This window comes from Acetobacter fallax, assembly GCF_011516735.1.
Lineage (GTDB): Bacteria > Pseudomonadota > Alphaproteobacteria > Acetobacterales > Acetobacteraceae > Acetobacter > Acetobacter fallax.
The window spans coordinates 1-56,922 of record NZ_WOSX01000015.1 but is presented as its reverse complement, the minus strand read 5'-3'; the positions used below and the strand labels follow the sequence as shown (position 1 = coordinate 56,922).

Genomic DNA, 56,922 nt, shown 5'->3' with positions numbered 1-56,922 from the left:
CATCATGAGGCGCGCATCGTTCAGGCTGGAAAGATCCTTAGCGACAGGCTCGACCTGCTGTTAGATAAAAATCCGGTTGTCGAACAGCTCCGAAGCCGGCCGTGGTTAAATCCCTGTGGTTTTACGATGGTTTTTCAGGCTTCCCTGAAAAAATATGAGTCCTTCTGGCAGAGCAGTATCGATCTTTATCATCTCAATGAAAAAGATACCCATGACGGGTGGTATTTTTTCCTTGCCACATCTCTCGGGCGCACTGCTTTCATAGAACAGTCCCTGGCCGATTACCGTCAGCACGGCAGCAATGCTTATGGGTGGAACAACAGACGGGCGCGCACCATGAGCGAACGTCTTACCTGTCTGATCTCAAATCGCAGTGAGAGGCTGCGTGCGCCCGCCATTACCGCGCGTTGCCGACGTGATATTTTCCGGCGGGCGCTCTCGGAGCCCGGACAATCCGGGCCGGATACCATCGCGCTGCAACGCGCCGAACGCTGCTGGAGTCAGCTCGAAAAATTTTGTAGCCTGCGTCTTCGCGTTTACGAAAATCAGACTATTCTCTTACGCCTTGAAGCCTGTCTGAAGCTCCTGCGTCTCGGTGCCTACAGCGCCACGGCATCCTGGGATTACGGAAAAAAAGCCGGACTTCGTGACCTCGCTCTGGGCGTGGTCCTGTCTTCCTTTACGCGCCGATATGGAACGCGTCTTTCCGGTGTGGACCAGGAGGGTAATTCCGGCACAGGTGCAATCCCTGCCTGAACCGCGCGTTTGCAGGTTTCTCTGTGCATCGGCGCGGGGAGGCTGTGAACGGCCGTGTTTTCTAAACGCTGTTCACAAACTGTGTAGTAATCGCCAGAAATTCACGTGGCTTCTGAGCATGGAGCCAGTGCCCGGCTCCTTCGATCACCTCCAGCCGGTAATGCGGAAAAAGCCTTCGCATCTCGGGATAGTTCTTTGGCTGGATATACTTCGAGTCTCCGCCGGCCACGAACAGTGTCGGTCCGTCATATTCCGTGCCTGCCGGCATCACGGGCCAGCCGACAATCGCATCCAGCGCGTCCCGAATCTCATTCAGGCCGATCCGCCAGCGCGGATGATCGCCAAGTTGCAGGTTCTGAATCATCAGATCGCGCACGCTCCGGTCTCTGATCACGGGTTCCAGCCAGGTGTTTGCTCCCGACAGATCAAGCGTCGCGGGCATCGCCAGTTTCACCAGGCCCCCGGTAAGATCCTGGGTGTGGGCGAGTCCGCCTTCGCCCGGCGCAATATCGGCGACCATGAGGGCGTGAACATCGGCTGGCGCAGTCAGTGCCAGCATCATCGCTGTCTTTCCGCCCATTGAATGGCCGATGATGATCGCAGGCAGTGCATTGTGCGCCGCCAGGGTCTCTCTGACATCTGCGGCCAGTGTCGGATAATCCATCGGACCGTGAGGACTGTCGCCATGATTGCGCAGGTCCAGTGCCAGCGTCCGACGTGTCTCTGAGAGACTGCGCTGGAAAAACCCGAAATTTCGCCCTCGTCCGAAAAGTCCGTGAAGAAAGACAACAGGTGGACGGCCATCGGCAGGCCCTTCAGGCCCGCGTTCAATCACATTCAGCAGCACAGCGTTTCGTAACCCTTCATCAGCCTGGAGTCATTCTTCATTGATAGTGTCAGGCACCTGATCTGACCGCATCATAAAGCCGGGAGCCGCTTCCGGCCTCATATCGGCGGTTGTAAAGACCGAGCCGCAGATGAGGGCATCCGGGCTCAGCCCGGACCTGGCAGGGACTGCGCCCTGAATGGTTTCCAAAGGCTCTGTTGTCATTAAGTGTTGGTAACTTCTCAGGGCTTTGCCCTGAAACCCACCAAAGGTCGCAGACCTTTGGAAACCGGTTTGTTGATCAACGGATTGGGGTGAAGGGGTCCGCGACCCCTTCCGGGCGCGGGCTGAGCCCGGTCTTTTTCTGACCCTTTGAAAAATCACAGATCAACTCGTAACGACAACAGAGCCTTTGCCAGGCTCCAGGGCAAAGCCCTGGCAGCGTTACTGAGGCCACAGGGTCAGACTCCCTGATAATCAGTCATCAGTCTGAGATTGCTCCGCCGTCCGGACAGCCAGGAGCGCAGTCAGCCAGTCCGAAAAAACCTGGAGGCGCGAGGGAAGATGCCGGCGGTCCGGGTATAAAAGCGTCATCGGGACTGCCTCGGCGCGGTAAGCGGGGAGCACGTCGATCAGGCTCCCATCGTCAAGATGATGTCTGACATCGTAAGCCGGAATCTGCATCAGGCCGAGTCCCGCGAGCGAGCAGGCAATCAGAGCCTCGGCACTGTTCACTGTCACGCGGCTGTGCATGGCGAGTGTCCGTAACTGCCCGCCCTCGACCCACTCCCAGTCTTCGGTCCGTCCTGTCGAAGGCGAGGCATATTGCACGGCGAGATGATGTTTCAGATCGTCCGGCGTTTCGGGAGTGCCATACCTGGCGAGATAGGCCGGACTTGCGACGTTGATCAGGTCCAGAATGCCGATCTTTCGTGCGATCAGGCTGGAATCCTGGAGCGGTCCGACGCGGATCACACAGTCCACTCCGTCTTCGATCATGTTCACAGCGCGGTCCGTGACTCCCATGATGATGTCGATATCAGGATAGCGTTCCAGAAACTCCGGCAGCGCCGGGGCTACGATCAGTCTGCCGATCCGGCCCGGCATGTCCACCCGCAGGGTTCCGCGTGGTGAGGCCTTGTCGCGACGAAACAGATTTTCCGCGTCTTCGACATCCGCGATCAGCCGGATCGCATGATCGTAAAATGCCCGTCCGTCCGGCGTTGGTGCCACTGACCGGGTCGTGCGGGCCAGAAGCCTGGTGCCGAGCCGGGCTTCGAGCTCCTGGACAGCGGTTGAAACGCTTGAGCGCGGCATGTTGAGCAATGCGGCAGCCCGTGAAAAACTCGCCGTTTCGACAACGCGGACAAAGATCCGGAACAGATCAATGCGATCCAATGACGAGATCCTCCATGGGGAATTGTTCGGAAAAGCTGACAGGTGTTGTTCGGTAATAACGGATTTTTCGGGAAACCACGAACGATAATGTGTCGTTTACAAAGTGCGGCCGATCAGGTCGCCTGGTTTTCGGAAGGAAGCGACATGACCGATCACAGCATCACGGGAAAGACTGTTCTTATCACTGGCGGGGCGAAGAATCTTGGTGCCCTTATTGCCCGTGATCTCGCCGCGCATGGTGCAGGAGCCATTGCGATCCATCATCATGGCGATGCCTCGAAGACCGATGCCGATAAGCTTGTGGCCGAGCTTTCCGGCAACGGTATTACCGCTGTTGCTTTGCCGGGGGATCTGACATCCGCCGGAGCCAGTGCGCAACTTTTCGCGGACACGGTCGCGGCCATAGGTAAACCTGATATTGCGATTAACACTGTTGGCAAAGTGTTGAAAAAACCGATCCTCGACACGACTGAGGAAGAGTTTGACAGCATGTTCGCCGTTAACACGAAAGCGGCTTATTTCTTTATCAAAGAAGCCGGTAAGAATCTGAACGATAATGGTAAAATTCTGAGTGTCGTCACCTCTCTGCTTGGGGCCTATACGCCGTTCTATTCCACTTATGCCGGCTCCAAATCTGCCGTTGAACATTTTACCCGCGCGGCGTCAAAGGAGTTTGGCGAACGCGGCATTTCTGTGAATGCGATCGGACCTGGCCCGATGGACACGCCGTTTTTCTATGGTCAGGAAGGAGCGGATGCTGTCGCCTATCACAAATCGGCGGCTGCCCTGTCCGCGTTCAGCAGGACGGGTCTCACCGATATTGAAGATATCGCACCCTATATCCGGTTCATGGTCTCGGAAGGCTGGTGGATGACGGGTCAGACAATCCTGGTGAATGGTGGCTATACGACGAAGTAGTCGTGGAGATTAGGGAAAGACTTTTTTCCCCGGAAGCATTCCCCGCCCTGGGTCAAAGACCATTACTTTTTGCTATAAGCGTGGAAGCCGGACCGTGATCGCCATGGGCCGGCTTTTTGCCGGAGTATTCATGAGCCGAGACAAAGCCGGGTTTCATCCTCTGTTGCGCCAGCGTGACGGTCAGCATGCGCGTGTCACCAACGAAGAACTGTTCTTTGATCTGGTCTATGTGTTTGCGATCACGCAGATCAGTCACGGATTGCTGCATCACCTGACGCCGCTCGGCGCTCTGCAAACTGCCGTGCTCTGGTTCGCTGCCTGGCTTGGCTGGCAATATGCGGCCTGGGTGACCAACTGGTTCGATCCCCGCACGCCCGCCATCCGTGGTCTCATCTTTGCGACAATGGCGCTTGCCCTCCTCGTTGGCGCGTCGGCCCCGGAGGCGTGGGGTGAGCGTGGCCTTGCTTTCGCACTATGTTATGCGGGCATGCAGACTGGTCGCTCAGCCTTTATCGTCATCCGGCTGCCCGCATCGCATCCGCTGGCTCCGAATTATCACCGTATCCTGGGCTGGGTCAGCATTGCTGGCTGCTTCTGGGTGGCGGGCGGTCTTTCTGACCCGGCCTGGCGCCTGCCGCTCTGGGTTGTTGCTGTTCTTTGCGAATATGTCTCTCCGATGTTTGGCTTCCCGCTGCCGGGTCTGGGCCGGTCCCGGACCCGGGAGTGGACGATTGACGGAGCCCATCTCGTCGAACGCTGCCAGCTGTTCACCATTGTCGCGCTTGGCGAAACCATCATGGCATCCGGGCTGTCCATGGCAGAGGCGAAAATATGGTCGCTCCCGATCCTTGGCGCATTTGTCGTCAGTTTTCTCTGCACGATCGCCATGTGGTGGCTCTATTTCGGGACATCCGCCGAGGATGCGGAGCATGTCATCACCCGTTCGGACGATCCCGGTCGCATCGGGGCGTATTTCCACTACATCCACGCTGTTCTGATCAGCGGTATCATCGTCACTGCCGTCGGCACGGATCTCCTGCTCGAAAATCCGATGGAACATGCGGAAGGGGCTCCTGCCATCGTTATGATCGCCGGGCCGGTCATCTATCTGCTGGCCAGCGCTGTTTATAAGCGCGTGGCCTGTCAGGGCTTTCCCCGCTCCCATCTGCTCGGAGCCGCTGCTCTGGCCATTGTGGGGATGGCAGGCGGCTACCTTCCGATGCTGGCTCTCGCGGGGCTGGCGACGCTTGTTCTTCTGGCTGTCGGCATGACGGAAAAAACGGAGCGGGAGAGCGGCCTGCTTTGAGTGGCGCGGGTGATCGGGATGTCAGAAAATAAGCCCTGGTTCAGCCGGTATTGCAGGCAGAGTGAAGCTGACGGACGTGGTATGGTGAGCGTCATTTACGAAGACTATGCGGTCGCCTTCATGACGATGAAGGGGCAGACCGGTAGTGATCAGACTGGTTGTCCATCGCGGCACGTTCTTCTGAAATGTTACTTACCCCATCGACCAGGACCAGCGAATCACCTTCCGCACTTCGTTCAACTCTGGCGCGAATTCCGAATGCCCTCGCCAGGATCGTCGGTGTCACCACATTCTCGACCGCGCCCGCCCCGATTACCCGTCCTTCCGCCAGCATCACGGCTGAATCTGTCCGCCGCAACGCCATTCCGAGATCATGCATGACCATGACGGTTACCATGCCGCGTGCTTCTGTCTCGCGTCGCAGGACCGCCATCACTTCAAACTGATGCCGGAGATCCAGTGCGCTCAGCGGTTCATCAAGCAAAAGCAGGGCCGGGGACCGGGCCAGGACCTGCGCCAGTCCGACAAGCTGGCGCTGTCCGCCGGATAATTCATCCAGAAACCGCAGGGACAGGTCGGCGATCCCCAGCCGCTCAAGCGTGTCGATGGCGGTGTCGAATGCCTGCTCGTCGGGGTGGGCTCCGCTGGCCCGCATTGAAACCAGAATTGTCTCAAGTGCCTGCATATGGATCGGCGGCGGCAGGGTCTGCGGCATATAGGCGCAGTAATTCGCCCGTTCCGGCGCCCGCATTCCGCCAAGGTCGTGCGGCCCGAGCCACATCGGCCCCTGGACGGGGAAAAGTCCCGCCAGAGCCCGCAATAACGTCGTTTTTCCACTTCCGTTCGGACCCAGCAGGGATGTGATCGTGCCTCCCTCCAGAGGGCCGATTTCGATGCTGTCCAGAACGATCCGCCTGCCGCGTCGACCGGTCAGCGGTCCGGCCTGCAACGCCATCATGATATCCTCCGGTGTCGGAGCACAGTCACCAGAAAAAACGGGATGCCAACAAGCGCTGTCACAATCCCCACAGGCAGAACCTCACCCGGCACCAGGTTTTTTGCCGTGATCGAGGCTGCGGACATGATCAGGCCGCCCACCAGCGCGCTTCCCGGCAGGTAGGCCCGATGATCCTCTCCCAGCAGCCGTCGTGCAATATGGGGCGCGACCAGCCCGACGAACGCGATTGTCCCCGAGAATGCCACGGCCAGCGCTGCCAGAATACTGACCCGCAACAAGGCAGTCAGCCTGACACGCGGCACATCCACGCCCAGGCTGGCTGCCCGGTCTTCTCCCATGCGCAGGGCGGTCAGTGCCCAGGCCGAGCGCAGCGACCAGGGCAGCACCACCGCGCAGGCGACGCCCAGCACCGTGATCTTAGGCCAGGTTGCCCGCGTGACGCTCCCCATTGTCCAGAACACGAGTTCCTGCAACGCGTCCTCTGTCGCCAGGAACTGGAGCAGTGCCACCAGCGCCTGAAACGTGAAAACCAGCGCGATCCCGAACAGGATCACGGTGCCTGTCGCGGCTCCGCGCCAACGTGCTACCAGGTCCAGCAGCAGGGCTGCGCCGATGGCGAACACGAACGCATTCACCGCCACGATCCATTCGCCACCGAGCCATGGTATCGGCACCGGCACGTGCCATCCAAGCACGATCGCCAGTGATGCTCCGAACGCCGACGCGGCCGACAACCCAAGCGTGAACGGGCTGGCCAGCGGGTTATCGAGGATTGTCTGCATCTCCGCACCGGCCTGGCCAAGCGCCATCCCGGTCAGAATTGCCATGACCGCGAATGGCAGTCGGAGCTTCCAGACAACAACGGAGGCCGGGCCGCCGTGATCATTGCCGAGAAGCACCCGCACGATCTCAGAAAACGAAAGATGTGCTGGCCCCAGCGACAGATCGACGAGAAAACATGCGATCAGAACAGCAACAAGACCGATAATAATCCGGATGCGCCGCCGGTTCAGTGCCGCATAAGTTCGGCGAGCTTCAGACCCGTCAGGCCCGCTCACCCTGATCACGAATGTCGTTCCGCTGGTTGCTTCGTCACCGTCTTACGCCAGTTCGCCGCCGCAACAGCACCCGGACGGCGCCCTGATTGGCGCCATGCGAATGTGTCACTGCCAGAACCAGTCGCCGCAAATCATCCCGTCCAAGCCAGAACGGCAGTTCGCGGCGCAGGATTCCGCCTTCGGGTCCGGAGCCAAGGCCGGTCACGACCTCAACACACCGCACACCCTCGCGATGCGACATGACCAGAAACTCACGCAACCGCATAAAAGCGGCCTGTGCCGTCATTCCATGCAGATCCAGACGTCGTTCCGCTGCCGTCTGTCCACGGGCCAGCCGCTTCCAGCTTCCGGTGTCCAGGCCCGTCTGTCGTGTGCCGATCAGGATGGCATCTGCCTGAGGGGGTCGGCCTTTTCGTTTTATGACCCGATTTCGAAGATGGGCTGCGATCGCCATTTCACCGACGGTCAGAAAAGACATGGCTTCGGACGAGAGCGGAGGGACCGGCTCGTGGACTGTTTTGCTTTTCGCCGGCTTTCGTCCGGTCTTTCGGGGAGGCTTTGGCTCGGGGCGGGCCAGTTCTGTCACACGCTCCGCATCGGAGCGGGCTGCTTCCTGCTGCGGCGTAGTCACATTTTTTCTGGCCGGAATCTTTGGTGTGCCGGCAGGCGCAAGCGGCGTCACGCTCCGGGCGAAGTTCGCCCAGAGTTCCCGCTCTTCCTCGCGCACGATCCTGCGCCGCACAGCCTTTTCCCCCACAGTTCCGGTCAGTCTGCTGTCATTGCGTCGCCGGTATCACCGTATGATGCGTCTGTCTCCCCTGTGATCGCAAGACCGGTGCTGTCGTGCGTAGGCTTTCCGGTCGCACTGGTTCAGAGGGGGCATTTTGTTCTTCTGGTTTTGACGGTTTTGTCTGATCTGAATCGTTGGTTTCGTGTGGCCGATGAGGCTGTGCCCTGTCTGGGGAGGTCGGCATGCTCTGGTGGTGGCCGGTGCGGGGCAGTCAGCAATATTGTCTTGTCCGGACCTCTTGTTTTGGGAAGCTGGTATCTGCTTCGTTTTGTATCAGGATGCCGGGGCAGTTTGTCTTTCCTGCCGCCGGTTATTTTCGGGCTGCCTGATTTTATGCCGAAACATATGGAGAGCTATACAGCGCTGCTGACTATTGAAAATGACAGACGGCAGACGTGGGAGTCCGGCCTGTTGCACAGGGAAGAGCGACCTTGCACCTGCAAGGTGGCTGTCCCGCTGATTGTCTTGTGCCGGATGGCGTCGTTTCCGGGTATTACATGCTGAGATAAGGCACTTCGTGGCAGTATGTCGGGATCATGACCCTGTTCGGCAAGCTTCAGCTCACCTTCGACAGGACACCCTGTGGCGTGATGTGATCTCGTCTCGCGGGTTGCTGCGGAGAGCCTTCAGAAATCGAGATTTCCGTAATAGCTCGGCGGGGTGATGCCCGGCACCCGGTCATTCAGCAACGGCCGGAAGCAAGGCCGCGATTTGATCCGCGCGTACCAGTCCCGGGCTGCCGGTGACTTGCTCCAGTCGATCTCGCCCAGGAAATCGAGACAGGACAGATGCGCCGCCGCGGCGAAATCCGCCAGCGACAGAAACCCGCCCGCCAGCCAGCTCCGCGCCTCGGCAAGCTGGCCGATATAGTCCAGGTGCGGACGAATATTCGCATAGCCCACGCGCAGTGCGTTTCCGTCCGGGTTGCCGCGCCCGCTCAGCCGCTTGAAGACTTTTTCGCCGAGGATATTGTTTGTCACGTCCCGTGCGAATTTGTGGTCAAACCACGCCTCCAGCCGCCGGACCTCAACGCGCTCGGCCAGCGTGCGGCCCAGCAGACACGGATCGGCGTAAGCTTCTTCCAGGTATTCGCAGATGACATTCGAGTCCGGGATGGTCAGCCCGTTATCCTCGACCAGCACCGGAACTTCACGGGCCGGATTGATGCGCGCGAACTCAGGGCGCTGCTCCCAGACCCGCTCTGTCAGCGGTTCATAGGGCAGACGCTTCTCGCCCAGTGCCAGCCGGACTTTGCGACAATAAGGTGACAGGGGAAAATGATGTAGGATCCGCATGGGCATGGATTTAAGCGATCCTCAGGCTGTGCGCCAGTATCCCGACGCGCTGTATCTGAAATCAGTATCCGTGCTTCCTTTAGAAGATGTTTCAAAAGTCTCTCTGCCTGCAATCCGGCGTGTGTTTTTTGCGCTTCGGCGCCCGAAACCGCACGCTGGCCGCGCTTTTTGCGGGGCACCCTTAAGCAGCAGAGAAACTTTTGAAACAGCCTCCTGATCACAGGTCTGGTTTACGTGTCATAAGGATGGCGCTCGACAGCCGGATTTCGCCAGGGTACCACCATGATGGAGAAAGACGCGGCGTCCCGGCGCGTCGTTAATATGATGGAAAGAGCGCCCGAACAGTGAGTGTCCCGACAGCGAACTCGCCCTCTGCCGCCGCGGACCCGGGAACCCTGCCAAGAATCCGGGCCGGTGGACGCTCGTTTCTCGCGCTGGTCCTGACCCCGGAAGCGCCGCTGGATATCTGGCTGGACGCGCTGGACCTTCAGGTCAGCCGCTCTGCCGGGTTCTTTGCTGGCAAACCCATTATCCTCGATCTCAGCCTTGTCCCGTCCGACACGCCCGGGCTGGAGAATTTTCTGCCCGTTCTGACGGAGCGCGGCATTCATGTCATTGGCATTGAGGGCGCGGATCGTGACGAGCCGGTCTTTGCTGCCTGGGACTGGCCTGATGGCTTTGCTGGCGGTCGTGTTTCGCCCGAAGCCGATATTCCCGATGATTCCGTCGAGCCGCCTCCGCTTGCGCCTGGTTCCCTGATTATCGAGGAGCCTGTGCGTTCCGGCCAGCAGATCGTCTGGGCAGAGGGCGATGTGATCGTGCTGGGCTCAGTCGCGTCTGGCGCTGAAGTTTCCGCCGGCGGCTCCATTCATATCTATGGCGCGCTGCGGGGCAGGGCGATTGCGGGGATTGTCGGTCGGCCCGATGCCAGAATTTTTGCCCGGGTCATGGAGGCGGAACTGCTTGCCATTGATGGCTTCTATGCGATTGCAGAAGAAATGCCCGCGGCTCTGACCGGTAAAGCGGCCCAGGCAGTTCTTGTCGATGACACGCTGACTTTGCGGGCGGTGAGCTGAGTCCGGGACGTGAATAACTTTCTGTAAGATCTTCGGTTTTACATTGCCCGTTGTCTGACCTCACATTACACACCCAGATCAATTGCTCTCGCTGAGCGTGAGTCGAAAAAAGCATGAAGGACGGACAGTTTATGGCGCAGGTTCTCGTCGTCACATCGGGCAAGGGCGGTGTCGGAAAGACAACGACTACCGCTGCTCTCGGCGCGGCACTCGCAAAAACAGGCAAGTCCGTTGTCGTGGTTGATTTTGACGTCGGCCTGCGGAACCTCGATCTGGTCATGGGTGCCGAGCGCCGGGTCGTGTTCGATCTGGTCAACGTCATTCAGGGAGATGCAAAACTCGCTCAGGCTCTGATCAAGGACAAGCGGCTCGACAACCTGTCGCTGCTGCCCGCCTCGCAGACCCGCGATAAAGACGCGCTGACTGCGGAAGGCGTGGCGAAAGTCATGGCTGAGCTGAAAGAGAAGTTCGACTGGGTGGTCTGTGACAGCCCTGCCGGCATCGAGCGCGGCGCCCAGCTCGCGATGGCTCACGCTGACCAGGCTGTGATCGTGACCAATCCGGAAGTTTCTTCCGTTCGTGACAGCGATCGCATCATCGGGATGCTCGACAGCACCACCGAAAAGGCCAAGGCCGGTGAGAAGATGCCCAAACATCTCCTGCTGACCCGCTATGATCCGGCCCGTGCCGCGCGCGGCGAAATGCTCAGCGTCGATGATGTGCTGGACATTCTTTCCATCCCGCTCATAGGCATCATCCCCGAGAGTTCTGAGGTGCTGAGCGCTTCGAACGTGGGCGCTCCGGTCACGCTGGCCGCCCCGGAGAGCGCGCCCGCCAAAGCTTATATCGAAGCGGCCCGGCGTCTCATCGGCGAAAAAATCGACGTTACAGTCCCGACCGAAAAAAAAGGCCTGTTTGACTGGCTCTTTAAGCGAGGTGCGGCATGAGCTTCCTCTCAAGTCTCTTTCAGAAGAAATCTTCGGCGCCCGTTGCCCGGGACCGGTTGCAGATCCTTCTTGCGCACGAACGCACCAGCGTGGGGGAAGGGAAGTCCGACCTCCTGCTTCAGCTCCAGAAGGAGATCATGGAGGTGATCCGCCGGCATGTTTCGGTCGATCAGGATAAGGTTCAGGTCAAACTCGACCGTGGTGCCAACTGCTCCATGCTTGAAATCGATATTGAGGTGCCGGGACTGACAGATGGCAAGCCGTCGGGTGATGTGAAGACTGCTGAGAAAAAGGCTGGCTGACCAGGACTGGCTGACCGCGATCCGTTTTTGACCGGCCATCTCACAGGAAGACCCGTCCGGATTTTAGTCCGGGCGGGTTTTTTTGTGATTCCATGTTCTGTTACGAGGTCCATGTGGTCAGACGCGGATCATTCTGGCCGATCTGCCGCAGAGTTCGTCTGATTGCATCGGGAAAGCATGAGCGCGAAACGGTAAAATTGCTCCGTCACACCAGACGGACAGACTCATGCGTTCCGATATTGCATTTCCTTCCGAAGGCCGGACACTGCACGACTGGCTCTTTCGAGGTCGCGCCCCTGGCTGCACGCTCTCTGTCTGGCGTCAGCACGCGCGTGTGCTGATGTGCTATGCCGATGCTGATTAACGGCGACACTGTCATGCGGGTGTTCCAGGCTTAGGGCTATGAGACACCGGGGGCGTTTTCCGCCTTATTCCGGCGTTTTGTTGGCACGGCCCCGCGTCTGTTCGTCGCCACGGATCGGGATGACGCGTGACGGGTTTTTGTCGTCCGGATCCGGAGGGAATGAAACGACTGACACTGTTTTTACGCTGCGAGCGTGGCGCAGCCTTCGGCTTTCAGAACCCGTTTTGTCGAGGCAGGGGACCGGCTGAGCATGTGGGCAGGCCGGATGGGGCGGCGGACGAGGTTTCCGCCGCAGTTCGGGCAGAGCCCGGACAACACGTCACGCGCACAGCCTGCACAGAACGTACATTCAAAAGAACAGATCCGCGCTTCTTCGCTGGCCGGAGGCAGGTCGCGATCACAGCACTCGCAGTTTGGGCGCAGTTCAAGCATCCGGGTTGTCCTCTGTCGCTGTGACGGGAGGAGGCTTCAGCTTTCGAGCTGAAGCGCGTCCGTCGTTTCCTGATGCATCTTCGCGCAGAAATCCGGGTTGTCCGCGAGTTTTGTGCCGTAGGACGGGACCATCTCTTTCAGCTTCGCTTCCCAGCCAGCAAGCTGTGTCGGGAAGCATTTCTTCAGGACAGTCAGCATGATTGGCGCGGCTGTCGAGGCGCCTGGTGACGCGCCCAGCAGGGCGGCGACGCTGCCATCCGCTGAACTGATCACCTCGGTGCCGAACTGCAGCACGCCACCTTTTTTCGGATCGGCCTTGATGACCTGCACCCGCTGACCGGCGACGATCAGTTCCCAGTCTTCATCCCGCGCATCCGGAACAAACTCCCGCAGCGCTCTCATGCGGTCAGCATTGCTCTGCATCACCTGCTGGATCAGATATTTCGTCAGCGCCCAGTTGCTGCGTGCCACAGCCATAATCGCGCCGATATTGTTGCCGCGAATGGAGAATGGCAGGTCGAACAGAGAGCCTTTCTTGAGGAATCGTGTCGAGAAACCCGCATAAGGTCCGAACAGCAGGGAGGCCTCGCCGCTGATCATGCGGGTATCCAGATGCGGTACCGACATTGGCGGGGCACCGACCGAGGCCTTGCCATACACTTTCGCCCGATGCGTCGCGATCACCTGTGGGTTTTTGCACCGCAGGAACTGCCCGCTGACCGGGAAGCCGCCCACACCGTGGGATTCCGGAATGCCCGTCTTTTGCAGCAGCTGCAGCGCCGCGCCGCCGGCGCCGATGAAGATAAACCGTGCGCTGACCGTGCGCGTCCGGCCTGTCGAAAGCGATTTGACTTTAACGTCCCAGCGGCCGTCAGGATTGCGGCTGATGTCTTCCACTTCATGCCCGGTATGAAGTGCAATTCCCGGTTTTGCCTTCAGCGCTCCGAACAGAAGATGTGTCAGTGCACCGAAATTCACGTCCGAGCCTGCCGCGATCCACGTTGCCGCCAGTTTCTGCCCTGGAATCCGGTCCTTCATGACCAGCGGCATCCACTGTTTCAGCTGTTCGGCATCCTCGGAATAACGCATTCCGGCAAACAGCGGGTGATCCTTCAGCGCCTCATAACGACGGCGCAGGAAATCGACATTCGCGTTGCCCCAGACGAAGCTCATATGCGGGACGGGGGTGATGAAATCGCGCGGGTTGGGGATCTGTCCGGTTTTTACCAGGAAGGACCAGAACTGACGCGAGACCTGAAACTGTTCGTTGACGTTCACCGCCTTGCTGATGTCGATGCTGCCGTCGGCGTTCTCTGTGGTGTAATTCAGTTCGCACAGGGCGGAGTGGCCGGTGCCGGCGTTGTTCCATGCATTCGAGCTTTCCTGCGCGACATCGTCCAGGCGTTCGAACATGTCGATCGTCCAGTCCGGCTGCAATGTGTTGAGGAAGGTGCCGAGCGTGGCACTCATCACTCCTCCACCGATCAGGACAACGTCCGTTGAGGAACGAACTTCGGTCGTGGCAGCACTCATAAGACTCTCCGGACAGATACGGCGCGACAGGCTGTGGAGCAGAACCCTTCACAACCGGATAATGGCCTGGCGGGGCCGGACGGAACAGACAAACCAGGCACAGAAGACCGCCACCGCGCACCGGTCGGGGCGGGCGGCTGGCATGTTCTGCGCGATGTGCATGAACCGTGCATGGGCTCCGGTATGCACGCGAATGCCGTTTCCCGCGACATCATCTCTTTGCGAGCAACCCGCAGGCAGACCCTTGTGCCAGGCCAGCCCTTCGCTCTCGTCAGAGCTGCGCGGCAACCAGCCCCCTCCCGCATGCGTTTCACTCCGAGGATAAAAAGTCAGGCCGATCCGGCCATCGACAGGAGCACAGAACATGACCATCAAAAAATTCGGCACCGCCCACTGGGAAGGCACGATCAAAGAGGGCAAAGGCCTGATCTCCACCGAGAGTGGTGCCCTGAAAGACCAGCCTTATGGCTTCAACACCCGCTTTGAAGGCAAGCCCGGCTCCAATCCGGAAGAACTGATTGGCGCGGCTCATGCCGCTTGTTTCACGATGGCGCTTTCACTGATCCTTGGTGAGGCTGGTCTGACGGCGACGGCGCTCGACACGAAAGCCACTGTTTCGCTTGAGAAGCAGGAGGGGGGCTTTGCCATTCCGGCGATTCATCTGGCGCTGACCGGAACCGTTCCTGGCGCGACTCAGGAGCAGTTCGCCGAACTGGCGGGGAAGGCCAAGGCGGGTTGCCCGGTCTCGAAGCTGTTTAAGGCTGACATCACGCTTGATGCGACGCTGAACGGCTGAGTCTGATCGTCCGGGATCAGGGCCGCCTGAGGGCGTTCAGTTGTTTGGGGCAGTCTCTCCGTGAGAACTGCGCCGGCAGCTGAGCAGAGCCGGTCCGGCTGATGTGCCGGGCTGGCCTTATCTGCCGCCAGAAAAGTTCCTGCCGTTAAAGGGATAATCTACGTCCCGCTAAAAGAGGCATCGACTGCAGGCAGCTTCATGGCGCAACACGGGCAAGGACCACGTGTGAGCCGGCGCGCTGATCCGGCGCCGGCTCAGGAAGCCCGAAGCGGAGGTTCATCGCCGCTTTGTCAAAATCCTCCGTAATCGCAAATCCATGTCCGGTTAGCAGAGCCTGCATTGCCTCAGGTGAAAAACGGCTGACCCATGGTTCTCCGCGTTCCGCCACACTTTTTGCCCGTTCATCCACATTGCGTCGTACCGCAGGCGAGAAGCTCTCCACCGGCACTCCGTAATCGAACACGATCTCTGCATCCGGAGCCTGCGAGACACAGTTGAGCGTTGCGTCAATCGCCGCCCGGTTCAGATAGATCATAACGCCCAGCCAGATGAAAAATACCGGCCGGGTCAGATCCACACCGCCTGCCCGCAGCGTTTTGGCGAGTGTTCCAAGCCGGAAATCCGTGGTGATGAAATGCAGCGTTTCCGGCACATGAAGTGCCGCCGCGGCGATCCGCTCCCGTTTGAAGCCCTGCAAAGCCACCTGATCGACCTCAAAAACCTGAACATTCGGCCAGGGATTTCGCAGTCCGAACGTATCCAGCCCCGCGCCCAGGATCACCACCTGCCTCACGCCTCGCTGCACAGCCTCTGCCAGCGCATCCTCAGCAATCCGGCTTCGTGCCGCAATGAACAGCCGGAACGGCGTTACCCGCTCCGGGTGTTCCTTTGCACTCCGTGAATACTGTTCAGTGCTATTCCCGAGAATCCGCAGCGCCAGCGGGTCCGGGAATATGGCCCCGCCGTCTGTCACCTGATGCAGTGCGCGCAGCCGGGCAACGCCCGCCGCTGTCGAGGACCAGAGTGGTGAGGTGTCCGGTGTTGTTTTCCGCTGCATGATCGCCCCGAAGTCGCCGCGTTCTGGCTGTCATTATTTTCTGGCGATGATGCCTGATGCGGACAACTGTATTTTGCGACATCGCTGGTATCCGGTCGCCTGACATGAAAGCCATAGATGGGTATTGCGTTACTGTAACGGAATGACTGATCCTGAAACGACCTGCCCGGAGTATTTCCGGTGCATGATGATGACAGCAGCCGCACGGAGTCACGCAGGAGAGAACGATGAATGCGGCGCGTCGCATCCTGATTATGGGTAATAGTGGTTCAGGAAAGAGCTGGCTGGCAAACAGACTGGCCGAACGGCGCGAAATTCATATGGTGGAGCCAGATGGTTTTTAACTGGCAGCCTGGTGGCTTCAGTCAGCCGCGTCCGCCAACAGATGGTCATGAGCGCCGCGGCATCGCCGGCGTGGATTATGGAAGAGGTTTGCGGCTGGCTTGCGACGGCTGCGCTGCCTCGCGCGGAACTGCGATGATGAGTGTGTGCGCAATCTTCAGGAACGGCCTGTCAAAAGCGGTGAGAATGACGAATCACGGACATTTCTGATCCGGTGGTGTCGTGAGTATAAGCTGCGCCGGAAGGCTAATTTATGCTTTGGAAATCGGACGCTTTTTGGAAATTTCGGGGGCAGGAAGCGGATGGTGAAGATGCGGACTGAGATGGACGTCGTTCCACCGGCGTTCCGGACGTGGCAGCCTCTTTGGTCTGAGTCACGCGGCTATCGCTCACCGGATGCATGTTTCTGCCAGCGTTAAGTGCTGATGAAGTCGTGAACTTCCGGAAACCGGCCTGTTAATCAACGGGTCGGGGTGAAGGGGGCCGTGACCCCTTCGGGGTAAGGGCGGAACCCGGTCTTCTGCCAGCCCTTTGAAAAATCACAGATCAATACGTCACGCTGACAGGGCCGGGTTGCCGCCAGCCTTTGCGGCTGACGGATGCGAGGCGGGTAGTGTCAGAGATGTAAGGATGCCGCCGCCTGGTGAGCGGCTTCAAGCGCTGCCGCACGTTGTTCCTCGCCACGGGCGATACCTTCCGCGACAATGATCTCCGGTTCTGTGATCCCGATGAATCCGAACACCGTGCGCAGATAGGTCTCTGTGTGCTCCGCAGTGGCGTAAGGTGTTTCCTGACCATAGAAGCTGCCGCGCGACAGAGCGATGATCACGCGTTTGCCTTTTGCAAGTCCTTCCACGCCATCAGATCCGTAACGGAAGGTGCTGCCGGGGACCAGGATACGATCGATCCATGCCTTGAGCTGTGTCGGGATGGTGAAATTATACATCGGCGCACCGATCACCACGATATCGGCGCCCAGAAATTCTTCCAGAACCAGCGCGCTCGCGGCACGATCGGCCTCGTTGCCGGGAACTGAGCCAGGATGGGCCGGCGGCAGGTTGGCGAGTGTCATATGCGGCAGCGGGTCCGCTACCAGATCGCGCCGGGTCACGGTCAGATCAGACTGAAGGGTCCGGAACTGACTGACAACGGCGGCCGAAATCGTCCGGCTGACCGAGCTGTCGGCGGGAAGAATGCTGGAATCGAGATGGAGAAGCTTCATAAGGGCTGTGTTCCGGTATATATTCGTAACCAGGGCTATCATTGCGACTGTCTGCGCAGGGACGCAAGGAGGCACATTTTTGGTACAGGGGAACATGGATGTAACCGGGGGACAGCACGATCCCGCTCACGGTGACTGCCGTAAGGTGAGTCGTATTCTGGCGCGTGTTGGTGACAAGTGGAGCGTTCTGATTGTTATGCTGCTCGGTGACGGACCGCGCCGCTTCAATGAAATTCGTCGCATGGTCGGGGGCATTTCCCAGCGCATGCTGACCCTGACATTGCGGGGTCTGGAGCGGGACGGCATGGTCACCCGCACCGTTTATCCGACAGTCCCGCCACGGGTGGAGTATGCTCTGACGCCGCTCGGCCAGTCACTGCGTGAGCCGGTGCAGGCGCTCGGGACCTGGGCGCTGGCCAATATCGACAGAGTCGATGCCGCGCAGCAGGAGTTCGATAGCCGGACCGCATGAACACAGATCGGGCCGCAGGGCGCTCCTCCGCCCCGGAGCACGGGCGCTGTCCGTCAGGGATATGGCCTGACCTGACAGGATAAGCCTGTCAGGTCAGAGATGGTTCAGCTTTCGACCATTGTTGTCCGCATTCCCAGCCGGTCCAGCAGCTTCCGGTCCCGCGTCGCCGCCGGGTTGGGGGTGGTGAGCAGGCGTTCGCCGTAGAAGATCGAGTTGGCGCCGGCGAGGAAGCAAAGTGTCTGGGTTTCGTCGTTCATGTTCTCGCGTCCGGCGGCGAGGCGGACATGGCTTTCAGGCATTGTGATCCGGGCCGTCGCGATCACCCGCACGAAGTCGATGGGATCGACCTCATCCGCTTCTCCCAGGGGCGTTCCGGCAACCCGTACCAGCAGATTGATCGGCACGCTTTCCGGGTGCTTCGGCATGGAGGCCAGGGTTGCGATCATGCTGGCGCGGTCGCCTTCGCCTTCACCCATGCCGACAATGCCGCCACAGCAGACATTGATGCCGGCGTCGCGGACGTTTTCCAGCGTATCCAGCCGGTCCTGCCAGGTGCGTGTGGAGATGATCTCGCCGTAATATTCAGGCGAGGTATCGATGTTGTGGTTGTAGTAATCGAGGCCGGCATCCCTCAGGCGGTGCGCCTGCTTCGTGTCCAGCATTCCCAGCGTCACGCAGGTTTCGAGCCCGAGACCCTTCACGCCTTCGATCATCTCGCAGACGGTTTCCAGGTCATGATCCTTCGGGGACCGCCAGGCAGCGCCCATACAGAACCGCGCCGCACCGGCATCTTTTGCGCGTTTTGCTTCTGTGATGACACGATCGACGGCCATGAGCCGTTCAGCTTTCACGCTCTCTTCATGCCGGGAGCTTTGCGGGCAATAGGCGCAGTCTTCCGGGCATCCGCCTGTCTTGATCGACAGCAGCGTGGAGATCTGGACCTCGGTCGGATCGAAATAGGCGCGATGGAGTGTCTGAGCCCGATACAGGAGTTCGGGGAACGGCAGATCCAGAAGATCCTGCACGTCGTCCCGGGTCCAGTCATGACGGACTGCGCCTCTCCGGTTCGCGGGAGAAGGGAAAGGGGCGCTGAAAGGGCTGCCGTCGGCCATGCAAGCATTCCTGGTTGTCTGTGAGTAGCCTGTGTCTGCCACGGAATCCTTCCGATTTACAGAGGATATGGGGAAAGCGGCTCCTGAATTAAGCACTCATTATTCTCTTTTCGGCAAAATCGTAATGAAACAAATTTGCGCGCGGAGATTATGGCGGCCGACGGTGATATCAATGCAGGCACGGCCGTTGACCGCAAGCTTGAGCAACTTGCCGCTCTGGCATTTGCCGCAGCAGATGTTTTGTTCGAAGTCGATCGCGCGTTCCGCATCCGCCATGTCGGAGGCGGAATACAGAAGCTGACCGGCCATCTGCCAAAAGCCGTGCGTGGTCTGTCTCTGTTTGATCTGCTCATTCCGGCTGACCGGGTTTATTTCCGCCGTTCAGTCGAGGAATTTGACAGCACCGGGGCCATGAACCGCATCACGGTCCGTTTCCTGCTGGGAAAGAGTGAGACAAGCACCGCCATCCTGGGCATGTCCGACACTCCTGGCAGTCCGGGCGAGCGGCTCGTTACCGCCACGATCATGGATCGCGCCTTCGTCGCCTGCCCGGAAGACGATGGCCTGCTTGACCGGGACGGTTTTATCAGTTTTGCCCGCCGCCTGACGCCGCCGCCCGGCGAAGCGCCCCGGTTCAGCGTTGTCATGCTGTCCCTGCCGATGCTCCTGAAAACCCAGGCGTCGCGCGAAAGCACTCTGTCCCGTGCCTTTCTCGCCGAAGTGCAGGGTATCCTCAGGACCTATAGTGAAGGGGGAGCCGTCACCCGCCTCAACGATGGCGCGTTCGCCTATATCTGGCGTGAAGACAAAAAACCAGGCGTCATCGAGCAGGAAATCGCCTCCGCGGCCGATTCGCTTCTTGCCAGCACCTACAGTCGCTCCCTGCCGCTCGACTCCTCTCTCCAGGAGCAGAAGGAAATCGAGTCGGCGCTTGATTATGCGCTGACCGCTTTCGCGAAAGACGCCAGCGATACGTTTTCATTCGAAAACCTGCCGGAATGTCTGGCTGCCGCAGTGCATCGTGACCGGGGGCAGGCATCGTCGTGCCGCAATATTATCGAGGACGACACCTTCTTTCAGGTGCTGCAGCCCATCATTGCGCTCAAAACAGGCGCCATTCAGCATTATGAAGTTCTGACGCGTTTCGCGGAGGGCGTGGCGCGCGGCATTGCCAATACAGGTGAATTTATTAAAATTGCTGAGCAGATCGGCATGATCAATACGTTCGATCTGCTCAACTGCGTCAAAACCATCCGCCTTCTGCAGAAAATGCCACCCGGCGTCCGCGTGGCGCTCAACCTTTCCGGCCGCTCCGTGCAGTCACCGGAATTTGCTGATCAGCTAATGAATATTCTTGATGCACCCGATTCAAAAGTTGCCCCCTCGCGGCTGCTGATCGAGATTACGGAAACGCGCGGCATCACGGATTTCGAGCGCCCTACTGCGCTGCTGCAAAAGCTGTTCCGCCGGGGCCACCGAATCTGTCTGGATGATTTCGGAGCCGGTGCGATGAGCTTCGAATATCTCCGTCGCTTTCCCGTCAATTACATCAAGATAGACGGAGAATTTTTCCGGAATGCCATGACAAGCGGGCGCGACAGAATTCTCATCCGCGCCATTGCCCGATGCAGCTTTGAACTCGGCTGCCGGACCGTCGCCGAGATGGTCGAAACCGATGTCGAGGCGGCCATGGCCCGTGAACTGGGAATTGAGTGCGGGCAGGGCTGGCTCTTTGGGAAACCAATCACCACGGATGCACTGCTCGCGACTCTGTCCCGTGGCAGAAACGGCGCGTTTCCGTCGCAGCATGCCCAGGCCGAACCGGAACGACGTTCCGGTTCGCACCGTGCTTCTTCCGCACGGGTGGAACCGGAAGTGCAGCAAAGGTCGCGTCCGCCGGTCGCCGCGGCACAACCCGCCGCCGTCCGCGTCCCGGAACGCAGCAGTGTTCTGACCGGTGGAAACACCTGATCAGGATCGTGCGTTAGCAGCATCAAGCCCGGTCACCGGCGCGTCGGCTTTTCTTGACGTCACGCGTATTTGGGGGCAGGCGTGAGCCAGAATCACGCTGAGCGCTTGCCTGATCGTCTTTCCGAAATACCGAAGGGTCGGGGTGGACTGTCATGCCGGGCGCTTGTCTGGCGTGCGTGAGCGTGAAAAACGCAGGGACGGGGTGGAATGAAGCACTGGCACATCGATCAGCTGAACTGGGACAGTTTCGACCCCTCCGGCGTCGACCGCGATGTGGTCGCCATCGTGAAGGCTGCCGCTGTCGTGGAACGGAACGGTGTGGACTATGCCGTCTATCTCAACCGTGTTTTCAGTGACGATGCGGACTTTCAGGCCGCGGCCGATAACTGGGCCATCGAGGAAGTCCAGCATGGAGACGCCCTTGGCCGCTGGGCCATGCTGGCCGATCCCGGCTGGGACTATCCCGCTGCCTTCGAGCGATACCGCTCCAGCTATCACATCGACCTCAACGCTACGGCCTCTGTTCGCGGTTCGCGCACCGGCGAACTGATCGCCCGATGTATGGTCGAGACCGGAACGTCATCCTTCTATTCAGCGCTCGCCGATGCCACCTCCGAACCGCTGCTGAAAGCAATCTGCAAACAGATCGCCGCCGACGAATACCGGCATTTCAAGCTCTTCTATGATCACATGCGCCGCTACCTGAAGCGCGAACGGCTCGGTCCATGGACCCGCGCCCGCATCGCCCTCGGCCGCGTCACCGAAAGCGAGGATGACGAACTCGCCTCTGCGTACTACACAACCAACGAGCCCCCGTCAGTGCCCTATGACCGCCGCCGCTGCATCGCCGGGTATATGTCGCGTGCGCTTCAGGCCTATCGCCAGAAGCATATTGACCGGGTCACGGGCATGGTTCTGAAAACAATCGGTTTCCGCCCGCATGGCCGGGTTCACGCCATTGCCGCGAAAATTGTTTACGCTCTGATCCGGCAGCGCCGGAAAACCTTCGCGAAAATCGCTGCCGCAGGGGCCTGAACCCGAAGAAAGCGTTCCGGCCCTCTTTGCCCTGACTGCTGCCTGATTTATGCATGGCTGTAACAAATAATCACAGTGGCAGCGGTATCAGCCGACTGCCGCCGTCCTGTCAGGGATATCTGCCGTATGCTGATCCGGAAATTTCGCCACTGCGCCCTGAGCGGTAAAGCCCTGCGTGGCCTGATGCTGGCCACGTGCCTCTCGGCGCCGTCCGCCGCTGTTCTTTCAGCACAGGCAGCTTTCGCTCAGGCCGCAGGAGATGCCACAGGGGACGCTGCGATCAGGCCGTGGGGCTTTGATCTCGCAGGACAGAACAAGGCTGTTCGTCCGGGTGATAACTTCTTCGATTATGCAAACGGTAAGGCCGTCCAGGCGATTACAATCCCTGCGGACCGCACCTCCTACGGCGCGTTTGACAGGCTGCGTGAACTTTCGCAGCAGCGCGTTCGTGACATTCTGACCGGTCTGGCAAAAACCCCGTCCGCCAGTCCGCAGACCAGCGACGAAAAACTCGCTGCTTACTACACGACATTCATGGACGAAGCTGCTATCGAGACGCTGGGAGCAAAGCCGCTTGCCGCCGATCTCGCCGCGATCCGCGCCGTGAAAACCCCGACTGACCTGGCGCACCTTCTCGGCACCGGCCAGACTACATTTCAGACTACAGGGTTCTCGCTCGGCATCCAGCCTGACGCGAAAGACCCGACACGTTTTTCGATTGACGTCGATCAGTCCGGCCTCGGCATGCCCGATCGTGATTATTATCTGAAACCGCAATTCGCCGCGAAGAAGCAGGCTTATCAGGCTTATGTCACGAAGATGCTCGGCCTTGTCGGCTGGCCGGATGCCGCCGCCCGCGCTGCTGATGTTGTCGCGCTGGAAACCTCCGTTGCCGGCGTCCACTGGGCCCGCGCCGACATGCGCGACCCGGAGAAAACCTACAACGCCCGCTCCGTGGCGGAACTGACGGCACAGGCGCCGGGCTTCGACTGGACTGCCTGGCTCGCGGGCGCCGGGATCAGCGTGGAGCAGGCCGATGCGGCGAAGCTGATTGTGGGCGAGCCTTCCGCGATCACGGGGCAGGCGAAGATTCTCGGCGCGGCGAAACTGCCTGTGCTCCAGGCCTGGCTTGCTTTCCACCTTGCGAACAATGCGGCGAACTGCCTGTCTTCGTCCTTCGTGAACGCGTCCTACGACTTCAACCGTAAAACTCTTGCCGGCCAGCCGCAACTCGCCGTTCGCTGGAAACGCGGCGCGGATATGACCGAGGACGCAATGGGCTGGTCCATCGGAAAAATCTACGTCGATCGGTATTTTCCGCCTGAGAGCAAGGCGAAGATGGACGCGCTGACGAAGCAGCTCAAAGCCGCGTTCCGCATCCGTCTGCAGAACAACAGCTGGATGTCACCCGCCACGAAGCAGCGCGCGGTTGCGAAGCTCGATCATTTCGAGATTCAGATTGGCTACCCGAAAAAATGGCGCACCTATGACGGTCTTTCCATCCGTCCGGGTGACGCCTACGGCAACGCTGCCCGCGCCGGCGCCTTTGAATGGACCTACTGGCTTGGTCATCTCGGCAAGCCTGTCGATCGTGACGAATGGGATATGACGCCGCAGACCGTCAACGCCTACAACAATCCGGTCTTCAACGAAGTCGTCTTCCCGGCCTCCATCCTGCAGCCGCCATTCTTTGATCCGAATGCTGATACGGCTGTCAATTACGGCGCCATCGGCGGGGTCATCGGTCACGAAATGACCCACGGCTTTGACGATGAAGGCCGCAAATTCGACGAACACGGTCGCCTCAGCGACTGGTGGACCAAAGAGGATGCCGCCCGCTTCGAAAAACTCGGTGCCCGCTTTGCCGCCCAGTATGATGCTTTCCAGGTTCTGCCGGGAGTGCATCTGAACGGTAAACTGACCATGGGCGAGAACATCGCCGATCTCGGTGGCCTCACTCTCGCGCTGGATGCGTATCGTGCCTCGCTCGGCGGTAAGCCGGCCGGAACCCGTGACGGCATGACGGGCGACCAGCGTGTGTTCCTGGGCTGGGCACAGGTCTGGCGCATGAAAGTGCGCGAAGACCGTGCGCGCCAGCTCGCCACCATCGACCCGCACTCCGCGCCGACGGCTCGGGTCAACCTGCCCATGCACAATATCGATGCCTGGTATAAAGCCTGGAACGTCGTTCCGGGCCAGACTCTCTACCTTGCACCGGACGCACGCGTAAAAATCTGGTAACGGTGCATCTTTGAAAAGCCGTCTGTCGCCTCAGTACGAGGCGGCAGGCGCGACAAGGGGACGTTTCTCGATGACAACGCTGACTCTCGCCTACAGGAACACACCACTGCACGCTGCCGTAGCGGCTGCTGTGGCGCGCGTTCTGGAAGCGTATGAAATCGAGCCGGATTACATTGCCGGATCAGACGAGGCCCTTGCCGCAATGCTGGCCAACGGCGAAATCGACCTGTTCGCCACGGTCTGGCACCCGGCGGAAGACAGTATCTTCGTCTCTCCCGCCGTCGAGCCGATAGGCAATCTTTACCGTCCGACCTTCGGCTTCTTTGTCGCCGACCGTCCGGACAGCCCGCTGGCCGGCCTGCAGTCCATGGCGGATCTTGCCGGTTCCGATGCTGCCCGCCATCTTCTGACCCCGGAATCTCTTGTTCCGCGCGTGCGCCAGATGGTCGCCGGCTACCGGCTGACCGAAGCCGGATTCACCATCGAATCACAGCCGGACGACGAAGCTTATGCGTCCATCGCAGCGGCCATTGAAGCCGGCGAACCCGTTATCGCGCCACTTTTTACGCCGAATTACCTGATCCACAGGGTGCCGCTCCGTCCGCTCGCTGATCCGCAGGGCGCCGCCGGAAAGGAGCTCACCGCCCGCCTGCTGTTCAATAAAGCCACCCGCGAGCAGACCGATACCGACATGCTCGATGAACTCGATGAGCTCACCCTTGGCAATAAGGTTGTCAGCGCTCTCGATGATGCCATCCGTAACGAAGGCATGACCGCCGATGATGCCGCTGAAGCCTGGCAGCGTGGCAAGCTTCTGCCGCGCTGAGGTCTGCTGAGAGGAGCGAGGTGTAACGATGTCCTCTGACCCGCTGAACCCGGCCACAATTCCCCATCTCAGCGGCACCACCGGCATTGCGCTGGCCATGGCCATGACTGCAACCCACCAGCTTCCGTTGCAGGATGGCCGGATCATCCAGCTCCCGCCCCAGGCGCGTGGCATCTTTCCACTGATCGACGGTACAAACACCGTCGCAGACCTCGCTTTCAGGCTCGAAACCCGGGGCGTGGATGCAGCGCAGTTCGATGCGGTCTGGCGGGACACGGTTCAGGCGCTGGCTTCTGCGGGGCTGCTCCGGTTTACTTCGGCGGGAGCGTGAGCCAGCCTTTTCCCGTCATTATCTTTGGCGCGGCCCTGAAAGAGGATGGCACCGCCGGCGCCATCCTTGTGAGGCGTGTGGCCGCTGCGCTGCGCTTCGGCCAGCATGCCACGACCAGACCGCTCTACATCCCGACTGGCGGCGTCCCCCGGGCTGGCCGCACTGAAGCTGACGTCATGGCGGCTCTTCTGCGTGATGCCGGCGTTCCCGGCGACGCCATTCTCGCGGAGCCGGTGGCGTCCGATACCTGCGATTCTGTCATCATCTGCACAAAGATCCTTCGCGCGCGGGGCTACGCAGGCCCGGTCGGCGTTGCGACCAGTGACTTCCATATGATGCGCTGCGTCGCGATGATGCGCGCCATGGGCTGGTCCGTGGTGACAATCCCGTCTCCCGCCGGCACCGGCCTGCCGGTCGGCGCTCTCCTCTGGCAATGGCTGCGGGAAGTCCCGGCGACGGTCTGGGATGTGTTTCTCGTGCTGCTCTGGCGTCTTCGTCACCCGAAACGATAGCGTCGCCCGGAGTCTGGCTGAATAAACCGGCCCGACGCACGCCGTCTGTCCCACCTGGTCCTTCGCCAGCATTGACATTCCGCCGGGATTTTCTTTCATCACCCGCGAAAGAACCGCCCCGGCCGCGCTCCGCGAGGCAGGATTCCGGCGGTATCATGTCCTATGACCCGCAGCCGCGCCTCTCCGTGAGGCATCCGGCTCGCCAGACAGATGCGGCGGCTTTTTCTCCCCGTAGCGGGACAGAGGAGGCCAGACTGCTCAGGAGAGACCCATGCCTGTTTACGCCTTTGTTTTCCCGGGTCAGGGAAGCCAGTTTCCCGGTATGGGCCAGGATCTTGCCAACGCTTTTCCTGCGGCCCGCGAGGTTTTTCAGGAAGTTGATGACGCGCTTGGCGAGCATCTCTCGAAGATTATGTTTGAGGGCCCTGCCGAGACCCTGACCAGCACGGAAAATGCACAACCGGCGCTGATGGCCGTCTCGCTCGCGGTCGTGCGCGTGCTGGAGCGGGAAGGGGGCATTGATTTCGCTGAAAAAGCGACTCTCATGGCTGGCCACTCGCTTGGCGAATACTCCGCTCTTGCGGCAGCCCGCAGCTTTGGCATTGCCGAGACCGCGAAACTCCTCCGTCTCCGTGGTCATGCCATGCAGCGCGCCGTTCCGGCAGGAGAGGGTGGTATGGCCGCTCTGATTGGTGTTGATCCTGAAAAAGCCCGCGAAATCTGCGAAGCCGCCGCCGTCGTGACGGTCGAGGGAGAGCCGGACCGGCACGAGATCATCGAACTTGCCAACGATAACGGCGGCGGTCAGATCGTCGTTTCCGGTCAGATCGGCGCTATCGACCGCGCCATCGTCATTGCGAAAGAGATGGGTGTCAAACGCGCCGTGAAACTCCCGGTTTCCGCGCCGTTCCACTGTTCCCTGATGCGCCCGGCCGCCGACGAAATGGCCGAGGCGCTGGGCGGAGCTGCTGTCAAAGCTCCCATCGTGCCGATCATCGCCAATGTCACGGCGGAGAAAGTCACCTCTCCGGACATGATCCGTGATCTCCTTGTCCGCCAGGTCTGTGGCACGGTGCGCTGGCGCGAGAGCGTCGAGGCGATGACGGCCATGGGGATCGACAGTTTCGTCGAACTCGGCGCGGGCAAGGTGCTGACCGGACTGATCCGCCGCATCGCACCGGATGCAAAAGGCCAGTCAGTCGGGACGGCCACGGATATTGAGGCTTTCCTGCAAAGCCTCTGAAACAGTCTCTGAACCCCGCCAAACGCTCAAACCTGACAGGATGCAATAAGACCGCATGTTCAGCCTCACGTCCAAAGTCGCCCTCGTCACCGGTGCCTCCGGTGGTATTGGCGCCGCCATCGCCCGCCAGCTCCACAAACAGGGCGCTACCGTCGTCATCTCCGGCACACGCGAATCCGTTCTTGCCGAGCTCGCCGCCGAACTCGGTAATGAGCGTGTGCATGCCGTCACAGCCGATCTTTCCGATCCCGCCGCCGCCGACCAGCTTGTCGCCCGTGCCGAGGAAGCCGCTGGCGCGCCGCTCGACATCCTCGTCAACAATGCCGGACTCACGCGGGACATGCTCGCCATCCGCATGAAGGATGAGGACTGGAACAAGGTCATCGACGTTGACCTGTCCTCGCCGTTTCGCCTTTGTCGCGCCGCTCTGAAGGGGATGCTTCGTCGCCGGGCGGGGCGGATCATCAACATCGCCTCCGTCGTCGGGTCCACCGGAAACGCCGGCCAGGCCAACTACACCGCCGCCAAGGCCGGTCTCGCGGGCATGACAAAATCCCTGGCCCAGGAAGCCGGTCCGCGTGGCGTGACCCTGAATGTCGTGGCGCCTGGCTTCATCGCCACGCCGATGACTGATGTTCTCCCGGAGGCCCAGAAAGAAAAGCTGGTCGGTGCTATCCCGCTTGGCCGCATGGGCACGCCGGACGATGTGGCTTCCGCCGTGCTCTATCTCGCGTCGGATGAAGCCGGCTGGGTCACGGGCAGCACTCTTCACGTCAATGGCGGCATGGCGATGATCTGAGAGGCTGCCTCAGAATTTTCTCCGGTGATGATCCGGCGGGCGTTTTCAGTGTTTTTATGCCTGAAGATGCGCGTCGGACGCGGCTCTCCGGGGGCTTTTACTCCGCCGGAAAATCTCTGAAACAGTGTCTCCGGAGCCGCACAAATCCGGGCTCCATCAGGGCTCAGGCCCGTTCGGCAGCGGGTGGTGCCCGGTAATCCGGACTGCTGCGCGGGACTGTTGCATGGCAGGATCGGCGCTGTGTTTCCGGCGCCACTCCGATGACGAAGCGCCAACGGTTTTGTGTATCGTCTTGGCGACGGTAAGAAAACCGTGCTAAGCGCCCCGGCAGCCTCGTTGGGCACACATGGGTTGCCACGCCAGGCACCCCGGAACTGACTGAAAGTCGGGCAGAACGAGTGTCCAGCCAATCGCCCGTATCCCCTGGGCATACAGGAAGCAGAGACAGATGAGCGAAATCGCTGACAAGGTTAAGAAAATCGTTGTCGAACACCTCGGCGTCGAAGAAAGTAAGGTTACGCCGGAAGCGTCGTTCATCGACGATCTGGGCGCCGACAGCCTCGACACCGTCGAGCTGGTGATGGCGTTTGAAGAAGCGTTCAATGTTGAGATCCCTGAGGATGCGGCCGAGAAAATCGCCACAGTCAAGGACGCCATCGACTACATCGAGGCACAGAAAGCCGCCTGAGGCGGTCCATTCTGTATAGAGGGTCCAGGGTTTATCGTGGGCCCCGGTTAACGCGTGAACAGGGAGCGGGCTAGCTTGCTGCAGTCGGCTGGATCGGATTTGGGCCGGAGACGCGTTGTCGTCACCGGCATGGGTATGGTGACCCCGCTCGGGCTCGGAACCGAGCATGTCTGGAAGCGTCTCATCGCGGGTGAGAGCGGTATTGACCGCATTCATTCGTTCGATCCGAGCGAGCTTGCAGCGCATGTCGCAGGTGAAGTGCCCGAAGGCCCGACGGCCGAAGGGAAGCTCACTGTTTCCGACTGGATCCCCGTCAAAGACCAGAAGAAGATGGACCGCTTCATCCATCTCGGAATGATCGCGGCCGCAGAGGCCGTCGAGGACTCCGGGTGGAAGCCCGAATCGGAAGAAGATCGCTGCGCCACCGGCGTGATGATCGGTTCCGGTATCGGTGGTCTCCAGACCATCTATGAGGCATCCATAACGGTGTATGAGGGCCGGGCCAAGCGCCTGTCGCCCTTTTTCATCCCGTCGGCCCTGACCAATCTCGTATCGGGCAATGTCTCGATCCGTTACGGTTTCAAAGGCCCCAATCATTCAGCGGTGACGGCCTGCGCTACCGGCGTGCATGCGATTGGTGACGCCGCCCGCCTCATCATGTTCGGCGATGCCGATGTCATGGTCGCAGGTGGTGCGGAAGCCACTGTCTGCAAGCTCGGCATCGCCGGGTTCTGCTCAGCCCGTGCGCTCTCCACCTCCTTCAACGAAACCCCGCAAAAGGCCTCACGTCCGTGGGACCGTGATCGCGACGGCTTCGTGATGGGCGAAGGCGCCGGCATCGTCGTGCTTGAGGAATACGAGCACGCCAAAGCCCGTGGTGCCAGAATCTATGGCGAAATCGTCGGTTACGGCATGTCCGGTGATGCCCATCACATCACCGCGCCCGCCGAAGGTCACGAAGGCGCTTATCGTGCCATGAATTCCGCGCTGAGAAGCGCGGGTGTGACCCCTGCCGAGGTCGGTTACGTCAACGCTCATGGCACCTCGACCATGGCCGATGATCTTGAGCTTGTGGCCGTGGAGCGTCTGTTCGGTGAAGATGCCGGTAAGCTCGCCATGTCCTCCACCAAATCGGCAATCGGGCATCTGCTCGGTGCGGCTGGTGCCGTGGAAGCCATGTTCTCGCTGCTCGCGATTCGCGATAACGTCGTTCCGCCGACGCTCAATCTCGATAACCCGTCGCGAGAGAGCGCCATCGACCGTGTCGCGCATCACGCGCAGCAGCGTAACGTCAATGTCGCGCTGTCCAACAGCTTCGGCTTCGGTGGCACCAACGCCAGCATCGTCGTCCGCGGCGTCTGAGAAAACACGACCGGGTTTCCTGTCCTGGAAATCCGGTCCGTTCTCACACAGCAAACAGCAGAGTCGTTCATGACCGATACAATTCCCGACCGTCTTTCCGTTGATCCCGACAGCCCGTTCTATGACGAGGCGCTTCTCGCGCGCGGCATCGGCATCCGCTTCAAGGGCGTGGAAAAAACCAATGTCGAGGAATACTCCATTAGTGAAGGCTGGGTCCGTGTCGCCGTTGGTAAAACCCTTGATCGTCGTGGTAAACCGATGGCCATGAAACTTCAGGGGCCTGTCGAGGTCTGGATCAAGGATGATCAGGCACCGGCATAAGCCGCCTGGAAAATCTGATCTCAGCGCCCCTGTTCCAGCCGGAACAGGGGCGTTTTTGTTCGTGCTCTCTTCTCCGTTATGGACTCGCCGCCATGCCCTCCGCACCCTTCCACGGTCTCTCAGCCTTCGTCCCGACGCCCGCTGATGCGGATGGTCGGGTCCGCACCGGCGCGCTTGCCAGCCTGCTCGATTCTCTGTCTCAGACTGGCGTGGACTCCATCGGCCTCCTGGGCAGCACAGGCATCTACGCCTATCTTGACCGGGCCGAACGCAACCGTGCTGTCGCTGTTGGGGTTGAAGCCGTCGTGGGCCGAAAGCCGCTCATCGTCGGCGTCAGCACTGTGCGAACCGACTGGTCCCGTGACCTTGCGCGTGAGGCCGAACGCGCTGGCGCCGATGCCCTGCTGCTTGCCCCGGTGTCCTACACACCGCTGACCGGGCACGAAGCCTTTACCCATTACCGGACCATTGCCGCCAGCACCGGGCTGCCGCTGTGCATCTACAACAATCCCTCAACCACCCATTTCACCTTCACCCACAGTCTGATCGCGCGCCTTTCGCAGGAGCCGCGTATTACCGGCGTGAAGATGACTCTGCCCGCTCATGACGATATCGCCGCCGAACGCACCATCCTTCAGCCTCTCTGCCGGGACGGTTTTGCCATCGGCTATAGCGGAGATTGGGCGATCGCCTCCGCCATGCAGGCCGGTGCCGCAGCATTTTACAGCGCCCTGGCCGGCGTTCTGCCCGGCCCCGTTCTCAGGCTCACTCGCGCCAGCCAGAATGGTGAGATCAGGGAAGCCGCAGCACTCAATCAGGCGCTCGAACCGCTCTGGGCGCTTGTCCGGACCCACGGAAGTCTGCGTATCGTTTATGCCATCGCCGGGTTGCGCGGTATCCCGACGGGACCGCTTCCGCTGCCGCTTCTGCCGGTTTCGGAAGATGTTGTCCTTCGGCTCAGCCAGTTCCTCGATACTCTCGCGGACTGACGGCAACCCGTCTTTCAGTCGGGGCTACCCCGCTCTCAGTTCCGTCAGAACCCGGTTGCCCCGACGACCGGATGAGCGCACCGTGCGCGTCTTCGCTCACGTCGTAAAAGCAGAAAAAGGAGCGCCGGTTATGACCGACACCGCAGCCTCAGGCACCCCAGCGAATGCAACCCCGTCTCAGCCCGATCAGCAGTTCACCGTTCTGATCGTCGGCGGAGGTGCTGCCGGCATCTCCATTGCCGCAAAACTGCGCCGTGAACGTCCGTCGCTCTCCGTCGCCATCGTCGATCCCGCCACCACCCATGCCTATCAGCCTGGCTGGACCCTTGTCGGTGCCGGCGTCATGTCTCTGAAACAGACCCTTCGCCAGGAAGGCGGCCTGATCCCGGATGGTGTCGCCTGGCTCCGCGCATCGGCTGCGTCTTTCCAGCCGGAAGACAACATCGTTACCCTGGATGACGGCAAACGCATCGGATACCGACGCCTCGTCGTCTGTCCGGGCCTCCAGCTCGACTGGGACAGGATCGAAGGCCTGAGCGATACGCTCGGAAAGAACGGTGTGTGCAGCAACTACTCGATGCAGCATGTCGAATACACCTGGACCTGTATTCAGACCCTGAATGGTGGCAAAGCCCTGTTCACCCAGCCGCCCATGCCCATCAAATGCGCTGGAGCTCCCCAGAAAATTGTTTATCTCGCCTCGGATTTCTGGCGGAAGGAAGGCAGTCTCAACCGCACGGAGGTTGAATTCCTGCTTGCCGGAGATGCTCTGTTCGGCGTCAACTATTACCGGCCGTCACTTCAGTTCGCTGTCGATTATTACGGCGTGGATCTGTTCTACAAACACAACCTCGTTGCCGTGGACGGCAAAACCAAAACGGCAATCTTCGAGGTCACGGCCCCGGATGGTTCGACCTCGCGTGAAACCCGCAGCTTCGACATGCTGCACGTCACCCCGCCGCAGAGCGCGCCGGACTTCATCAAATCCAGCCCTCTCGCCAACGCTGCTGGCTGGGTCGATGTTGATCCTTCAACGCTGCGTCACGTTAAATACGACACCATCTTCGGCGCCGGCGATGTGATCGGCACCAGCAATGCCAAAACCGCCGCCGCCGCCCGTGCCCAGACGCCGGTTGTTGCCGCAAACGTTCTGGCCTCTCTGGAAGGCACTCCTGTAACAGCTTCGTATGATGGTTATGGCGCGTGTCCGCTCACGGTGGCTTATGGAAAAGTCGTGCTGGCTGAATTTCTCTATGGCGGCAAACCTGCTCCGAGTTTCCCTTATGACCAGCGTAAGCCGAGCAGTTTCGCCTGGATGCTCAAGACGAAAGTTTTCCCCCGCGTTTACTGGGATATGATGCTCAAAGGGCGCGACATCGCCGTGCCGCATCATCCGGAATGGATCAAAGATGCAGGCTGATGTCCGCATCTGTTTCCCTGGTTTGAAAGCCGGGATGCGGCTGGTCGGGTGAAAGGGCCTCAGAACTGTGCGGTCAGCCCGCCCGTCAGTCTGCGCTGAATCCTGAGCCCTGCTGTTTCACGCAGGGCAGAGTCAGCCATCTGGTCTGCACTCAGAGAAAGCAGGAAGTGCTTTCTGAAATGCCAGGCCACACGGGCATTCAGTGTGACAAAATCATGGATCATGACGTTGTCGAGGGTCATTGTTACGAAATTCGCGGAGACATCCTGATAGTGCGATTGCCAGCGGGCATGGGAACTCAGGTCAAATTTTCCAAGTTTCCATGAAAAGCCACCAATGACGCTGTTCACCGGCGTCTGCCGCTCGAAATTGATCTGTGACGTCTGTGCGAGGTCGCGCACCGATGTCATTGCATACGAAACATCCCAGTTGAGGCCGAATGAAGTGGTGCCTTCAAGGCGTGCCTCGCCTCCCGCATCGTCCACGCGACCATAATTTGCCGGATGAATGACGAGAGTGGCCGGAGGCGTAAAGATGAAATTGGATGCAAAAGGTGTTCCGAGCATGTTGACGGTACGCTGGGCGAAGAGTGCCAGAGTGAAATTCGCATTGAGTGGCACAATTTTTCTCGAATAATTCAATCCGACATTGATTGTGGTGGATGGCACGAGTGACGAGTTGTTCATGATTGCCACGGGGCCAAGAGAAGCGTTTGGTGCAAACTCGAAGAGTGCGGGCAGCTGGATTCCCCGGGCGACGTTCAGTCCGAATATCCCTGCATTTCCCGCGTCATAACGCAGGCGGCTGTTGAAGCTTGGTGCGACATAGTGATGGGCCGGGGCGGCAGAAAAGGCCGCGGAGCCGGAGTTGCGCAGGGATGGAACATAAAACGCGTCTATGCGAAAAGCATTTGTCATCGTCAGCTTTGGTGAAATCCGATAATCCCAGACTGCCGAGGCGGCCCCGAGCATATCGTAGCCGCTGGCTACGCCGACCCCGCTTTGCCCGGCATTCAGAGTCGTGTAGCGATATTCAACGCCCAGCCTGAGATCGTTTTTGTTGCCGAGAGCGATCGTGTCGGAGAGTTGCGCGTCTGTCGTGCCAAGATTGTAGGTAAAATCGATCGGAATTGAGTAACCATCAATGCCGACACTGGCCGCGTTGGTGCTGCTGAAACTATTATGATAGGCCCGGAACTCAATCAGTCCTAAACCTGTATCGGCATTGATCTTTCCTTCCAGACTCTTCGAGATGGGCTCGCTCATGATATAATCGCCGATATCCAGCCAGAACGGTGATTTGTCCTGACCGATCGTTCCTGAGAGTTTCCAGTCGATACGGGGCGTGATCTGGCCTCTCAGATCAAGAGAGGAGTTCAGGGCAAAAACCCTGGTGCCGGTGTTGCGTGCGCGAGCATCTTCATACTCGTCTGACTGCATACCATTCAGGGAAAATTTGGCAGCCAGACGGTCAGAGAATTTGTGGGACGCCACGAGTTCGCCTCCGAACGTTCCCAGGCTCCCGCCTCCGATATGGACATAGCTTTTGTTTTCATGAAGCGGATCGCGCGTGACGATATTGATAACGCCTCCGGACGCATTGAAACCGTAAACAGCCGAGTTTGGCCCGCGAACCACTTCAATCTGTCTGATGTCATGCAGGGAGGCGGGGAGAAGTCCCCAGTCGGTGTAGCCGTAACCGTCCAGATAGACCTGTCGCCCGTCCACCAGAACCAGCGTTCGTGATCCGGCAGCCGCGTCATCGCCGCGGATCGAGACGTTGGCCCCGAGCGTCGAATATCGCCGAACATTCACGCCGGCGACCATTCTCAGTATTTCCGGTACAGACTGGGCACCCGAGCCTTCAATCTGTTCACCGGTGATGATCTGCATGTCGGTGGGAAGATTACTGGCCCGCTGGGGCTTGCCTGTCGCAGAGGATGTGACAGGTTCACCGAACAGCGTCTCGAAACCGGAATAGTCAAGGCTCTGGGCTTTGGCAGTCTGGATCATCAGTGCGAACAGGCACAGACCCGGAGTCATCAGCCCGCATCGACTCAGCAGAGCGCGGGACCGGAGGTCCTGGCGTGTGGGGAAGCGCTTTCTGTCAGGCATGCTCGCTACGGGCGCATCATGTGTGGATCAGGCTCATGCTGTCACACTAGAGACGGATGCTTTCCCCAAAATTAATTACGAGGCGCTGTCAGCGCAGAATTATCCTGTTGCGTGCATGTTTTCGCAGTGGAAGTATCAAACGGATATTGCGGTACGGAGGTGGCGATTTTTTCGTCAGACACCGGCTCCTTCACGCCTGCATCAGTGCGGAGGGAAGGATCTGGTCAGGGCTGTCTCATATACCGCCGATACACGAAGTCTTCTGCCCCGACGGAGGCTTCCGCCAGCGCAACATCCACCGTCGCCCGATCCTCTGAGCGCCGGCACACCGGGTCCGCCGCATCGGCCCGTCCGGTCAGCGCCAGTGCCTGGCAGCGACATCCTCCCCAGTCGATTTCCTTCCGGTCACAGGACCGGCATGGCTCCGGCATCCAGTCCGTTCCACGAAACATCGCGAAAATGTCAGATTCGTTCCAGATTCCGGACAGAGAGGCTTTCCGCACGGAAGGAAATTCCACGCCCGGAATCGTCTCCGCCGCGTGACACGGCAACACACGGCCAGAGGGCGTGATATTCACAAAACGCTGCCCCCAGCCGCCCATGCACGGCTTCGGTTCATCCGCGTAATAATCCGGCGTGACAAAATCGATTGCCATCCGGGTTCCGAACCGCTCCCGCGCCGCTGCCACGTCCCGCTCGCTCTGCTCAAGCTGCGCCCGCGTCGGCAGCAATGCCGACCGATTCTTCAAACCCCATCCATAATACTGCGTGTGTGCAATCTCGACCCGCCGGGCACCAAGTTCTTCGGCCAGAGTAAACATCTGCGGAATACGCGCCACATTCAGCCGGTGAACGACAAAATTCAGAGTTAGCGGCATCCCCTCCGCGACAACCAGCCGCGCGGCCTCAATTTTCTTCGCCTGTGCGCCGTTCATCCCGCCGATCCGCCCGGCACCCGCCTCGTCCACATCCTGAAACGACAACTGGACATGATCGAGACCGGCGGCGGCCAGCTGGTCCAGAGCGGTTTGATCCATCAAAACCCCTGATGTGATCAGGTTTGTATAAAGTCCTTTTCTCACCGCATGGCGCACCAGATCAGGCAGATCCTTTCGCGCCATCGGTTCTCCGCCCGAGAAATGAACCTGCAACACCCCGAGAGCGGCGGCCTCATCCAGAACCCGGCGCCACTCGTCTGTCGAAAGCTCCCCGGCCTTCGGCTCCAGCCCCAGCGGATTGGAGCAGTACGGGCATTGCAATGGACACCGATGCGTCAGTTCCGCCAGCAAACTCATCGGCGGAGCAGGCGTTGAAAGGGCAGGGGGCACGTTCGCCGTAGTCACGTCTTCCATATCAGCACCTGCCGATCCGCCAGATCGCTTACCAGCGCCAGCACATCCCGGGCGATCACCTCACGTGGCGCCTCAAACGCTGCGGTCAATCCGTCGATGATTGTTCGCAATGGCGTTTCACCATCAACCTGCTGCAAAATCTCCGCTGCAACCGGATCAGCCAGAAACGCCCGCTCGGGGGCCTGTACCACCCACTGCTCACGCACCCGGTCCCGCTGCAGACGTGTTCCCCGTGCGAAAGCTGGCACCCGATCTTCGGAAATGTCGTCCATCACGAAGGCCGAAACGCACCCGGTGGAATATTCCCGGGCACCACATACGCATAATCCAGCGCATCCAGCATCGACCACAGAACCCCGCACTTGAACTTCAGCGCCGCCAGGACCGCCTGCTGCTGCTCCACGGTCCGCGCATGTTCCTTCACGTAAGCCAGGGCAAAATCGGAATCGCGTGGCGCCTGTGTCAGACGCGGGGTGAAATACGCCAGGGTTTCGGGGGTGATGAAATCGTAATTCCGCAACATCCCCGAGACGCGCTCGCTGATGATCGTGGGCGAAAACAGCTCCGTCAGAGACGATGCGATAGCTTCCAGGATCAATCGCTCCCGCACGAAATGCACATAGGCCTCGACCGCAAACCGCGTGCCGGACAGCAGCCCGTCCAGCGACTCAACATAGGCCCGGTCCAGTCCGAGCCCGTCTGTCAGCCGAAGCCACCGTGCAACGCCACCGGTTCCGGGCGCATCGCCATCATGGTCTTCCAGGCGCCGCCGCCATTCCCGCCGCAGTTCCGCCGTCGGCAGCCGTGCCAGCAGCGTGGCGTCCTTCGCCGGGATACTCGCCTGATAATAATAGCGGTTCAGCGCCCAGGCCTGGACCTGTCCCCTGTTCAGTTTCCCGTCATGAAGCGCGCGATGAAACGGATGCAGGTTGTGATACCGCTCAGCCCCGATGGCCCGCAGCGCCGCTTCAAGATCGTCAGAGGAGAGAAGCGCATCACTCATAGCGTGATCCTCATGCCGTCAAAGGAAACATCCCATCCTGCCGCCTCGACTTCGGCACGTTCCGACGAATCCGCCAGTAGAACAGGATTGGAATTGTTAATATGAATCAGGACTTTCCGTCCGACGTTCAGATCCCGAAACGCTGCAATCGTGCCGTCCGTGTCGTTGACGGACATATGCCCCATCCGCTTGCCGGTCTTTTCGCCCAGCCCGGCGCGGATCATCTCATCATCCTGCCACAGCGTGCCATCGAACAACACCAGATCCGCTCCGGCAATCCGTGTCCGCAACCGGTCCGTCATTGCCGCGCAGCCCGGAATGAACAGCACCCGTGACCGGCCATCCGTGATCTCCAGTCCGACCGTCTCGCCATTCTCCATGATGGCTGCCGGATTTTCGCCCGTTTCGGCATAAAGCGGCACCTTCCCGGGAACCGCGAACAGCGTGATCTCCAGCCCGGCTGGCCGCCCGCCCTGAGTCGTCAGCCGAACCGTCTGATCGGGAGCAATTTCCCGTCGCGCGACAACCGACCGGTTCAGCGCTTCAAAGATCGGGTTCGCATCCAGTTGATCCAGCACCTGCCGGGTTCCGAGAATTTCAAAGGCCTGCCGCTCCCGCAGCGTCAGCAGACCTGTGATCGTGTCCACTTCCGCGCCCGTCAGGATGACCCCGGCAATCGGCGTCGATCTCAGTCCGGTCTTTGGATGCAGCACTGGCGTCTGACTGATCTGCTGCCTCAGATCTGGTGAGGCATTGACGACAAACCAGTGCTCTCCATCACCACTGACGGCAATGGACGCCTGCGTTCGGGCGGGAGCTGCCGGATCACCGGCACGAGCCCTCCGGCATCCTTCCGCATTCGAGTTCCATTGAGGAAAGCCACCACCCGCGGCGGCGCCAAGCACGACAAGATCAATCATGGAATCAGGGGTATAAAAGCAAAACGCCGCCAGCGCGAGGCTGGCGACGCTTCAGCATGGTCTGCGGACCTTATTTCTTCTGGCCGCAAACGTAGCTGTTGATCTCAGCGCCCAGAGGCACTTCCGTGATTTTCGGAGTATTCCAGGCCATGACACGCCCTCCTCTGCTGGTTGAAGTGAGGAAACCATAACCATGATTTTTCTGTGCCGCCAGCCACTTCAGAGTCGGTGTCAGGTGGAAGACAAACATGCCTGGCGCGAGGGGATCATTCCGGGAGTGGAGCGTCGGAGGATAAGATATAAGTTTTTGATTTCGTTAAAATTATGACCTGAAATATGTGTGGCGACCGGCTGACCGGAATGGCCCCGTTTACGGAGGTTCTGTTACCGCTTAAAATCAAAGCTCACGAAATGTTGAAAACGCTGCCGGGTAACGCCCCGCTCTGGCATGCCGTCAAAAGCTGACTCATCTTTCCCGAGGTCGCCGAAACATTCCGGGCAGCCCGGATGTATACGGCAGAAAAGCGTTCAGAATAACGCAGTTTGTATAAAACCAGATAGAAAACCAGACACAATTATCACAATCGTCTGCCGTGCAATCCCGGCGAAACTGCGTGCGTTGAGAGAGAACCACTCACACACAGGGCGTCGTCATGACCGAAGATCCGGAAATTATGTGCGCGATAGAAACCGTCATTACGGGCAGCGCCGTGTGCGGCCCGGATGACTCTCCACAGACAATCGCGGCCGCAATGGTGCTAGCCGTCTGCCGGCAACTGGGCGTTCCCCAGGCTGACGTGCCCCATGTCCTTCTCGCCGCCATCAAAGGGACGGGGCCGTCCGATGGTGAAGCCGGATAAGGCGGATCAGTAAATCATGCTGTAATATTCCGCCGGAGCAGCCCGAAAGCGGAACAGGACATACTGTGGCGACGATATGGGGCAAACAGGCAGGGAATAAGGACACGACCCGGCCTGAAACCGGAAACTGAATAAATCAGATTCAGTTAAGTCTTTGTGTTTTCGTGAAAAACAATGGTGCCGACACTCGGAATTGAACCGAGGACCTACTGATTACGAATCAGTTGCTCTACCCCTGAGCTATGTCGGCCCGTTGCGTGGCAGCCCTATAACCGATCCCGGACATGGCTGCAATATCGGTTCAGCCTATCTGTTACGGCCCGTCCAGGATAAAACAGGCGGATGTCGTCCTCACTCTCCACCCGCCTCTATCGTGGCGCCATAAATCTGGCCCGACGGAAGCGGAGGTATTCCGCCCACGTCAAAGTCATTGAAGGTCTCGTGGAATGTCCCTGTTGCGGGGAGTTTCAGGTTCTCCGGGAACTGGCGCCAGGGAGCGTCGCGCGATGCACACGCTGTGGTCAGAGCCTTGAGCGGCGCAATAAAACAGCCCCGATCGCAACGCCGCTCGCATTCTGCATCACCTCTGCCGCGCTCTACCTTGCCACCATAGCCTCCTCGCTGATGACCCTGAACCTCTACGGAAGAGAGCGCTCGGTCGATCTGCTCACCGGGCCGATGGAACTTCTGCATGAAGGCTGGGGAGAGGTTGGCGTGCTCGTCGGTCTCGTCACCATCCTTGCCCCCGGCGTCGTCATTGCCATGATGGGGCTGATCCTGACATCCGCCTTCTTCGAGGAACTGCCCGACTGGGCGCCCAATCTCCTCGCCTGGTATGAAAAGCTCCGTCCCTGGTCGATGATGGAGGTTTATATCCTCGGTATCTTCGTGGCTTACACCAAGCTCGTGGATCTCGCCCATGTCGAGGTTGGCGCTGCCGCCTACCTGATCGCCGGGCTTATGATCAGTATGGCTGCCACCGACCAGACACTCGATAAGGACCTCATCTGGAAACGTCGCCGGGTGGAAGGAACGCTGGAACGGCCGGATGGCTCGCGTGTCGTCGTGGACCGGGTCCATGTCCGGGACATCGGGATGCCACCACCGCAGAACATGCTGTCGTGCTATTCCTGCGGCCTCGTCGGCGCTTTCCCGAGCCCCGTTCCGCAAACCCACATCGTCGGAAACTGCCCCCGCTGCGGACACACCATGCAGCGGCGGAAAACCAACAGCATCACGCGCACCACAGCGCTGGTGCTGTCCGCCCTGATCTTCTATTTTCCCGCCAATCTCTTCCCGGTCATGACCGTCATCAAGGTCGGCAGCGGTGGCGGACACACCATCGTCGAAGGCGTGATCGAACTCTGGCAGGACGGTATGATCCCGCTCTCCCTGCTTGTGCTCTTCGCCAGCATCACCGTGCCGGTCGCCAAGATCCTCGGCCTCGGCTTCATGATCATCCAGACATCGCGGAAATCGAAGCGCGGGCTGCTCTTCCGGTCCAAACTCTTCCGCGTCATCGATGTCATCGGGCGCTGGTCGATGATCGACGTCTTTATGATTTCGATTCTCGTCGCGGTCGTTCGCTTCAGTTCGCTGGCCAATGTCACGGCCAATGCAGGTGTCGTGTCGTTCGCCGCCGTGGTGGTCATCACCATCTTCGCGGTTCATTGTTTCGATCCGAGACTGATGTGGGATGTCGCCGGTTATAACGGGCCCGTGACAGAAGACGAACCCCCCGAACGGAATGAATTAACAGGTGTCGTGCACACTGCAGGCGCCAATAGTCAGAACGAAATGGAGCCGGCGCGAGCGTGACTTCGGAACAGAACAATCCCGGAAATCCGGATTCTCCGCCCACGGCAAAAGTGGCCCGGACCCGTTTCTCGATCATCTGGGTCATCCCCATCATCTCGGTCATGATCGCCGTCTTCCTTTTGTGGAAAAGCCTCTACAATCGCGGCCCCGAGATCCTCATCACATTCGACACCGCTGATGGCCTGACCAGCGGCCAGACACAGGTCAAGAACAAGGCCGTCACCCTGGGCACTGTCGACTCCATCACGCTGTCAAAAGACATGCGCCATGTGGATGTCCGCGTGCAGATGAACGCCAGCGCGTCCGGTCTCCTCAGCGATAAATCCCGTTTCTGGGTCGTGCGCCCCCGCATCAACGGCGCCAGCGTGACAGGCCTCGAAACCCTGCTCTCAGGGGCTTACATCGCCTTCGATCCCGGCGGTGCCGGCGGTGGAAAGGCCACAAAATTCACCGGTCTCGAAACGCCTCCCGGCATGCAGTCCAACCAGCCTGGCCGGACTTATTCCCTCGTGGCGCCCTCCATCGGCTCCATCGGTCCCGGTGCGCCCGTCTTCTTCCGTGATGTCGATGTTGGTGAAGTTCTCGGCTACACCCTCCCGCCCGGCGGCATCGGTCCTGTGCTTATCCAGTTCTTCGTGCGCGATCCTTACGATCATTACCTGCGGACAAACACCCGTTTCTGGAATGCGTCCGGCGTGAAAGTCGGCTTCGGCGCCGGTGGTCTGAAAGTCCAGATGCAGTCCCTCCAGGCCCTGTTCTCCGGTGGTATCGCGTTCTCTCTCAGTAGCCCCGGAACAACCGGCGAGTCTGTTGAGGAAGCCCCGGCCAATACGATCTTCCAGCTCTATGACGACAAAGACAGAGCGGATGACGCCGGCTATCATGAGCGCCTTGAGACGGCGACATACCTCTCATCCTCCGTCGCCGGCCTCGCTGTTGGCAGTTCCGTCACCATGTTCGGCATCCAGGTTGGCTCCGTCACCAACGTCAAACTGCAGATCGACCGGAAAACCGGTCAGGCCAGAGTGCGCGTCGCCATGGACATGCAGCCCGAGCGCGTGTTCGCGCCGGACGAAATCCGGCAGGACACCATGGCGCCGCTCATGGAAGCTCTTGTCGCAAACGGCCTGCGCGCTTCCGCCGCAAGCGTGAGCATGCTGACAGGCGAGACCAACATCTCGCTGGACTTCGTGAAAAATGCCACGCCGGTCGCCGCCGCCATGGAAGGTGGCACACTCATCATCCCGGGGCAGGCTGGCGGCATGGCGGGTATCATGCAGTCGCTTTCCACCGTCTCCGACAAACTGGCCGCGATGCCGCTGGAGCAGATCGGCAACAATGCCAACAATCTGCTGTCGCATGCCGATCAGAAGATCAACAGCCCGGAAGTGAAGGAATCGCTTGTTCAGCTGCGTGACTCCCTGCGGAGTCTGCACAGCCTGCTCGACAACACGAATCAGGGCATGAAGCCGCTGATGAAGCGTCTGCCTGAAATGAGCGATCAGCTCGATAAAACCATGAAAAACGCCAACAAACTGCTCTCAAGCTACGGCGGCGACAACGATTTCCACCGCAGCCTGCAATCAATGGTGGTCCAGCTCGGCGACACGGCGCGTTCCCTGCGTTTCCTCTCCGAGTTCCTGACCAACCATCCCTCAGCCCTTGTCACCGGACGCTAAGCCATGGATCTGACCCACTCCTCCACCGGGCGCTCCGGTACACGTCGCTCAGACCTGCGCGCATCCCTGACCAGGGTGGCCATGGCCACCACACTGATGGCAACCATGGCTGTGACTCTCACCGCGTGCAGTTCCTCGTCGCCATCGCTCTATACGCTGGCTCCTGTTGCCGGACCGCTTCAGCCTGTCCCGCTCGGGTTCACACCCGTCACGACGCTGCCCGCCGTGGTCGAGGTTCGTAAACCCACCATTTCCGGTGCTCTGGATCGGGATCGGATTGTTCTCAGTGACGGCGGCTACAAGCTCAGAATTTCCGCTACAGACTCCTGGTCGGCGCCTCTGATCGAGCAGATCCCGCATGTGGTGGCCAAAGATCTGGCTCAGCGTCTGCCCGGTATCAGTCTGTTCGTGCAGGATGACGCAACGGCCACAACCCCGCAGGCCTATGTGGAACTCGTCATCACCCGTTTCGCCCGTGACGATGCCGGCAACGCTGTGCTCGAAGCACAGACCGCCGTTCACCGCGAAGAGTCGGATGCTCCGAAAACCAACCAGTCCATCCTGTTGAAAACTCCGGCTCCGGGTGGCACGGAAGCTCTCGTCTCCGCGCTCAGCACCCTGCTCGGACAGGCATCCGATCAGATCGCTGCTCAGATCCGCCAGCTTCCTCCGCCGCCGTCCGCTGAGCAGTAATACCAGTCCGTATTGAGGCTGACACGCGGAAAGAAAACCCCGGGGCTCCGCCCCGGCATCCCTCCCAAGGTCGCCGACCTCTGGAAACCGACCTGTTACTCAACAGATCGGGGTGAAGGGGTCTGCGACCCCTTCCGGGTTCGGGCAGAGCCCGATCTTCTTCTAACCCTTTGAAAAATAAAAGATCAGCACGTCATACGAACAGAGCCTTCGTGCTGGCTCTGTTCGTATGACGTGCTGGCGCTCTTTCAGGGCTTTGCCCTGGAACCCACCAAAGGTCGCAGACCTTTGGAAACCGGCTTGTCGATCAAACAGATCGGGGTGGCAGAAGGTCCCCCGCCGGGTTCGGATAAAGTCCGGAGCGCCTTACAGACACCCGTTGACGTGTTCCATCAGGATCTGCCTCAGCACATCCTCGCCGTGTGTCGTGTAAAGCCTGTGGTAATGCCGCCAGTGCGCGCCCGTGCTTTCAGGCAGATCGGTGTCGCCCAGTCCCGCTACACCCTGATCGACTTTGCGTCTGATCTGATTCGTCGACCGCATCGGGAAATGCAGCATCATGAAGCCGGCTTCCGTCATGCTTTTCAGGCAGTCTTCGGACATCGCGAAATCATTCACGAAGTGATTTCCGTCCTCCGGCGTAAGCCCGTATCCCGTGCGAACCGCGACCTTCGTCACGTGAATATCGATCGTCCTGCAAACCGAGAAGGTCGTCGTCCCCAGTGTCTCGCCAAATGTCGTGACACACTGGTCCGCTTTGGAATACAGCGCTGAATGAGCCCAGTTCAGAACCAGAACCCTGTTCTGTCTGTCCTGTAAAATCGCATTGAAAGCGGCCGCTGCGCGTTCTCCGTCCCGCGTGCAGCAGGTGATGAATTCATCCGCATCCACGAAGAACAGCCACTCAAGTGGCACCGGGTCAGCGCTGAGATAGGCCTCCGCGAATGCCGCCAGCGCAGCCATCTTTCTTGCCTGAAAAAACGCCACCTGAAAGTCTGTGATGTAGCAGACTTTCGCCTCAGGATAAGTCTTCCTGAACTCCAGGATCAGTTCGCCGGTGCCGTCCGTGCTGTTGTTGTCCAGAATGAAAAACCGTCGGAATCCCAGACGAAAATGATGCTCCAGATTGATTCTGACCGTGTCAGCGGAATCTTTGACGATCATGAAAAAACCGGCATTCCGCAGGCCTTCGACCTCGACCGTGTCGTTGATCGCCCAGAATTCACCCGACCTTAGCCGGCCGTAAGCATCAATCGCTTTCTTCGCGAATTCATCCGAAATCCCACCCATTTCTCGTCCCAGATCCCGTTATTTTCGTTGTTCACGGCAATTTATCGCACAGCGTTCCCTGGTAAAAGAGTAACACTTTTCCTGCCGCTCAGACCGCTCTGCTCCGACAGCAACCGCCGGAGCATCACATGATTTCGATCTTGCGGACACCCTCGCAAGCGCTCATCTCATGTCATCCATATAAAGCCCCGACTCACAGGACGGGCACCGGAACGTCAAGGAGAGAGTGCCATGCGCGCCGTCGGCTATCAGAAATCCCTCCCCATCACCGATGAACAGTCGCTCGTCGACATCGAACTGCCGCGCCCCGAACCCGCCGGCCATGATCTCCTCGTTGAAGTGAAGGCTGTCTCGGTCAATCCGGTCGACACAAAGGTCCGCATGCGCGCGGAACCGAAACCCGGCGAATGGAAAGTCCCTGGCTGGGACGCCTCGGGTGTCGTCACCGCGACCGGTCCCGACGTGCGTCGCTTCAAAGTGGGTGACGCGGTGTATTACGCCGGCGCCATCACCCGTCAGGGCACCAATGCCGAATATCATCTCGTCGATGAGCGCATCACCGGCCACAAACCCGAAACCCTCAACTGGGCCCAGGCCGCGGCCCTGCCGCTGACCGCCATTACGGCCTGGGAGATGCTGTTCGACCGCCTGGATATCACCAGAGCCGTTCCCGGCATCACGCCTGCCATTCTCATCATCGGTGCCGCTGGTGGTGTCGGTTCCATGGCCACCCAGCTCGCCCGGCGCCCCGGCAATATCATCGTTATCGGCACCGCCTCACGGCCCGAAACGAAAGCGTGGATCGAGGATCTTGGCGCGACCCATGTGATTGATCACAGCCAGCCGCTGGCGCCCCAGGTCGAAGCCCTCCCGACTGGCGCCCCGCCTTTCGTATTCTCCATCACGCAGACCGACCGGCATTTCGACGATGTCGTCAAACTCATCGCCCCTCAGGGCCGCTTTGGTCTGATCGATGATCCGTCGTCACTCAACGTCATGCCCTTCAAGGCCAAAAGTGTCTCAACCCACTGGGAGTCCATGTTCACCCGTTCCAGCTTTCACACCGCCGACATGGGACGTCAGGGTGAAATCCTTGAAGAAGTCTCCAATCTTATTGATGCGGGCGTTCTGAAAACCACCCTCACCAAAGTCCTCGGTCCTATCAATGCCGCGACCCTCCGCAAAGCTCATGCCTTCCTTGAGAGCGGAACCGCCAGGGGCAAGATCGTGCTGGAAGGGTTCGACACATAAAACGTCTCTGGCCATGAAAACCGCAGATCCACACGCTCTTCCGATGAAAATTGATTTGTGCTGAACCGGCCAGAAGATTGCGGAACGGTGGCAGGTATTGTGCGGCAAAATAGCCCGGTCTGCCACCGGAGGAGACCTGCATATTATCGCAACGAACCCGGATGACCGGACAATTTCAGCGAGCGCGTGAACCCGCTCGAAAAAAGTAAGGGTATCGGGAGGCTGGACGATGAAAAGATGGTCCGGCTGCTCTCTGTACTCTGCAAACACAGTCAGCGGCAGATCAGCAAAGCCTGAATGGAGGCTGAGTTATGCAATGCTCAGTGTCAGAACGGGGTTTTTCGTTTCCAGATATAAATAAAAATACTATCAGAGAAATGAAGTGAAATCAGGCTGATGATATTCCTCAGAAAACTATCACGCAGGCTTTTATGCTCCATATAATCCACATCATTCAATATTCCGTATGGAGTGTTGGGGTTCTGATTCTTCTGGGTCTGGTGATGCGACTGCTTGCAAAACATCATCCGGAACATCTGCGGACAAGTGTTTATTTCTATTGTATGGCCTTCTGCTGGACGGTTCTTGCAATCATCGCATCCGTCAGGCTGGAATGGTTCTCCGACGAGGGCTACCCGATCACACTATACGGACAGTATCTCGTTACCATCCTGAACTTCTTCATTGCCATTGATGAAGAAGCTGTCGAAATGGTGGCGATTTTTTGCGTTGTTTGCGGGCCGTCCCTGTTATCATATGTCATCTGTGGTCTTTTCGGTGTTGCTCAGCAGAGTGCGCCGGTTGGATGGATTACACGCTTCCTGGCGCTTTTCTACGCCAAAAGTGTGCTGACTTTCAGCGCCATAGGGCTGCCTCTGCTGTCTTATGGCGCGTTCACGCGCTGGGACGGGGCGCAGACCATCAATGTCGGCTTCGCCATCAGCATGTCTCTGTCACTGAGTCTGTTCTCAATAGTCATTATCACCGTCATATCCTGTCGCGCGGAACTGGCGGAACATTCCAGGCGCACAAACTCAGATTTTCATGAAGCGATTGCCTCTGTCCACCGCTGGCTGATTCGTAAGGTTCCTCAATCTGAAAGCGAAGTTCCCCGGATTGCTCCACCCCGGCCGGTGGTTCCGCCGGCTGCGTGATACCAACCGGCACCGAGGCTGACACACGGAAAGAGAGCCCTGCATCCCGCCAAAGGTCGTGGACCTTCGCAAAGACTCTGTTGTCATTAAGTGCTGGCTTCTTCTCAGGGCTTTGCCCTGGAACCCCCCAAAGGTCACAGACCTTTGGAAACCATTTTATTATTAATCAATAGGGGTGCAGGGGCCTGCGGTCCCTGCCGGGTTCGGGCAGAGCCCGGATTCTGCTAACCCTTTGAAAAATCACTGATCAACACGTAGCGACAACAGAGCCTTTGCAAAGGCTTTGTTCGCGTTGCGTGTGTCAGCCTGGATTTTCAAAGGGGTGGATGAAGCCGGGGTTCTGCCCGGATGCTCCCGGCCACAGGTCAATCTTCATAACCTCTGGTGTACTATCCGTAACGCTTGCAAACGTCCCTCCACCAGTGTCACAAAAACGAAACCGGGTCCACATCCACATCCACCCGCACCGCACTTGTCAGCGGAACCTCCGCCAGCCACCGTCGCAAAATCGGCTGCACCGCAATGGTCCGGTGCGTCCGTAGCAACAGGCGCCGCCTGTGTCGCCCGCGCAAAATCGCCAGAGGGGCGGGCGTCGGCCCCAGAACCTCAATCCCTTCGCCATACGGCGCCGCCCGCCCGAGCGCCCGCGCTGCATTCTCCGCCGCATCGGCATTCTCGGAACTGATAATCAGCGCCGCCATCCGTCCGAACGGCGGCCAGAAGCCCGGACGCCGCTGCTCGGCTTCCTCTGCCATGAACGCCGCGAAATCGCCCGAAACCAGCGCCTGCATCACCGGATGATCCGGCGCAAAACTCTGTAGCAGCACTTCACCCGGCGCTTCAGCCCGCCCCGCGCGCCCGCCGACCTGGTGCAGCAACTGCATCGTCCGTTCGCCAGCCCGCAGATCAGCGCCCCCCAGACCCAGATCCGCATCCACCACGCCCACAAGCGTCAGATGCGGAAAATGCCAGCCCTTGGCGACAATCTGCGTGCCGATGATCAGATCCACCTCACGCCGCGCAATCTTCGCAACGGCGACCGCTGTCGCCGCCGGCCCGCTGATCGTGTCACTGGCCATCACCAGCACCCGCGCTTCAGGAAACTCAGCCTGCGATTCTTCGGTAATCCGCTCAATCCCCGGCCCGATCGCCGTCAGACTGTGCTCCGCTCCGCAGGTCGGGCACGTCTCCGGAACCGGCTCCATATAATCGCAATAATGACAGCACAGAACACGTCGTTTCCGATGCTCCACCAGCCAGGACGTGCAGTGCGGACACTCCATCCGATGCCCGCACGCCCGGCACAGCGTCAGCGGCGCATAGCCCCGGCGATTGAGAAACAGCATCGCCTGTTCTCCCCGCGCCAGGGTGCCCTTTACCGCCTCCACCAGCGCCGGTGACAGAAACTGCCCCTTCGGCGGCGGTTCCTTCCGCATGTCGATCAGCCGCGTCTCCGGCATCGACGCCCCGCCATGACGCGACGGCAACACCAGATGCCGGTATCGACCCGTCTCCGCGTTGTTCAGCGTCTCAAGGCTGGGCGTCGCGGAAACCAGCACTGCCGGTGCGCCCGTCAGACGTGCCCGGACAATCGCCATGTCGCGGGCGTTGTAAACGACGCCTTCTTCCTGCTTGAAAATGGCCTCGTGCTCTTCATCGACAATCACAAGCCCGAGGTCGCGAAACGGCAGAAACAGCGCCGAGCGCGCCCCGACCACAACCCGTGCCGACCCGTCCGCGCAGGCATTCCATGTCAGCCGCCGCGCCCGTTGCCCGATTTCCGAATGCCACACCGCCGGCCGTGCTCCGAACCGCTTCGTGAACCGGTCCATCCACTGCGCCGACAGCGCAATCTCGGGGAGCAGCACCAGCGCCTGCCGCCCCGCCTGCAAACATTCAGCCACCGCTTCCAGGTAAATCTCGGTCTTTCCCGAACCGGTCACACCTTCCAGCAACGTCACGGAAAACGCTTTCCCGGCCACCCGCGCCCGCAATTCACGGGCCGCGAAATCCTGCTCCCCTTCAAGAACCGGCAGCCGATATCCCGGATCGGGCATCGCAAACGGAGACGCCGCTGCCATCACCACCGACCGCAGCACGCCCGCATCCGCCAGTCCCCGGACCACCGCCGCGCCGACGCCCGCCCGTTCCGTCAGTTGCGCCGTCGTCATCGGCGCACAGCCCGCGCCCAGGGCCTCAAGCACCGCTTTCCGTGCCGGTGTCAGGCGCAGCGAAGGCGGTGGATCATCACCCCGAACCCAGCCTGCCCGGGGTGCCATCTCCGTGCCGCGAACATGCGAACGCAACGCCATCGCCAGCACCATCCCCGGCGGCGCCAGCGTATAAGCCGCCACCCAGTCGATGAACTGGCGCAGCAGTGCGGGCACCGGCGGCAGATCGAGTTTCTCCTTCACCGCCCGCAGTCGTGATGCCGCAATTTCCGGCGGGGCAGGGGGCGCCAGCTCCGGCGGCAGCGCGGTTTGTTCCCACACCACGCCCGTCTCCCGCCGCGCCCCGAGCGGCACCGTGACGACATCCCCCGGCTTCAGCGAGTCGGAAAGACCCGCCGGCACCATGTAGTCAAGCGGGTAAGGGAAGGGGAGTGGCAGCAACACGGCCACCCGCTTCCGTGTCGGTAAAGGTTCCAGTAGGCTGCTCTGTACCATGCCTCTGTCTAACCGCATCGCCCCGTCATGTCTTGCCCCCGCAGGCCTTAATGCCAGAGGTCATAAGGTCGTGCTGACCCGGACTCTGCCCCGACCCCGCAAAGGTCGCGGACCCTTGCAAACCATCGTGTTAAACAGGCGAGGGGGCGGGAAGCCGCGCTCCCTGCCATGGTCAGGGCGCCGGCCCGAAAAAGGCCATCCGGCATGACCGGCAGGGAAATCACAGGCCACGAAGCCCTCGAACAGTTCCTCGCCTGGCTCAGCGGCGAACGCGGCGCATCCCCCCGCACCATCGACGCCTACCGCAGCGACCTGGCCTTCTTCCTGGGCTTCCTCACCGGGCATCATGCCCGGGAACCAACCCTCGCCAGCCTCGGCACCGTCAGCCTCTCTGACCTCCGCGCCTGGCTTGCCCATGAACAGACCCGTGCCCTCAACCCGCAACACGGCAGAGCCCCCACCACGCGCGACAAAGCCGCCCGCACCCGTGCCCGCCGCGTCTCGGCTCTGCGCTCGTTCTACCGGTTTCTGGCCCGCCACCTGGGCACCGAGAACCCGGCCCCCACACTCCTCACCAGACCCCGCGCCAAAGTCTCGCTCCCCCGGCCGCTGCCGAAACCGGAAGCCGCCGAAGCAGGCGAGGCGATCGCCGCACTCGAACACAACAGCATGGCGCAGGAACGTGACAAAGCCCTGTTCCTGCTTCTCTACGGCGGCGGCCTGCGTATCTCCGAGGCCCTCAGCCTGAATATCCGCGATCTCGACGCCGCCCTCGCCTCCGGCTTCCTGCGCGTGACCGGCAAGGGCAACAAGGAACGCCTCGTACCCCTGATCTCCCGCATCGCCGATGCCCTGAAACACTGGCGCCGCTTCCACCCGTCCCCCGCCCCGGACGAACCCCTTTTCCCCGGCGTGCGTGGTGGTCGCCTCAACCCCGGTGTCGCCCAGCGGGCCATGCGTGACTGGCGCCGGAATGAGGGCCTGCCCGAGCACGCAACACCCCACGCATTGCGCCATTCCTTCGCCACTCACATGATGGAGGGCGGCGCGGACCTTCGCTCGATTCAGGAACTGCTTGGCCATGCCAGCCTTTCCACGACTCAGCGCTATACCCTCGCAGACGAAACCCGGCTGATGGAGGTCTGGGAACAGGCCCATCCACGCGCGAAAGCCGGCGCAGGAGACCAGGAATGACCGATCAGACACCAGCCTTTCGCGGGATGTATCCGGAAATCGAGCCCTATGCCCACGGCCTGCTCGAAACGGGCGAAGGGCATCTCGTTTACTGGGAACGCTGCGGCAGGCCCGGCGGCCTGCCCGCCGTGGTTCTGCATGGTGGCCCTGGTGGCGGCTGCACGCCCGGCCAGCGCCGCATGTTCGACCCCACCCGATACGACATTCTCCTGTTCGATCAGCGCGGCTGTGGTCGTTCGCGGCCTCATGCTTCGCTCGAAAAAAACACCACCTGGGATCTCGTCGCCGATATCGAACGCCTCCGCGAGATGATCGGTGTCGAAAAATGGGTCGTCTTCGGGGGCTCCTGGGGTTCCACCCTGGCGCTCGCCTATGCCGAAACCCACCCGGAGCGGGTCAGCGCCCTCGTCCTGCGCGGCATCTTCACCCTCCGTCGCGAGGAACTGCTCTGGTATTATCAGGGCGGAGGCGCCTGGCTTTTCCCGGACAAATGGGAACGCTTCCTCGCCCCGATCCCCGAGGCCGAACGCGGCGACCTCATGGCGGCCTACCGCAAACGCCTGACCGGCGATAACGAGGCGGAGCGTAACGAGGCCGCCGTTGCGTGGTCGATGTGGGAAGGCGAAACGCTCACCCTTCTGCCGTCCCCGGCCATCGAAGGGCAGCATGCCGACCCGACCTTCGCACTCGCCTTCGCCCGGATCGAAAACCATTATTTCGTCCACGAAGGCTGGCTCGCCGAAGGCCAGCTCATCCGCGATGTCGACCGTATCCGCGACATTCCTTCCGTCATCGTGCAGGGCCGCTACGACATCGCCACCCCGGCGCGCACGGCCTGGGATCTGCACCGCGCCTGGCCGGAAGCGGAGTTCCGCCTGATCGACGCCGCAGGGCACGCCATGACCGAGCCCGGCATCCTGTCCGCCCTTATCGAAGCCACGGATCGCTTCGCGGACAGGCTCGGCTGAGGGGCCGGTCCGTCATGCCGCGCAGGCTTCAGTCCATCCTGCCGCGCACAGACCGGCGCCGCAGATCAGCACCCGCTGCCTGCCTGATCGCACTGGCCATCGCGATCAGCATCAGCCCGCTCCGGCCCATGCAGGCCGCCACGCCGGCCTGCCCGTTCCACAAAGACGCCGAACTGCCCCTGCGTAACGACCTCGGCTTTCTTTCCGCACCCGTCGCCGTCAACGGCAGAACGGTCAGTCTCATCATCGACACCGGCTCGGAGGGCAGCCTGATTTCCCCCTGGTTCGCGCAATCCGTGAACCTCCCGCCCGATCCGCACGCCCGCACCCATGTCAGCGGCACCGGCGGCTCCGCCGGCGTCGTTCCGAATGTGATCGTCTCTGACCTCCGCCTCGGCGATACCGAATTCGGCCCCGTCTCTCTTCCGCTCGGCGTCCTGCCGGGCCGCCCCAACATCCATCCCCCCGTCGAAGGTCTGCTCGGCGGCGACATCCTCGGACGTGACATCCTGGAGATCGACGCGCCAGGCGGTCGTATGGCGTTCTGGTCCACCCCGCCCGGCTGCGAGGACGCCCCGCCGCCGCAGGAAACCGAAGGGAAAAGTGGAAAGCCTCTCCACTGGCAGGAACTGAAAGCGGAACAGCACGACCGCCGCATCCTGCTGCATGTCACCCTCGACGGCCACGACATCACCGCCCTGCTTGACAGCGGCGCCCGTTCCCGCATCGTCTCCCGCCGCGCCGCCGAAGCCGCAGGTGTCACCGAAGACGCCCTCGCCATCGACCCGGGAGGCACCACCTCCGGCGTCGATGGCCGCATCTCCGTCTATCGCTGGCACCGCTTCCACAGCCTTACCGTCGGCACCGAAACTGAACGCAACCCGGTGCTCACTGTCTCCACCATCTCGGAAGACGTTGACATGCTGCTCGGCTCAGACTGGTTCTCCACCCACCGTGTCCGGATCTCCTACCGGCAGGGCAGGGTGTTCGCGGCGACTGTGGCTCCGCGAAAGGTGCCGTGACACTCTGTCAGAATAAGGCAGCTCTGTCGTTTGCGAATACGTCAGCAGTCACCTTCATGCCTGACAAAAAGCTGCTCACCTGTTTCCTGAAGGTCGACACACCTGGAACACGTCACGATGGAAGATAAGGTCAGGCGCGCACTACGACTTCTTATTCTGACGCCCGGCGTTGATCTGGCGAAATGGATGATCGCCTTTCCCGGCGCCTCCGGCGCAGGAAATTTCATATCAAAGCGAAGATGCGGTACAACGTGCCATCACAGGGAAGAATTCAGAGCCAGCCCTGGCATATGCGGGAGTAAGCTCAAACTTCAGAACGCATCGCGTCCGGAGATTTCAATGAGTCTGCTTTTACCCATTCCCCTGAACCCTGACCTTACTCCGCGTGAATCGCAGGCTGCACCGGATCGTCTGATCGCCGGAAATCCGCAGTTCAAAACATGGCCGCTCGATACGTCACGTGATGGCAACGTACGCACAGGCCTGTGGCAGGCCACACCAGGCACGACAAAATCCATCAAAGGCGATGCGTTCGAATTTTGTCATATCCTTGAAGGGGTCGTGAAAATCACTGAAGATAACGGTGAAGCTCACACGTTTCGGGCAGGAGACAGTTTCGTCATGAAACCGGGATTTGTCGGCACATGGGAAACCATCGAGACCGTGAAGAAAATCTACGTTTTTGTCGAATGACAAAGCCGGGGGGCGGTGCATGCAGGATACAGCAACAGGTTTAGCGCAAAGCAGCCCGCCCCTCAGTCTTCGATCAGAGGTCCGCTGTTACAGGCTTGTCAGCAGGCATGATAATTATAGTCTGACACGATAAAAAGTAAGATCGTTCGTGGTTAACACGGAGTTTTCTACAGACCAGGTGTGGTTATCCTGCTCGCCGCACTTCTCGGCACCAGCGTCGCACATGCCGCCACGCCGTCGCAGACTGTCCATAACGTAAAGCCGTTCGTTTCGCTCGTGGCGATATAGATGGTCGTTCTACGAGTATTGTTGATCGAAACCTCTCCCGACGAGAGGCCGGGTGGCGTTCCTGCTGATCACGCGACCGCAATGCTCACTGTATATCAATTTATCGCAACGGACGGCGAACCCGGCGACACTCCCTTCGAATTTAAGGCTGTGTCGTCCCGCCATTCAAAGCAACGTTTCTGTAATACCGGCCAGACCATGTCGCGCGCGCTCACGATTTCACTGGCTGCCGAGTAGCGGAGTCAATCAGATGGACGGGTGCTTTAAGTAAAAAGCACTGTATCTGCCGCGTTGCATCTGCTTTGAGCCGGTTTTGGGCCCCAGGCGGACAGTCGCCTTCAATCTGGCCGTTCGATCGAGTTTCGCGCCTTTCCGAAACCAGACGTAGTTTTCAGGCGCCGCGCCCAACGCCGGGTTCGTGCCCGAACGATTCAGGACACTTGATTCAAGGAATATTACTAATTTAATGGAGGAGCCGAAAGCACCTTGAGACTGGCGTCTCCGAATCTCAAGAAAATGCTTCTGATAGTGGTTTCTTCCTTGTTCTGAACCATGTTCGAAATGGTATCAATGAGCTGGTTCCCAGCCTGTGAAAGAAGCTCCTGAATCTGCCCAGTTTCTGGCCCGTTCGACCGGAACAAATAGGAGAAGAACGTTAAGGGGAAAAAGAAAAGTGTGAAAATGGACGTATTAACGTTTGATGCTTCTGCTTTCTCTCGATGCTCTCGAAGATGGGCTGTGACGAGTTCGGCAACCTGCTTCACATCATTCCCACAATCATTCCCGTCATTTATAACGCCGAAGATATAACAGATCCTGATATACATAGCCGAAATAATGGACGGCATAAGATTTGCTTCGTCCGCTTTGTTCTGCAGCATGATTGTACGTAGTGCTATGGCATTATTTGCGCTGAATTTGGCGACAAAACTACGGGCTTCTTTTTCCCTGAGTTCTTTCGCTGTTTTGTTCAGACCTGAGATAACATTCGCAAAAGCCTGACGCTGGGCTTCTGGAATAAAACGATAAGACATCGAGATGAGGTCATCAAGACCCTTGACTTTATACCTATGGACGATTGGGTTGCCGTCATCATCTTCGGTCTCTTCGTCTTCTTCTTCGTAGGCCAGTCCTCTGGTCATTACGATACCAGTTACATAAGGACCAAGGATTTTTTCGACCTGCTTCAAAAAGCTTTTGTCCTTGAAAAGCCGAACCTTTGTCAGGACGACAATGACTTTCAGCCCAAGATCAGTCAGAGCTTTTGCCAATCGTATTTCAGCATCTTCAACGCGGGCAGAATCATTGCTGATACAAAGCCATGCTACATGGACATAGTCATTCGGGTCTGCACCGCAACGACGTTTCACTTCGTCGATAATTCCGTCGAGGATCGTTGCGTAATCCGCGAGTTCCAAACCTTTTGTATCGAGGATACGGATAGGGTTGGGGGGATTCTCGATGAGTTCAATGCCTTGGGTAACAGGTTGTCCAATTCCCGTCTTGGCAAGATGATCACCAAAAACGGCATTAATGAGGGTGCTTTTACCTACCCCCGTCTTGCCGCAGATCAGGATATTGGCAGCATTGTTGCCCGCCAGAAATTTCTTGTAGAAATCCCGTGTCTGTGACTGGAAGTCCTCAAGAATTTTTCGCGCTTCATCGCTCAGATTATCATCGAGTTTTGAGTCGGTCATAAATTGATGTTCCTAAAACCCTTACAGACCGATCTTGTTTTTGAGGGCATTGAGAGCTTCGCCTAGTTCCAGTGGACGGTCTTCCTCAGTCAAGGCCACTAATACATCTACATAGGTCGAGCCCATTGCGAACGTTAGACGGTTGGCAACTGTGGCCGACAGGGCTCCTCCAATGAAGGAACCAAGACCCGGAACCATTTTCATAATACCAGTCACGATTGTTTTACCAACCAGTGTAGCAGCTGAAGAGCCAATCAGAGTGGTCAGGACAGGAAGAAGGCTGCTTTTTGTGACTGACATCCCAAATATAGTCGAGATCTTCACAATCATCGTGGCTTGGACCGGAAATAGCAGAACTGCGTCTGAGAAAGGAATGGGGGTCGCTCCAATAGCAGCTGCTGCAGCGCTCGAGACAGTGATAACCTTGGCAGCTTCGTCCTTCTTTTTCTGAAGACCTTCTTTGGTCTCGATATTCAGGGCATTGGCAAATGCCTGCTGTTGGGCTTCCGGGATAACCTCGTAGGACACGTGGATGAGTTCGTCGATGCCACGGATATTGTAAGCGCCCACAACATTCTCATCCTCGTCATAACGAGGCGTTTTAATAGCCCGGGTCTGAACCACAGTGTGTGCAAGCCCTTCAAACTTAGCTTTCACGACGGCAACGAACTCGTTGTCCTTAAAGGAATGGGATTTCGTCAGAACGACAATGACCTGCACTCCAAGCTCTCGCAGATCTTTGGCAAGCTGCAGCTCAGCGTCTTCGATCCGCTTTCCTGGCTCAGCGATACACAGCCATGCTACATGAACGTAATCATCACCGTCATGTCCGCGTCGACGGCGGACCTCGTTGATAACGCCGTCGCGAATTACTTGGTAGTCTTCAAGCTCAAGGCCTTGGGTATCGAGAATATTCAGAGGCACACCGTCGGCGCTAATGACGCTGAGCTTCTGCGTGACGGGACGGCCAATACCAGTTTCGGCCAGTTTGTCCCGGAAAACGGCATTAATGAGAGTGCTTTTTCCGACACCGGTCTTGCCGCAGATAAGGATATTGGCTTTCTTATGCTTGTTGGAAATCTCGTCCCAGAAACCAAGCGCATCATCTTTGAGTTTCAGTATAGAATCTGCAGATGGAATAGACTTTGCCACAATGAATAACTCACCTAAATTCTTTGCTGTTACAGGCCTCAAATCAGATAATCGCCTAAATTACAATGTGTGTCACCAGAAAATTTCCAGAATGCTTGCAGCCAAAATTACGTTTTTATCTGGCATGAAGGTCGATAATATGAATGACGGCTTTCTGCTCTCGCTATCTAGAGCACAATCCGATCTAATAGGTTCATTTTAAGGATTCCCATACTGGTCGAAATCTGATTCATACTATGTGCCGGTATGGAGGCCGGCCCGTATGACCCGAGCCCTGTCTGCTGACCTTCGCCGCCGCACGATTGCGGCTGTTGCCTCTGGCATGACCCGTCGTGCGGCGGCGGTTCGTTTTGGTGTGTCTTCGTCGAGCGTTATCCGCTGGGTTGCTGAGTGGCAGGCCAGCGGTCGTG

At 59.5% G+C, this 56,922-nt stretch carries 55 protein-coding genes and 1 tRNA gene (1 of these 56 only partly in view); 33 read left to right on the top strand and 23 right to left on the bottom strand.

The window, feature by feature from the left end:
* Window positions 1–756: the 3' portion of a glycosyltransferase gene (locus tag GOB85_RS09480; protein WP_173577302.1), read on the top strand. The gene continues 348 nt to the left of window position 1, outside the view; the window shows 756 of its 1,104 coding nt (coding positions 349–1,104); its start codon lies off the left edge, out of view; its stop codon occupies window positions 754–756.
* Between the two features lie 61 nt (window positions 757–817).
* Here the strand turns inward: GOB85_RS09480 and GOB85_RS09475 are convergent, their stop codons facing one another.
* Both GOB85_RS09475 and GOB85_RS09470 read right to left on the bottom strand, forming a co-directional pair.
* Window positions 818–1,603 carry an alpha/beta fold hydrolase gene (locus GOB85_RS09475; RefSeq protein WP_173577301.1) on the bottom strand — a complete coding sequence of 262 codons (786 nt, stop codon included), beginning with the start codon at window positions 1,601–1,603 and terminating at the stop codon, window positions 818–820.
* A gap of 456 nt (window positions 1,604–2,059) precedes the next feature.
* Window positions 2,060–2,980, bottom strand: coding sequence for a LysR family transcriptional regulator (locus GOB85_RS09470; protein WP_173577300.1), 921 nt, complete (start codon window positions 2,978–2,980; stop codon window positions 2,060–2,062).
* 144 nt (window positions 2,981–3,124) lie between these two features.
* Here GOB85_RS09470 and GOB85_RS09465 point away from each other — a divergent pair, with 144 nt between their 5' ends.
* Window positions 3,125–3,898, top strand: a complete 774-nt coding sequence (locus tag GOB85_RS09465) for an SDR family oxidoreductase (protein ID WP_173577299.1) — start codon at window positions 3,125–3,127, stop codon at window positions 3,896–3,898.
* Between the two features lie 130 nt (window positions 3,899–4,028).
* Entirely contained in the window at window positions 4,029–5,204 is a 1,176-nt protein-coding gene (locus GOB85_RS09460) for a low temperature requirement protein A (protein ID WP_173577298.1), read from the top strand.
* Window positions 5,205–5,322: 118 nt separating this feature from the next.
* Here the strand turns inward: GOB85_RS09460 and GOB85_RS09455 are convergent, their stop codons facing one another.
* From GOB85_RS09455 to fzlA, 4 genes are all read right to left on the bottom strand, one after another.
* Window positions 5,323–6,162 (bottom strand): ABC transporter ATP-binding protein, encoded by an 840-nt coding sequence (locus tag GOB85_RS09455; RefSeq protein ID WP_173577297.1) that lies wholly within the window; start codon window positions 6,160–6,162, stop codon window positions 5,323–5,325.
* Window positions 6,159–7,229, bottom strand: coding sequence for a FecCD family ABC transporter permease (locus tag GOB85_RS09450; RefSeq protein WP_173577296.1), 1,071 nt, complete (start codon window positions 7,227–7,229; stop codon window positions 6,159–6,161). The genes GOB85_RS09455 and GOB85_RS09450 overlap by 4 nt, the downstream gene beginning before the upstream one ends.
* A gap of 25 nt (window positions 7,230–7,254) precedes the next feature.
* Window positions 7,255–7,962: a Smr/MutS family protein gene (locus GOB85_RS19270; RefSeq protein ID WP_173577295.1), complete on the bottom strand. Its 708-nt coding sequence runs from the start codon at window positions 7,960–7,962 to the stop codon at window positions 7,255–7,257.
* A gap of 674 nt (window positions 7,963–8,636) precedes the next feature.
* Window positions 8,637–9,305: an FtsZ-binding protein FzlA gene (gene fzlA / locus GOB85_RS09440; RefSeq protein WP_173577328.1), complete on the bottom strand. Its 669-nt coding sequence runs from the start codon at window positions 9,303–9,305 to the stop codon at window positions 8,637–8,639.
* Window positions 9,306–9,649: 344 nt separating this feature from the next.
* On the opposite strand from fzlA, the gene minC reads away from it, so the two are divergent.
* From minC to GOB85_RS09420, 4 genes are all read left to right on the top strand, one after another.
* Window positions 9,650–10,381: a septum site-determining protein MinC gene (minC, locus tag GOB85_RS09435; protein ID WP_173577294.1), complete on the top strand. Its 732-nt coding sequence runs from the start codon at window positions 9,650–9,652 to the stop codon at window positions 10,379–10,381.
* Window positions 10,382–10,512: 131 nt separating this feature from the next.
* Window positions 10,513–11,328: a septum site-determining protein MinD gene (gene minD / locus GOB85_RS09430; RefSeq protein WP_173577327.1), complete on the top strand. Its 816-nt coding sequence runs from the start codon at window positions 10,513–10,515 to the stop codon at window positions 11,326–11,328.
* Window positions 11,325–11,630: a cell division topological specificity factor MinE gene (gene minE, locus GOB85_RS09425; RefSeq protein WP_173577293.1), complete on the top strand. Its 306-nt coding sequence runs from the start codon at window positions 11,325–11,327 to the stop codon at window positions 11,628–11,630. The genes minD and minE overlap by 4 nt, the downstream gene beginning before the upstream one ends.
* Before the next feature lie 226 nt (window positions 11,631–11,856).
* The gene (locus tag GOB85_RS09420) at window positions 11,857–11,994 is read left to right on the top strand and encodes a hypothetical protein (RefSeq protein WP_173577292.1); all 138 of its coding nucleotides are present in this window, start codon (window positions 11,857–11,859) and stop codon (window positions 11,992–11,994) included.
* A gap of 180 nt (window positions 11,995–12,174) precedes the next feature.
* Here the strand turns inward: GOB85_RS09420 and GOB85_RS09415 are convergent, their stop codons facing one another.
* Genes GOB85_RS09415 through GOB85_RS09405 form a run of 3 tightly spaced genes read right to left on the bottom strand, consistent with a single transcriptional unit; the run spans window position 12,175 to window position 14,247 of the window.
* Window positions 12,175–12,426, bottom strand: coding sequence for a DUF1272 domain-containing protein (locus GOB85_RS09415; protein WP_173577291.1), 252 nt, complete (start codon window positions 12,424–12,426; stop codon window positions 12,175–12,177).
* Between the two features lie 36 nt (window positions 12,427–12,462).
* Window positions 12,463–13,959: a malate:quinone oxidoreductase gene (locus GOB85_RS09410; protein WP_173577290.1), complete on the bottom strand. Its 1,497-nt coding sequence runs from the start codon at window positions 13,957–13,959 to the stop codon at window positions 12,463–12,465.
* A gap of 48 nt (window positions 13,960–14,007) precedes the next feature.
* Window positions 14,008–14,247 (bottom strand): hypothetical protein, encoded by a 240-nt coding sequence (locus GOB85_RS09405; RefSeq protein WP_173577289.1) that lies wholly within the window; start codon window positions 14,245–14,247, stop codon window positions 14,008–14,010.
* A 76-nt stretch (window positions 14,248–14,323) separates the two neighbouring features.
* Between GOB85_RS09405 and GOB85_RS09400 the strand changes: the two genes are divergently transcribed.
* On the top strand, window positions 14,324–14,755 hold the full coding sequence (locus GOB85_RS09400) for an OsmC family protein (RefSeq protein ID WP_173577288.1): 432 nt from the start codon (window positions 14,324–14,326) through the stop codon (window positions 14,753–14,755).
* A gap of 196 nt (window positions 14,756–14,951) precedes the next feature.
* On the opposite strand, the gene GOB85_RS09395 is transcribed toward GOB85_RS09400, so the two are convergent.
* Together GOB85_RS09395 and GOB85_RS09390 are read right to left on the bottom strand one after the other, a co-directional pair.
* Window positions 14,952–15,812, bottom strand: a complete 861-nt coding sequence (locus GOB85_RS09395; protein ID WP_173577287.1) for a class I SAM-dependent methyltransferase — start codon at window positions 15,810–15,812, stop codon at window positions 14,952–14,954.
* A 958-nt stretch (window positions 15,813–16,770) separates the two neighbouring features.
* Complete coding sequence (locus GOB85_RS09390) at window positions 16,771–17,376, bottom strand: FMN-dependent NADH-azoreductase (protein ID WP_173577286.1); 606 nt, start codon at window positions 17,374–17,376, stop codon at window positions 16,771–16,773.
* A gap of 94 nt (window positions 17,377–17,470) precedes the next feature.
* Between GOB85_RS09390 and GOB85_RS09385 the strand changes: the two genes are divergently transcribed.
* Window positions 17,471–17,848, top strand: a complete 378-nt coding sequence (locus tag GOB85_RS09385; RefSeq protein ID WP_173577285.1) for a winged helix-turn-helix transcriptional regulator — start codon at window positions 17,471–17,473, stop codon at window positions 17,846–17,848.
* 104 nt (window positions 17,849–17,952) lie between these two features.
* Here GOB85_RS09385 and bioB read toward each other — a convergent pair whose 3' ends face one another.
* Window positions 17,953–18,960, bottom strand: a complete 1,008-nt coding sequence (gene bioB, locus GOB85_RS09380; protein WP_173577284.1) for a biotin synthase BioB — start codon at window positions 18,958–18,960, stop codon at window positions 17,953–17,955.
* A 150-nt stretch (window positions 18,961–19,110) separates the two neighbouring features.
* Between bioB and GOB85_RS09375 the strand changes: the two genes are divergently transcribed.
* From GOB85_RS09375 to GOB85_RS09315, 13 genes are all read left to right on the top strand, one after another.
* Window positions 19,111–20,931 (top strand): sensor domain-containing phosphodiesterase, encoded by a 1,821-nt coding sequence (locus GOB85_RS09375; protein ID WP_173577283.1) that lies wholly within the window; start codon window positions 19,111–19,113, stop codon window positions 20,929–20,931.
* 207 nt (window positions 20,932–21,138) lie between these two features.
* Window positions 21,139–21,966, top strand: a complete 828-nt coding sequence (locus GOB85_RS09370; RefSeq protein ID WP_173577282.1) for a ferritin-like domain-containing protein — start codon at window positions 21,139–21,141, stop codon at window positions 21,964–21,966.
* 126 nt (window positions 21,967–22,092) lie between these two features.
* Window positions 22,093–24,207 (top strand): M13 family metallopeptidase, encoded by a 2,115-nt coding sequence (locus GOB85_RS09365; protein WP_173577281.1) that lies wholly within the window; start codon window positions 22,093–22,095, stop codon window positions 24,205–24,207.
* A 70-nt stretch (window positions 24,208–24,277) separates the two neighbouring features.
* Window positions 24,278–25,033 (top strand): glycine betaine ABC transporter substrate-binding protein, encoded by a 756-nt coding sequence (locus tag GOB85_RS09360; protein ID WP_173577280.1) that lies wholly within the window; start codon window positions 24,278–24,280, stop codon window positions 25,031–25,033.
* A 28-nt stretch (window positions 25,034–25,061) separates the two neighbouring features.
* Window positions 25,062–25,364: a hypothetical protein gene (locus GOB85_RS09355; RefSeq protein WP_242011409.1), complete on the top strand. Its 303-nt coding sequence runs from the start codon at window positions 25,062–25,064 to the stop codon at window positions 25,362–25,364.
* Complete coding sequence (locus GOB85_RS09350) at window positions 25,361–25,876, top strand: ElyC/SanA/YdcF family protein (protein ID WP_173577279.1); 516 nt, start codon at window positions 25,361–25,363, stop codon at window positions 25,874–25,876. Before GOB85_RS09355 ends, GOB85_RS09350 begins: the two co-directional genes overlap by 4 nt.
* 271 nt (window positions 25,877–26,147) lie before the next feature.
* Window positions 26,148–27,119: an ACP S-malonyltransferase gene (gene fabD, locus GOB85_RS09345; RefSeq protein ID WP_173577278.1), complete on the top strand. Its 972-nt coding sequence runs from the start codon at window positions 26,148–26,150 to the stop codon at window positions 27,117–27,119.
* A 55-nt stretch (window positions 27,120–27,174) separates the two neighbouring features.
* Window positions 27,175–27,918 carry a 3-oxoacyl-[acyl-carrier-protein] reductase gene (gene fabG / locus GOB85_RS09340; protein ID WP_173577277.1) on the top strand — a complete coding sequence of 248 codons (744 nt, stop codon included), beginning with the start codon at window positions 27,175–27,177 and terminating at the stop codon, window positions 27,916–27,918.
* A 448-nt stretch (window positions 27,919–28,366) separates the two neighbouring features.
* On the top strand, window positions 28,367–28,606 hold the full coding sequence (locus GOB85_RS09335) for an acyl carrier protein (RefSeq protein WP_166316854.1): 240 nt from the start codon (window positions 28,367–28,369) through the stop codon (window positions 28,604–28,606).
* A gap of 75 nt (window positions 28,607–28,681) precedes the next feature.
* Complete coding sequence (gene fabF, locus GOB85_RS09330; protein ID WP_173577276.1) at window positions 28,682–29,968, top strand: beta-ketoacyl-ACP synthase II; 1,287 nt, start codon at window positions 28,682–28,684, stop codon at window positions 29,966–29,968.
* Window positions 29,969–30,037: 69 nt separating this feature from the next.
* Complete coding sequence (locus GOB85_RS09325; RefSeq protein WP_173577275.1) at window positions 30,038–30,289, top strand: DUF3297 family protein; 252 nt, start codon at window positions 30,038–30,040, stop codon at window positions 30,287–30,289.
* Window positions 30,290–30,381: 92 nt separating this feature from the next.
* Window positions 30,382–31,278 (top strand): dihydrodipicolinate synthase family protein, encoded by an 897-nt coding sequence (locus tag GOB85_RS09320; RefSeq protein WP_173577274.1) that lies wholly within the window; start codon window positions 30,382–30,384, stop codon window positions 31,276–31,278.
* Window positions 31,279–31,408: 130 nt separating this feature from the next.
* Window positions 31,409–32,698: an NAD(P)/FAD-dependent oxidoreductase gene (locus GOB85_RS09315; protein ID WP_173577273.1), complete on the top strand. Its 1,290-nt coding sequence runs from the start codon at window positions 31,409–31,411 to the stop codon at window positions 32,696–32,698.
* Window positions 32,699–32,757: 59 nt separating this feature from the next.
* Here GOB85_RS09315 and GOB85_RS09310 read toward each other — a convergent pair whose 3' ends face one another.
* The 6 genes from GOB85_RS09310 to pqqA form a co-directional block, all read right to left on the bottom strand.
* The gene (locus GOB85_RS09310) at window positions 32,758–34,812 is read right to left on the bottom strand and encodes a TonB-dependent receptor plug domain-containing protein (RefSeq protein ID WP_173577272.1); all 2,055 of its coding nucleotides are present in this window, start codon (window positions 34,810–34,812) and stop codon (window positions 32,758–32,760) included.
* Between the two features lie 224 nt (window positions 34,813–35,036).
* Window positions 35,037–36,107: a pyrroloquinoline quinone biosynthesis protein PqqE gene (gene pqqE / locus GOB85_RS09305; RefSeq protein WP_242011411.1), complete on the bottom strand. Its 1,071-nt coding sequence runs from the start codon at window positions 36,105–36,107 to the stop codon at window positions 35,037–35,039.
* 44 nt (window positions 36,108–36,151) lie between these two features.
* A complete protein-coding gene (gene pqqD, locus GOB85_RS09300; RefSeq protein WP_173577270.1) occupies window positions 36,152–36,436 on the bottom strand; it encodes a pyrroloquinoline quinone biosynthesis peptide chaperone PqqD in 285 nt (94 codons plus the stop codon).
* Window positions 36,436–37,167, bottom strand: a complete 732-nt coding sequence (gene pqqC, locus GOB85_RS09295) for a pyrroloquinoline-quinone synthase PqqC (RefSeq protein WP_173578990.1) — start codon at window positions 37,165–37,167, stop codon at window positions 36,436–36,438. The genes pqqD and pqqC overlap by 1 nt, the downstream gene beginning before the upstream one ends.
* Window positions 37,164–38,087, bottom strand: coding sequence for a pyrroloquinoline quinone biosynthesis protein PqqB (gene pqqB / locus GOB85_RS09290; RefSeq protein ID WP_173577269.1), 924 nt, complete (start codon window positions 38,085–38,087; stop codon window positions 37,164–37,166). The genes pqqC and pqqB overlap by 4 nt, the downstream gene beginning before the upstream one ends.
* Window positions 38,088–38,157: 70 nt before the next feature.
* Complete coding sequence (pqqA, locus tag GOB85_RS09285; protein ID WP_010666882.1) at window positions 38,158–38,238, bottom strand: pyrroloquinoline quinone precursor peptide PqqA; 81 nt, start codon at window positions 38,236–38,238, stop codon at window positions 38,158–38,160.
* 502 nt (window positions 38,239–38,740) lie between these two features.
* On the opposite strand from pqqA, the gene GOB85_RS09280 reads away from it, so the two are divergent.
* A complete protein-coding gene (locus GOB85_RS09280) occupies window positions 38,741–38,947 on the top strand; it encodes a hypothetical protein (RefSeq protein ID WP_173577268.1) in 207 nt (68 codons plus the stop codon).
* 175 nt (window positions 38,948–39,122) lie between these two features.
* Here the strand turns inward: GOB85_RS09280 and GOB85_RS09275 are convergent.
* Window positions 39,123–39,197, bottom strand: a tRNA-Thr gene (locus GOB85_RS09275).
* A 92-nt stretch (window positions 39,198–39,289) separates the two neighbouring features.
* Between GOB85_RS09275 and GOB85_RS09270 the strand changes: the two genes are divergently transcribed.
* The 3 genes from GOB85_RS09270 to GOB85_RS09260 are packed head-to-tail and all read left to right on the top strand — an operon-like array spanning window position 39,290 to window position 43,137.
* Window positions 39,290–40,765 (top strand): paraquat-inducible protein A, encoded by a 1,476-nt coding sequence (locus tag GOB85_RS09270; protein ID WP_173577267.1) that lies wholly within the window; start codon window positions 39,290–39,292, stop codon window positions 40,763–40,765.
* A complete protein-coding gene (locus tag GOB85_RS09265; protein ID WP_408737061.1) occupies window positions 40,762–42,444 on the top strand; it encodes a PqiB family protein in 1,683 nt (560 codons plus the stop codon). The genes GOB85_RS09270 and GOB85_RS09265 overlap by 4 nt, the downstream gene beginning before the upstream one ends.
* A 3-nt stretch (window positions 42,445–42,447) precedes the next feature.
* Entirely contained in the window at window positions 42,448–43,137 is a 690-nt protein-coding gene (locus GOB85_RS09260; protein WP_242011408.1) for a PqiC family protein, read from the top strand.
* 366 nt (window positions 43,138–43,503) lie between these two features.
* Here the strand turns inward: GOB85_RS09260 and GOB85_RS09255 are convergent, their stop codons facing one another.
* Entirely contained in the window at window positions 43,504–44,427 is a 924-nt protein-coding gene (locus tag GOB85_RS09255; RefSeq protein ID WP_173577266.1) for a glycosyltransferase family 2 protein, read from the bottom strand.
* A gap of 231 nt (window positions 44,428–44,658) precedes the next feature.
* Here GOB85_RS09255 and GOB85_RS09250 point away from each other — a divergent pair, with 231 nt between their 5' ends.
* Entirely contained in the window at window positions 44,659–45,678 is a 1,020-nt protein-coding gene (locus GOB85_RS09250) for a zinc-binding alcohol dehydrogenase family protein (RefSeq protein ID WP_173577265.1), read from the top strand.
* A gap of 431 nt (window positions 45,679–46,109) precedes the next feature.
* Window positions 46,110–46,832, top strand: a complete 723-nt coding sequence (locus tag GOB85_RS09245; protein ID WP_173577264.1) for a hypothetical protein — start codon at window positions 46,110–46,112, stop codon at window positions 46,830–46,832.
* 425 nt (window positions 46,833–47,257) lie between these two features.
* Here GOB85_RS09245 and GOB85_RS09240 read toward each other — a convergent pair whose 3' ends face one another.
* The gene (locus GOB85_RS09240; RefSeq protein WP_173577323.1) at window positions 47,258–49,498 is read right to left on the bottom strand and encodes a primosomal protein N'; all 2,241 of its coding nucleotides are present in this window, start codon (window positions 49,496–49,498) and stop codon (window positions 47,258–47,260) included.
* A 219-nt stretch (window positions 49,499–49,717) separates the two neighbouring features.
* Here GOB85_RS09240 and GOB85_RS09235 point away from each other — a divergent pair, with 219 nt between their 5' ends.
* From GOB85_RS09235 to GOB85_RS09220, 4 genes are all read left to right on the top strand, one after another.
* Window positions 49,718–50,692 (top strand): tyrosine-type recombinase/integrase, encoded by a 975-nt coding sequence (locus GOB85_RS09235; RefSeq protein ID WP_173577322.1) that lies wholly within the window; start codon window positions 49,718–49,720, stop codon window positions 50,690–50,692.
* The gene (pip, locus tag GOB85_RS09230) at window positions 50,689–51,660 is read left to right on the top strand and encodes a prolyl aminopeptidase (RefSeq protein WP_198912204.1); all 972 of its coding nucleotides are present in this window, start codon (window positions 50,689–50,691) and stop codon (window positions 51,658–51,660) included. The genes GOB85_RS09235 and pip overlap by 4 nt, the downstream gene beginning before the upstream one ends.
* A gap of 14 nt (window positions 51,661–51,674) precedes the next feature.
* Window positions 51,675–52,682, top strand: coding sequence for a retropepsin-like aspartic protease (locus tag GOB85_RS09225; RefSeq protein ID WP_242011406.1), 1,008 nt, complete (start codon window positions 51,675–51,677; stop codon window positions 52,680–52,682).
* A gap of 339 nt (window positions 52,683–53,021) precedes the next feature.
* Complete coding sequence (locus tag GOB85_RS09220; protein WP_173577263.1) at window positions 53,022–53,375, top strand: cupin domain-containing protein; 354 nt, start codon at window positions 53,022–53,024, stop codon at window positions 53,373–53,375.
* A 746-nt stretch (window positions 53,376–54,121) separates the two neighbouring features.
* Here the strand turns inward: GOB85_RS09220 and GOB85_RS09215 are convergent.
* Both GOB85_RS09215 and GOB85_RS09210 read right to left on the bottom strand, forming a co-directional pair.
* Window positions 54,122–55,360, bottom strand: coding sequence for a GTPase (locus GOB85_RS09215; RefSeq protein WP_173577262.1), 1,239 nt, complete (start codon window positions 55,358–55,360; stop codon window positions 54,122–54,124).
* Between the two features lie 21 nt (window positions 55,361–55,381).
* A complete protein-coding gene (locus GOB85_RS09210; RefSeq protein WP_173577261.1) occupies window positions 55,382–56,512 on the bottom strand; it encodes a DUF697 domain-containing protein in 1,131 nt (376 codons plus the stop codon).
* Window positions 56,513–56,774: 262 nt separating this feature from the next.
* Between GOB85_RS09210 and GOB85_RS09205 the strand changes: the two genes are divergently transcribed.
* Window positions 56,775–56,922 (top strand): helix-turn-helix domain-containing protein (locus GOB85_RS09205; protein ID WP_173578989.1); only part of this gene is annotated, 148 nt, incomplete at its 3' end.

Bases quoted from the DNA above. Each gene is read 5' to 3' on its own strand.
- GOB85_RS09410 (WP_173577290.1), bottom strand. From the start codon at position 13,959: ATGAGTGCTGCCACGACCGAAGTTCGTTCCTCAACGGACGTTGTCCTG.
- minE (WP_173577293.1), top strand. From the start codon at position 11,325: ATGAGCTTCCTCTCAAGTCTCTTTCAGAAGAAATCTTCGGCGCCCGTT.
- GOB85_RS09310 (WP_173577272.1), bottom strand. From the start codon at position 34,812: ATGCCTGACAGAAAGCGCTTCCCCACACGCCAGGACCTCCGGTCCCGC.
- GOB85_RS09260 (WP_242011408.1), top strand. From the start codon at position 42,448: ATGGATCTGACCCACTCCTCCACCGGGCGCTCCGGTACACGTCGCTCA.
- GOB85_RS09220 (WP_173577263.1), top strand. From the start codon at position 53,022: ATGAGTCTGCTTTTACCCATTCCCCTGAACCCTGACCTTACTCCGCGT.
- GOB85_RS09365 (WP_173577281.1), top strand. From the start codon at position 22,093: ATGCTGATCCGGAAATTTCGCCACTGCGCCCTGAGCGGTAAAGCCCTG.
- GOB85_RS09240 (WP_173577323.1), bottom strand. From the start codon at position 49,498: ATGGTACAGAGCAGCCTACTGGAACCTTTACCGACACGGAAGCGGGTG.
- GOB85_RS09315 (WP_173577273.1), top strand. From the start codon at position 31,409: ATGACCGACACCGCAGCCTCAGGCACCCCAGCGAATGCAACCCCGTCT.
- pqqD (WP_173577270.1), bottom strand. From the start codon at position 36,436: ATGGACGACATTTCCGAAGATCGGGTGCCAGCTTTCGCACGGGGAACA.
- GOB85_RS09395 (WP_173577287.1), bottom strand. From the start codon at position 15,812: ATGCAGCGGAAAACAACACCGGACACCTCACCACTCTGGTCCTCGACA.
- pqqB (WP_173577269.1), bottom strand. From the start codon at position 38,087: ATGATTGATCTTGTCGTGCTTGGCGCCGCCGCGGGTGGTGGCTTTCCT.
- GOB85_RS09245 (WP_173577264.1), top strand. From the start codon at position 46,110: ATGCTCCATATAATCCACATCATTCAATATTCCGTATGGAGTGTTGGG.
- GOB85_RS09390 (WP_173577286.1), bottom strand. From the start codon at position 17,376: ATGAAGCTTCTCCATCTCGATTCCAGCATTCTTCCCGCCGACAGCTCG.
- GOB85_RS09280 (WP_173577268.1), top strand. From the start codon at position 38,741: ATGACCGAAGATCCGGAAATTATGTGCGCGATAGAAACCGTCATTACG.
- minD (WP_173577327.1), top strand. From the start codon at position 10,513: ATGGCGCAGGTTCTCGTCGTCACATCGGGCAAGGGCGGTGTCGGAAAG.
- GOB85_RS09400 (WP_173577288.1), top strand. From the start codon at position 14,324: ATGACCATCAAAAAATTCGGCACCGCCCACTGGGAAGGCACGATCAAA.
- GOB85_RS09360 (WP_173577280.1), top strand. From the start codon at position 24,278: ATGACAACGCTGACTCTCGCCTACAGGAACACACCACTGCACGCTGCC.
- GOB85_RS09355 (WP_242011409.1), top strand. From the start codon at position 25,062: ATGTCCTCTGACCCGCTGAACCCGGCCACAATTCCCCATCTCAGCGGC.
- fabD (WP_173577278.1), top strand. From the start codon at position 26,148: ATGCCTGTTTACGCCTTTGTTTTCCCGGGTCAGGGAAGCCAGTTTCCC.
- fzlA (WP_173577328.1), bottom strand. From the start codon at position 9,305: ATGCGGATCCTACATCATTTTCCCCTGTCACCTTATTGTCGCAAAGTC.
- pqqE (WP_242011411.1), bottom strand. From the start codon at position 36,107: ATGAGTTTGCTGGCGGAACTGACGCATCGGTGTCCATTGCAATGCCCG.
- GOB85_RS09335 (WP_166316854.1), top strand. From the start codon at position 28,367: ATGAGCGAAATCGCTGACAAGGTTAAGAAAATCGTTGTCGAACACCTC.
- GOB85_RS09460 (WP_173577298.1), top strand. From the start codon at position 4,029: ATGAGCCGAGACAAAGCCGGGTTTCATCCTCTGTTGCGCCAGCGTGAC.
- GOB85_RS09385 (WP_173577285.1), top strand. From the start codon at position 17,471: ATGGATGTAACCGGGGGACAGCACGATCCCGCTCACGGTGACTGCCGT.
- GOB85_RS09255 (WP_173577266.1), bottom strand. From the start codon at position 44,427: ATGGGTGGGATTTCGGATGAATTCGCGAAGAAAGCGATTGATGCTTAC.
- GOB85_RS09215 (WP_173577262.1), bottom strand. From the start codon at position 55,360: ATGACCGACTCAAAACTCGATGATAATCTGAGCGATGAAGCGCGAAAA.
- GOB85_RS09270 (WP_173577267.1), top strand. From the start codon at position 39,290: ATGTCGTCCTCACTCTCCACCCGCCTCTATCGTGGCGCCATAAATCTG.
- GOB85_RS09320 (WP_173577274.1), top strand. From the start codon at position 30,382: ATGCCCTCCGCACCCTTCCACGGTCTCTCAGCCTTCGTCCCGACGCCC.
- GOB85_RS09250 (WP_173577265.1), top strand. From the start codon at position 44,659: ATGCGCGCCGTCGGCTATCAGAAATCCCTCCCCATCACCGATGAACAG.
- GOB85_RS09420 (WP_173577292.1), top strand. From the start codon at position 11,857: ATGCGTTCCGATATTGCATTTCCTTCCGAAGGCCGGACACTGCACGAC.
- pqqA (WP_010666882.1), bottom strand. From the start codon at position 38,238: ATGGCCTGGAATACTCCGAAAATCACGGAAGTGCCTCTGGGCGCTGAG.
- GOB85_RS09455 (WP_173577297.1), bottom strand. From the start codon at position 6,162: ATGATGGCGTTGCAGGCCGGACCGCTGACCGGTCGACGCGGCAGGCGG.
- GOB85_RS09370 (WP_173577282.1), top strand. From the start codon at position 21,139: ATGAAGCACTGGCACATCGATCAGCTGAACTGGGACAGTTTCGACCCC.
- GOB85_RS09375 (WP_173577283.1), top strand. From the start codon at position 19,111: ATGGCGGCCGACGGTGATATCAATGCAGGCACGGCCGTTGACCGCAAG.
- bioB (WP_173577284.1), bottom strand. From the start codon at position 18,960: ATGGCCGACGGCAGCCCTTTCAGCGCCCCTTTCCCTTCTCCCGCGAAC.
- GOB85_RS09465 (WP_173577299.1), top strand. From the start codon at position 3,125: ATGACCGATCACAGCATCACGGGAAAGACTGTTCTTATCACTGGCGGG.
- pqqC (WP_173578990.1), bottom strand. From the start codon at position 37,167: ATGAGTGATGCGCTTCTCTCCTCTGACGATCTTGAAGCGGCGCTGCGG.
- GOB85_RS09415 (WP_173577291.1), bottom strand. From the start codon at position 12,426: ATGCTTGAACTGCGCCCAAACTGCGAGTGCTGTGATCGCGACCTGCCT.
- GOB85_RS09325 (WP_173577275.1), top strand. From the start codon at position 30,038: ATGACCGATACAATTCCCGACCGTCTTTCCGTTGATCCCGACAGCCCG.
- fabG (WP_173577277.1), top strand. From the start codon at position 27,175: ATGTTCAGCCTCACGTCCAAAGTCGCCCTCGTCACCGGTGCCTCCGGT.
- GOB85_RS09225 (WP_242011406.1), top strand. From the start codon at position 51,675: ATGCCGCGCAGGCTTCAGTCCATCCTGCCGCGCACAGACCGGCGCCGC.
- pip (WP_198912204.1), top strand. From the start codon at position 50,689: ATGACCGATCAGACACCAGCCTTTCGCGGGATGTATCCGGAAATCGAG.